The sequence below is a fragment of the Alienimonas chondri genome (genome assembly GCF_013036045.1).
Classification (GTDB): domain Bacteria; phylum Planctomycetota; class Planctomycetia; order Planctomycetales; family Planctomycetaceae; genus Alienimonas; species Alienimonas chondri.
Genome location: NZ_WTPX01000007.1, coordinates 1 through 57,671, shown reverse-complemented (window position 1 = coordinate 57,671; position 57,671 = coordinate 1). Strand labels below are relative to the sequence as shown.

At 67.8% G+C, this 57,671-nt stretch carries 39 protein-coding genes and 1 tRNA gene (1 of these 40 running past the window's edge); 19 read left to right on the top strand and 21 right to left on the bottom strand.

Annotated elements, in window-relative coordinates; translation table 11 throughout:
* A protein-coding gene (locus LzC2_RS02210) for a PVC-type heme-binding CxxCH protein (RefSeq protein WP_171183270.1) crosses the window boundary here: on the top strand, positions 1 to 3,488 show its 3' portion. 1,507 nt of this gene lie to the left of the window's left edge; 3,488 of the gene's 4,995 nt are visible here — the last part of the coding sequence; its start codon lies off the left edge, out of view; its stop codon occupies positions 3,486 to 3,488.
* A 228-nt stretch (positions 3,489 to 3,716) separates the two neighbouring features.
* On the opposite strand, the gene LzC2_RS02205 is transcribed toward LzC2_RS02210, so the two are convergent.
* From LzC2_RS02205 to LzC2_RS02175, 7 genes are all read right to left on the bottom strand, one after another.
* The gene (locus LzC2_RS02205) at positions 3,717 to 5,330 is read right to left on the bottom strand and encodes a fucose isomerase (RefSeq protein WP_171183268.1); all 1,614 of its coding nucleotides are present in this window, start codon (positions 5,328 to 5,330) and stop codon (positions 3,717 to 3,719) included.
* A 33-nt stretch (positions 5,331 to 5,363) separates the two neighbouring features.
* Positions 5,364 to 6,794 carry a sulfatase gene (locus LzC2_RS02200; RefSeq protein ID WP_171183266.1) on the bottom strand — a complete coding sequence of 477 codons (1,431 nt, stop codon included), beginning with the start codon at positions 6,792 to 6,794 and terminating at the stop codon, positions 5,364 to 5,366.
* Positions 6,794 to 8,398 (bottom strand): ribulokinase, encoded by a 1,605-nt coding sequence (locus LzC2_RS02195; protein ID WP_171183264.1) that lies wholly within the window; start codon positions 8,396 to 8,398, stop codon positions 6,794 to 6,796. The genes LzC2_RS02200 and LzC2_RS02195 overlap by 1 nt, the downstream gene beginning before the upstream one ends.
* 66 nt (positions 8,399 to 8,464) lie before the next feature.
* The gene (locus LzC2_RS02190; RefSeq protein ID WP_171183262.1) at positions 8,465 to 9,403 is read right to left on the bottom strand and encodes a dihydrodipicolinate synthase family protein; all 939 of its coding nucleotides are present in this window, start codon (positions 9,401 to 9,403) and stop codon (positions 8,465 to 8,467) included.
* Positions 9,400 to 10,995, bottom strand: coding sequence for a sodium:solute symporter family protein (locus LzC2_RS02185; RefSeq protein WP_171183260.1), 1,596 nt, complete (start codon positions 10,993 to 10,995; stop codon positions 9,400 to 9,402). The genes LzC2_RS02190 and LzC2_RS02185 overlap by 4 nt, the downstream gene beginning before the upstream one ends.
* Before the next feature lie 76 nt (positions 10,996 to 11,071).
* Positions 11,072 to 12,292, bottom strand: coding sequence for a DUF3748 domain-containing protein (locus tag LzC2_RS02180; RefSeq protein ID WP_171183258.1), 1,221 nt, complete (start codon positions 12,290 to 12,292; stop codon positions 11,072 to 11,074).
* A gap of 132 nt (positions 12,293 to 12,424) precedes the next feature.
* Entirely contained in the window at positions 12,425 to 18,172 is a 5,748-nt protein-coding gene (locus LzC2_RS02175) for a hypothetical protein (RefSeq protein WP_171183256.1), read from the bottom strand.
* Positions 18,173 to 18,469: 297 nt separating this feature from the next.
* On the opposite strand from LzC2_RS02175, the gene LzC2_RS02170 reads away from it, so the two are divergent.
* The 5 genes from LzC2_RS02170 to LzC2_RS02150 all read left to right on the top strand — a co-directional run bounded on the left by LzC2_RS02170 (position 18,470) and on the right by LzC2_RS02150 (position 26,424).
* Entirely contained in the window at positions 18,470 to 21,475 is a 3,006-nt protein-coding gene (locus LzC2_RS02170) for a PSD1 and planctomycete cytochrome C domain-containing protein (protein WP_171183254.1), read from the top strand.
* A gap of 167 nt (positions 21,476 to 21,642) precedes the next feature.
* Positions 21,643 to 22,623 carry a M28 family peptidase gene (locus LzC2_RS02165; protein WP_171183251.1) on the top strand — a complete coding sequence of 327 codons (981 nt, stop codon included), beginning with the start codon at positions 21,643 to 21,645 and terminating at the stop codon, positions 22,621 to 22,623.
* 80 nt (positions 22,624 to 22,703) lie between these two features.
* Positions 22,704 to 23,615: a uracil-DNA glycosylase gene (locus LzC2_RS02160; RefSeq protein ID WP_171183249.1), complete on the top strand. Its 912-nt coding sequence runs from the start codon at positions 22,704 to 22,706 to the stop codon at positions 23,613 to 23,615.
* A gap of 271 nt (positions 23,616 to 23,886) precedes the next feature.
* Positions 23,887 to 25,605, top strand: a complete 1,719-nt coding sequence (locus LzC2_RS02155; protein ID WP_171183247.1) for a hypothetical protein — start codon at positions 23,887 to 23,889, stop codon at positions 25,603 to 25,605.
* A gap of 78 nt (positions 25,606 to 25,683) precedes the next feature.
* The gene (locus tag LzC2_RS02150; RefSeq protein WP_171183245.1) at positions 25,684 to 26,424 is read left to right on the top strand and encodes a YqgE/AlgH family protein; all 741 of its coding nucleotides are present in this window, start codon (positions 25,684 to 25,686) and stop codon (positions 26,422 to 26,424) included.
* 22 nt (positions 26,425 to 26,446) lie between these two features.
* Here the strand turns inward: LzC2_RS02150 and LzC2_RS02145 are convergent, their stop codons facing one another.
* The 5 genes from LzC2_RS02145 to LzC2_RS02125 form a co-directional block, all read right to left on the bottom strand.
* Positions 26,447 to 27,670 (bottom strand): outer membrane protein assembly factor BamB family protein, encoded by a 1,224-nt coding sequence (locus LzC2_RS02145; protein ID WP_171183243.1) that lies wholly within the window; start codon positions 27,668 to 27,670, stop codon positions 26,447 to 26,449.
* On the bottom strand, positions 27,658 to 28,851 hold the full coding sequence (locus LzC2_RS02140; RefSeq protein WP_171183241.1) for an iron-containing alcohol dehydrogenase: 1,194 nt from the start codon (positions 28,849 to 28,851) through the stop codon (positions 27,658 to 27,660). Before LzC2_RS02140 ends, LzC2_RS02145 begins: the two co-directional genes overlap by 13 nt.
* Positions 28,852 to 28,960: 109 nt before the next feature.
* Complete coding sequence (locus tag LzC2_RS02135; protein ID WP_171183238.1) at positions 28,961 to 30,850, bottom strand: sulfatase family protein; 1,890 nt, start codon at positions 30,848 to 30,850, stop codon at positions 28,961 to 28,963.
* Positions 30,851 to 30,945: 95 nt separating this feature from the next.
* Complete coding sequence (locus LzC2_RS02130; protein WP_171183236.1) at positions 30,946 to 31,953, bottom strand: site-specific tyrosine recombinase; 1,008 nt, start codon at positions 31,951 to 31,953, stop codon at positions 30,946 to 30,948.
* 99 nt (positions 31,954 to 32,052) lie between these two features.
* Positions 32,053 to 34,494: an ATP-dependent helicase gene (locus LzC2_RS02125; protein ID WP_246254665.1), complete on the bottom strand. Its 2,442-nt coding sequence runs from the start codon at positions 34,492 to 34,494 to the stop codon at positions 32,053 to 32,055.
* Between the two features lie 159 nt (positions 34,495 to 34,653).
* Between LzC2_RS02125 and LzC2_RS02120 the strand changes: the two genes are divergently transcribed.
* Both LzC2_RS02120 and LzC2_RS02115 read left to right on the top strand, forming a co-directional pair.
* A complete protein-coding gene (locus LzC2_RS02120) occupies positions 34,654 to 35,925 on the top strand; it encodes a hypothetical protein (RefSeq protein ID WP_206678534.1) in 1,272 nt (423 codons plus the stop codon).
* A 311-nt stretch (positions 35,926 to 36,236) separates the two neighbouring features.
* Positions 36,237 to 36,944: a zinc-ribbon domain containing protein gene (locus LzC2_RS02115; RefSeq protein WP_171183234.1), complete on the top strand. Its 708-nt coding sequence runs from the start codon at positions 36,237 to 36,239 to the stop codon at positions 36,942 to 36,944.
* A gap of 123 nt (positions 36,945 to 37,067) precedes the next feature.
* Here the strand turns inward: LzC2_RS02115 and LzC2_RS02110 are convergent, their stop codons facing one another.
* Positions 37,068 to 38,771: a SulP family inorganic anion transporter gene (locus LzC2_RS02110; protein WP_171183232.1), complete on the bottom strand. Its 1,704-nt coding sequence runs from the start codon at positions 38,769 to 38,771 to the stop codon at positions 37,068 to 37,070.
* Between the two features lie 433 nt (positions 38,772 to 39,204).
* Between LzC2_RS02110 and LzC2_RS02105 the strand changes: the two genes are divergently transcribed.
* A complete protein-coding gene (locus LzC2_RS02105) occupies positions 39,205 to 39,843 on the top strand; it encodes a hypothetical protein (protein ID WP_171183230.1) in 639 nt (212 codons plus the stop codon).
* Between the two features lie 371 nt (positions 39,844 to 40,214).
* Positions 40,215 to 40,808 carry a DUF2726 domain-containing protein gene (locus tag LzC2_RS02100; protein ID WP_171183228.1) on the top strand — a complete coding sequence of 198 codons (594 nt, stop codon included), beginning with the start codon at positions 40,215 to 40,217 and terminating at the stop codon, positions 40,806 to 40,808.
* Positions 40,809 to 40,893: 85 nt separating this feature from the next.
* Here the strand turns inward: LzC2_RS02100 and ilvD are convergent, their stop codons facing one another.
* Positions 40,894 to 42,705: a dihydroxy-acid dehydratase gene (gene ilvD, locus LzC2_RS02095; RefSeq protein ID WP_171183227.1), complete on the bottom strand. Its 1,812-nt coding sequence runs from the start codon at positions 42,703 to 42,705 to the stop codon at positions 40,894 to 40,896.
* Positions 42,706 to 42,895: 190 nt separating this feature from the next.
* Positions 42,896 to 44,419, bottom strand: coding sequence for a sulfatase family protein (locus LzC2_RS02090; protein ID WP_171183225.1), 1,524 nt, complete (start codon positions 44,417 to 44,419; stop codon positions 42,896 to 42,898).
* 293 nt (positions 44,420 to 44,712) lie between these two features.
* Here LzC2_RS02090 and LzC2_RS02085 point away from each other — a divergent pair, with 293 nt between their 5' ends.
* The 9 genes from LzC2_RS02085 (at position 44,713) to LzC2_RS02045 (ending at position 52,565) form a co-directional block, all read left to right on the top strand.
* Entirely contained in the window at positions 44,713 to 45,717 is a 1,005-nt protein-coding gene (locus LzC2_RS02085; protein WP_206678533.1) for a glycosylasparaginase, read from the top strand.
* 144 nt (positions 45,718 to 45,861) lie between these two features.
* Entirely contained in the window at positions 45,862 to 47,400 is a 1,539-nt protein-coding gene (locus LzC2_RS02080; RefSeq protein ID WP_171183221.1) for a protein kinase domain-containing protein, read from the top strand.
* Positions 47,401 to 47,404: 4 nt separating this feature from the next.
* Positions 47,405 to 48,442: a Gfo/Idh/MocA family protein gene (locus LzC2_RS02075; RefSeq protein WP_171183219.1), complete on the top strand. Its 1,038-nt coding sequence runs from the start codon at positions 47,405 to 47,407 to the stop codon at positions 48,440 to 48,442.
* A gap of 228 nt (positions 48,443 to 48,670) precedes the next feature.
* A tRNA-Gly gene (locus tag LzC2_RS02070) sits at positions 48,671 to 48,743 on the top strand.
* 158 nt (positions 48,744 to 48,901) lie between these two features.
* Complete coding sequence (tig, locus tag LzC2_RS02065) at positions 48,902 to 50,413, top strand: trigger factor (RefSeq protein WP_171183217.1); 1,512 nt, start codon at positions 48,902 to 48,904, stop codon at positions 50,411 to 50,413.
* The gene (locus LzC2_RS02060) at positions 50,410 to 50,841 is read left to right on the top strand and encodes a dual specificity protein phosphatase family protein (protein ID WP_171183215.1); all 432 of its coding nucleotides are present in this window, start codon (positions 50,410 to 50,412) and stop codon (positions 50,839 to 50,841) included. Before tig ends, LzC2_RS02060 begins: the two co-directional genes overlap by 4 nt.
* 51 nt (positions 50,842 to 50,892) lie before the next feature.
* Entirely contained in the window at positions 50,893 to 51,285 is a 393-nt protein-coding gene (locus LzC2_RS02055; RefSeq protein ID WP_171183213.1) for a hypothetical protein, read from the top strand.
* 108 nt (positions 51,286 to 51,393) lie between these two features.
* A complete protein-coding gene (locus tag LzC2_RS02050; protein WP_171183210.1) occupies positions 51,394 to 51,930 on the top strand; it encodes an MgtC/SapB family protein in 537 nt (178 codons plus the stop codon).
* Between the two features lie 167 nt (positions 51,931 to 52,097).
* Positions 52,098 to 52,565 carry a hypothetical protein gene (locus LzC2_RS02045; RefSeq protein WP_171183208.1) on the top strand — a complete coding sequence of 156 codons (468 nt, stop codon included), beginning with the start codon at positions 52,098 to 52,100 and terminating at the stop codon, positions 52,563 to 52,565.
* 29 nt (positions 52,566 to 52,594) lie between these two features.
* Here the strand turns inward: LzC2_RS02045 and LzC2_RS02040 are convergent, their stop codons facing one another.
* The 6 genes from LzC2_RS02040 to LzC2_RS02015 all read right to left on the bottom strand — a co-directional run bounded on the left by LzC2_RS02040 (position 52,595) and on the right by LzC2_RS02015 (position 57,647).
* Positions 52,595 to 53,107 carry a GNAT family N-acetyltransferase gene (locus LzC2_RS02040; RefSeq protein WP_206678532.1) on the bottom strand — a complete coding sequence of 171 codons (513 nt, stop codon included), beginning with the start codon at positions 53,105 to 53,107 and terminating at the stop codon, positions 52,595 to 52,597.
* The gene (locus LzC2_RS02035) at positions 53,104 to 54,333 is read right to left on the bottom strand and encodes a M16 family metallopeptidase (protein ID WP_171183205.1); all 1,230 of its coding nucleotides are present in this window, start codon (positions 54,331 to 54,333) and stop codon (positions 53,104 to 53,106) included. Before LzC2_RS02035 ends, LzC2_RS02040 begins: the two co-directional genes overlap by 4 nt.
* Before the next feature lie 4 nt (positions 54,334 to 54,337).
* Positions 54,338 to 54,832 (bottom strand): type II toxin-antitoxin system VapC family toxin, encoded by a 495-nt coding sequence (locus LzC2_RS02030; RefSeq protein WP_171183203.1) that lies wholly within the window; start codon positions 54,830 to 54,832, stop codon positions 54,338 to 54,340.
* Positions 54,825 to 55,046, bottom strand: coding sequence for a hypothetical protein (locus LzC2_RS02025; protein WP_171183201.1), 222 nt, complete (start codon positions 55,044 to 55,046; stop codon positions 54,825 to 54,827). Before LzC2_RS02025 ends, LzC2_RS02030 begins: the two co-directional genes overlap by 8 nt.
* Before the next feature lie 9 nt (positions 55,047 to 55,055).
* Positions 55,056 to 56,216, bottom strand: a complete 1,161-nt coding sequence (locus LzC2_RS02020; protein ID WP_171183199.1) for an acetate/propionate family kinase — start codon at positions 56,214 to 56,216, stop codon at positions 55,056 to 55,058.
* A gap of 99 nt (positions 56,217 to 56,315) precedes the next feature.
* Positions 56,316 to 57,647 carry a radical SAM/SPASM domain-containing protein gene (locus LzC2_RS02015; protein WP_171183197.1) on the bottom strand — a complete coding sequence of 444 codons (1,332 nt, stop codon included), beginning with the start codon at positions 57,645 to 57,647 and terminating at the stop codon, positions 56,316 to 56,318.
* Positions 57,648 to 57,671 lie beyond the last annotated feature (24 nt).

The window sequence follows — 57,671 nt, the reverse complement described above, 5'->3', positions numbered from 1 at the left end:
GGTCGCGAGGCATCTTTAACGTCGCCGCGATCGAGACGCCCACGCACACCTATCGCAGCGGGAAGTCGGGCGTGCACCGGTTCAACCCCCGCACCTTCGAGATGGAGTTCCATTATCCCATCGGCCCCAACCCGCACGGCGACGTGTTCGATCGGTGGGGCTATCAATTCGCCAACGACGGCACCTCCGGCACCGGCGGGTACGTCAGCCTCGGCAAGGGACTGCGGCCCGGAAACCGGCAGTGGTTCAAGAAGGAATGGCGCCCCGTCGCCGCGACCGGGTTCCTCTCCAGCAGCCACTTCCCGGAGGATCAGCAAGGCAATTTCCTAATCTGCAACACGATCGGCTTCCTCGGCCTGTTGCAATATGAAGTCAACTATAACGGCGCCGAGATCACGGCCGAACGCACCGACGACCTGCTGCAATCCAGCGATCCCAACTTCCGCCCGGTCGACGTGGAGATCGGCGGCGACGGGGCGCTCTACGTCGCCGACTGGCAGAACACGCTGATCGGCCACATGCAGCACAACATCCGCGACCCGAACCGCGACCATGAACACGGGCGGATTTATCGCGTCACCGCCAAGGGACGCGATCTACTCAAGCCCGTCAAGATGAGCGACAAGCCGATCGCGGAGGTCGTGCAGCACTTCCTCAGCCCGGAGAAGGGCGTGCGTTACCGCGCCCGGATCGAACTGAGCGGCCGCGAATCCGCGGACGTCATCCGGGAGATCGACGCCTTCGCCGCGTCCCTCGACCCCGAGAACGCGGACCGCGAGAGCGACGAGGCGCAAGCCCTGCTCGAGTGCCTGTGGGTCCATGAAGAACACCGCGTCCCGGATGTCGGTCTCGTCAAGAAGACATTCCAGGCCGATGAACCCCGGGTGCGGGCCGCGGCGATCCGCACGCTCGGTCACTGGGCGAATCACACGATCGGCGGGCGTCCGCTGACGGATCACCTGCCCGGTTGGGAGGGACTGTTGATCGCGGCCGCGACGGACGACTCCGCCTTGGTGCGGGCCGAAGCCGTGAAAGCGGCCGTCGAATTCGGCGGTCCCACGTCGGCCGACGTCATCTTCGAGACCGCGGTTCGCCCGACCGACCCGGAACTGAACGACGTGCTGGCCTACGCCCGCGGCACGATCGACGTCGATGCGATCCTCGCTAAAGCGATTCGGTCGAACGCCCCGCTGTCCGAGGCCGCCCGGAACTATGCCTTGGCCAACGCCGAGCCGGCTCTGCTGCTGGAGATGGATCAATCCGCGGAGGTGTACGAAGCCCTGCTGACCCGCGATCGGGTCTCCGAGAAGTACCGCCGCGAGTCGGTCGAGGCGTTGGCGAAGCTGAACGATCGCACCCCGCTCGCCCAGCTTGCCGACAGTCTGAAGGCCGTCGAGGCGAACGAGGGAGAGAGCCTCAATGCTCTCGCCGCGCTGCTGCCGGAGATCGCCGGTCAAGACGCGTCAAACCGGGAAACGTTGAAGCGGATCGCCTCCGAGACGGAGTCCTCGGCCGTTCGCGTCGCCGCGTACTCCGCTTGGCTGACGCTGGGCGACGACGACGCGATCTGGCAGCACGCGATCGCCTCGCGGGAGCGACTCGGCGATCTGCTGGTGAGCCTGCAGAAGTCCAGCGACGCGACCGTCGCGGAGCGGTTCTCCCCGCTCGTCCGGCCGCTGATGTTCGAACTGCCGACCGGTCTGCGAAGCGACGCGGACAACGTCTCCGTCGCCCCCGGCGCCGCGGTCGCCTTCGAGTATTACGCCCCGAATCCGCCGAACGTGCGGAACGACACGCTCGACGCCCTCACGCCGCAGCTGACCGGCTCGATCGATCGCTTCGAGACGTTCGTGCCCGGCGGCGTCCAGGACCGTTTCGCCACCCGGCAGACGTCTTCGCTGCTCGTTCCCCGAAGCGGCCGCTATACGTTTTACCTCACCTCGGACGACGGCTCGCGTCTCTATCTCGACGGCGGAGAGGTGATTAACCACGACGGCCTGCACGGGATGAACACCAAGTCCGGCTCGATTCGGTTATCGGCCGGCTTGCACGAGATCGTCGTGAACTACTTCGATAACGGCGGCAGCGACGGCTTGAAGCTCGCGTGGGAAGGGCCGGGCATGGAGCGGCAGCCGATCGACGAGACCGCGCTGCGGAACCCCGGCCGCGGCAATCTGCGGCAGCAGGCGCTGCAAGGGATCGCCGACTGGCCCGGCGATTCGGGACAGAAGATCGACGACTTCGCCCGGCTGGTGATCGCCGATTCCCTGACCGGCGCCGCTCTGCGGGCGCTCGCCGCGATGCCGGACGGCGCCGTCGCCGATCGGTTGTCGAAGGAAGACGCCGGATTGGCGCTCCGCACGCTGCTGGAACAGGCCGAAGCGGCGACGCCGGTCGAACGGCAGGGCGCCGACTACTCGAACCTGCTGACGCTCGGGGCGGAACTGGCCACAGCCAGCCGGTCGCCGGCGGGCAAGCAGTTGAAGGCGCTGCGTGCCAGCATCCCGGTGAAAGCGGACCCCGCGGTGATGGCCCTCGGCGCCGAGGTCTATCGCCGTGAGAGTCACTGCGCCACCTGTCACCAGCCCAACGGACAGGGTCTGCCGAACCTCTATCCGCCGATCGACGGCACCCTCTGGGCGACCGGCAACGAGGAGCGCCTGATCCGCATGGTGCTCGACGGCATGCACGGCACGATCGAGGTGAAGGGCAAGCGGTACAGTTCCCCGCCGCTGCCCCCGATGACCGGCTTCCGGCAGATCTTGAACGACAGGGAGATCGCCGCCGTGCTGACGTACGTGCGCAACTCCTGGTCGAACCGGGCGAAGCCGATTGAACCGGCGCAGGTCGCCGCGATGCGGGCGATCGACCGCGGGGAGGACGCCTCCTTCTGGAGCGCCTACGACCTGCTGACGGAGTACCCGCTGGAGGACGGCAGCGAACCGATCAAACCGCTGACGACCGACGGCTGGGTGCCGAAGCTGGTCAAGGAATGGACCGCGAAGGACTTTACCGACGCGGAACTCGCCGCCGGCGGCCGGTCGTTCGAGTCCGGCGCCCGTTCGTTCAAACGAATCGGCTGCATCCAGTGTCACAAGGTCGGCGGGGAGGGCGGCGTGTTCGGCCCGGATCTCGCCAAGCTGGATCCGAAGAAGCGGACGCCGGAGCACGTCCTCGAATCGATGCTCAATCCGTCCAAGGAGATCGCGGAGGAATACGCGATGCGGAGCTATCTGACGGCCTCCGGCGAGGTCGTCGCCGGCTTCGTGATCGACGAGAACGAGACCCGCGTCCGCGTGAAGGCCGATCCGCTCAATCAGGATGAGCCGACGATCGTGTTGAAGGATGAGATCCTGGAGGAGATGAAGAACGACCAGTCCGCGATGCCGACCGGTCTGCTCAACTACTTCACGAAGGAAGAGGCGTTGGACCTCATCGCCTACGTGATCGCCGGCGGCGATCCGCAGAGCGACCTGTTCAAGGACTGAGCGTCATGCCGCTGCTCCCCTCTCCCCTTTTTTGGGGGAGAGGGGCCGGGGGTGAGGGGGCTGAAACCGCCAAACCACGTTTCACGGTTCCGTCGCTCCAGCCGGGCGTTCGTCCGTTGTTCGTTTCGTTCAATGCTGACAGGCCTGGGCGAGGTCGTTCAGAATGCAATCCTCACTCAGCCTCGGCTTGCGCCTCGGGCTGCCAGATTGTGCAAATGGGTTGTGGGTTTATTCCGCCCCGTCCGTCGTTCCGCAAAGGGACACCGTCATGCCGAGCGCGGCGGCGGCGGCGGCCTTGGCGTGTAAGGCGGTCGTCGCCTCCGCCTCGGAGTTCGCATAGGCGACCTGAATATGATTCGCCCGGTGCCGGGCCATCATTTGATCGCGGCTCACCCCGCGCAGCACGGCGTGCATGATCGGCCATTGCGGCGTCGTCGCGTTCCAACGGCGTTCAGTCTCCTCACGCGGCAACGCAACCGCGTCGGCGAGGCCGAGATCCATATGCAGGCGGTCGTCCTCGACGAAGATCCGCGACCACACCACCGGCCCCGGTTTGCTAATCCCCCGCACCGTGCTGCCGCCGGAGGGGAAATACATCCCCGGCTGACGGAACCCTTCCGCCCCCGCCCAACCGCCTTCGAAGTGGGCCGGCGGGGCGGCGCCGCTGATCTCCAGCACCCAGATCTCCCCCTCGACCGTGCCGCTGGCGTCTTCGTCGGACCACCGCAGGTCGTGCAGCGTGTTCTCCGTGGGTTGGCCCAGCGCCCGATGCACCCGTTCGGTCAATAAACCGTCCAGTCCCGCGCACTCGTCCACTTCATTGAAGTGCGTCAGCGGGCGGCCTTCGTAGAGCACTCGCTCGCCGTCCCGACTGCGAACCGGGGGGCGATCGCCGTTGTTCAGCATCCCCTCGACCAGATCGCTGGCCGGCAGCAGGTCTTTGAGTCCCTGTTGATATTGAATGCCGATCGCGTCGCAGCCGAAGTCGTCGGCGATCCGCACGGCGGCGACGTACATGCGGCACTGATCGCGAATCTGAGCGTCCGTCAGGTTTTCATCATGGTTCGGACCGGTATGGAAGGTCATTCCCCGCTCTTCGAGCCACGTCCGCACGGCGTCGGCCTCCGCGTCCGCGACCTGTTTCGTCTCGTGATAGAGGGCGGACTGGCTGAGCCGCTCTTTGAAGACGCCGCAGGGCATCAAGAGATGGTCGGGAATGATCGCGTTGAACATCCCCATGCAGCCCTCGTCGAACACGCCGAGGATCGCCTTTCGCTGCTGGAGTTCTGCAGCGATCTCCTCGCCCACTCGGCGGGCCTCCTCCGCGGCGGCGGAGGGTTTGAACGGGCGGACATGCGAGAGGTCATGCTCGATAGTCCTACCGTTCAGCCAGGCGCTCAAACGGGAGGTGAACCACTCGTCTTCGAACGTCTCGCTCCACAGCGAATCGAACGGCACCCCCGCTTTCGCCAGCGAGCCGTTGAGGTTCAGCAACCCCACCAGCCCCGGCCACTGCCCGGACCAGTTTGCGACCGTGAGAATCGGCCCGCGATGCGTCGTCAGCCCGGCGAGCACATGGTGCGAGTATTGCCAGACCGCCTCCGCCACGATCAGCGGCGCCTCCGGGTCCAGCGTGGCGAAGATGTCGATTCCTTCCCGCTGCGACGCGATGAACCCGTGTCCGCGGTCCGCGTCGACGGCGTGACCGCGGACCAGTTGGGCGCCGCAGCGTTCGACGGCGGTCGAGAGCGCGGCTTCCATCTCCGCCTGGGCCGGCCAGCAGGCGCGATTCGCGGACTCACGCAGGTCGCCCGAGGCGACGAGTTGCACGGGGGAGGACATAATGAGATGAATTGTTAAGGGTGACGGGAACGATCAGCGATCGGCAGATTCGGGCAGTCGGGCGTCGACGGCGGCCAACCGGTCGAACAACCGGTCTTTCCAAAGCTCACGCAGCGCCGGATCGTTTGCGGCGAGGTCGGTTCTCTCCCCCGGGTCGGCGGAGAGGTCGTACAGTTCGAGGGCCTCGGTCTCGTAGAAATAAATGGCTTTGTAGCCGCCGACCATCAGCGCCGAATGCGGGCCGACGAACGGCGCCTGCGGATCGTTCCAACCGACCGGCCGGGTGGGGAACGCGACGCCTGTCTCCGGGTGATAATAGGGGAAGTGCCAGAGCATCTTCCGGGCGCCCCGCGGTTCGCCGTGCCCTTCGATACGCCGCCGAATCGAGATGCCGTCCAGCGGGCGCGTGTTCAAGGGGATCACACCGGCGTAGTCGGCGAAGGTGGGCAGGAGGTCCGTCCCGATCACCGGCGCGTCGATCGTTTTGCCGACCGGCACGCCGGGGCCGCGGACGATCATGGGCACCCGCACGCCGCCTTCGTAGAGCGTCCATTTATGCCCCCGCAGCGGAGCGTGACGGGCGAACCGCGGATCGCCGCCGTTGTCGCTGAAGAACACGACCAGCGTGTTCTCAGTAAGGCCGGATTCTTCGAGCGCCGTTAAGAGCCGACCGACCTGATGATCCAGCGTTTGCACGAATGCGGCGTACTGCGCCCGCGACTGCTGCATACCGGATTCGTTTCGATATCGGTCTGTCAGCCACTTCGCCCGCGGCTTCACCGGGGTGTGCACATAGAAGTGACTGACGTGCAGATAAAACGGCGCCGCGTCCGTGCCGCGGTTCTCAAGATAATCAATCGCCCGATCGGTGAGGGAGTCTTCGGGGAACGCCCCGTCGGGCGTCGGTTCCTTCGAGCGGTCGGTGTTATAAGGGTGTCCGCCGAAATCCTCGACGGCAGTCTCAAACCCCTGCTTCGGCGGGCCGAACTCCGGGCTCCAACCGAGATAGCGGCCGTGATGCGGGTTCAGATGCCACTTGCCGAAGAACGCGGTGTCGTATCCGGCGTCGCCGAGCACCTCCGCGGTCGTCACCTCTTCCAACGGGAGTTGCAGCGTATAGGGAGGCGTTTTCAGCGGCGCCCCGGGGATCGCCTGTCTTCCGGCCTCCGGTTTGGTGACGAACGTGAAGTTCAGCCGCGCCGGCGACCGGCCGGTGAGGATCGCCGCCCGGCTGGCGGAGCAGATCGGCGCCGGCGCGTAGGCCTGCGTGAACCGAACCCCCTCCGACGCCAGCCGGTCCAGCGCGGGCGTCTCGAACGGCCCGCCGTAACAGCCGAGGTCTTGATACCCCAGATCGTCGGCGAGTATAAGCAAAATATTTGGCCGCCCCTTATTCTCAGAGGGCGGGGCGCCGGGGAGCGGGGCCGCGAGCAGGGAGCACGCGAGCAGCGACGTGACGGACATCAATTTATACCTGCTGGCGAAGTCGGTCCGAAGGTTTCGGCGAGCCGACGATAGTCTTGATACACCGTTTGATAGAGAGCGGCGGCCTCCGCGTTCGGCGCGATGCGGGCCTCGACGGGGACGGGTTCGGCCATCGCTTCGATCGTCTCCGCGACGGTGTCGAACCGACCGGCGGCGACCATCCCCAAGATCGCCGCCCCCAGCGCCGGAGCTTGCCGTGCGGGGTGCACGTCGATCGGTTCGCCCAGCACGTCGGCGTAGATACGCACCAGTTCCGGGTTGTGATGCGGCAGGCCGCCGGTCGCGATCAGGCGTTCGATCGGCACGCCGTTCTCGCGATGCAGATCCACGATCCACCGCAGTCCGCACGCGGAGGCCTCCAGCAATGCCCGGTACAAATGGCCCGGCCCGGCGTTCAGCGACAGTCCGGTGAACGCTCCCCGCAGGGAGCCGTCCATCAACGGGGTGCGGCAGCCGTTCAGCCAATCAAGACAACGCACGCCGTCCGCCCCCGGCGGCAGCCTCATCGCATCGGCCGACATTGAGTCGAACGAATCATGCCCGACCAGTCTCTTCAACCAATCAAAGGCGTCGCCGACGGCCGCCTGGCCGGTTTCATAACCGAACAGCCCCGGCAGGATGCCGCCCTCCACGACGCCGGCCAGGCCGGGGACGAATTGTTCTTCCGTGGCGTTCAGCATGTGACAACTACTCGTCCCCAGCACCATCACCAGCGTCCCGGGCGCCGCGGCGCCGACGCCGGGGACGGCCGCGTGAGCGTCGATCACCGCCGCGGAGACCGCGATCCCCGCGGGCAACCCCAGCGCCGCAGCCCGCTCCTCCGTCAGCCGTCCGGCGACCTCGCCCGGCGCCAGTTTCCGCCCGGGCAGCTTCGTTCGCACCGCCTCGGCGAGATCGGGATGCACGGCGGCGAAGTAGTCGTCGCTCGGGTAGCCCTCCTCCTTCGACCACAATGCTTTATAGCCCGCCTGACAGGTCGAACGAGGCAGTGTATCGGCCTCGCCGCCGACGAGTCGCCAGACGAACCAGTCGCCCCCTTCGAGCCACACCTCCGCGGCGGCGGCGATCTCCGGAGCGTCCTCGATCGCCTCCAACATCTTCGGTTGGAGCCACTCCAGCCCGATGATGCCGCCGTATCGTATGAGAAACGCTTCGTCCCGCTCCGCAGCGATGCGGTTCATATGAGCCGTCTGTGCGACGGCGCCATGGTGCTTCCACAACTTCGGCCAAGCGTGCGGCTGGTCGGCGAAGCGGTCCAGCTTGCAGAGCGGCGTGCCGTCGTTGGTCGTCGGCAGCATCGTGCAACTGGTGAAGTCCACGCCGACGCCCACGACTTCGCTCGGATCGAGGTCCGCTTCGGTCAGCGCCGCCCGCACGGCGACCGCGGCGGCGGCGAGCCAGTCGTCTGGGTCCTGCAGAGCGAAGCGGGGCGGCAGCGGGCGGTCCGGTCCGGGCAGCGATCGAACGATCTGCCCATGTTCATAATTCGCCTCCGCCGTGCCGCGTTCGTTCCCGTCCGCATCGGCGAGCAGCGCACGGACCGACTCGGTTCCGAAATCCAATCCGAGGGCGACGGCGGTCATCGTGTCAGACGACTTTCGAGCTACAGAGAAGGAGCGTTCCGGAGACTGCGGAGGAGAGACGCGGTGTCATGAAGTCCATTCCGCGTCGATCGTTTCCAACACCGCGGCGACCTTCGCTCGCTCCGGCGGGAGAAACTTATTGAAGGGCTCGGCGAGGGCGTCGCCGCAGATCCCCCGCAGCGACAATGCCGACTTTATCGCTTTGATATGACGGGAGGCGTACTTGCCGATGTCGTACATCGCCCCCAATCGCTCGACCTGCTGTTGAAGCCGGGCGACGGCGGCGTCATCCCCCGCGACCGCGGCGATATACAGGGCGACGAACAGCTTGGGGAAGACGTTCGCCCCGCCGCACACGCCGCCGTCGCCGCCGAGACGGAGCGACTCCGCCAGCTTGCTTTCCGGGCCGATCAGGACGCTCCAGTCCGGCCGCAGACGCTTCTTTAATTCGACAAGGCGGGCGAAATAGTCGAGGTCGCCGCCGGAGTCCTTCACGCCGACGATCGGGTCGAGCTGCGACAGCGCCTCCACCGTGTCGATTTCGAACACGACCTTCGTCAGCGCCGGCATATTATAGAGCATCACCGGCAGCGGGATCTCCTGAACCAGTCGTTCGACGTATTGCCGCAATTCGGTCTGGCCGGCGGGAAAGTAGTAGGGCGGAGCGAGGACGACGGCGTCGGCTCCGCAGTCCGCGGCATGCCGGGCGAGAGCGATCGATTCTTCCGCGGAGGTGTCCGTCACGCCGATGAGCAGCGGGACGCGGCGCCCGCCGGCGGCGACGCTTTCGCAGGCCGCGCTGACCACGTCGCGCTGCAATCGGTGGCTTAACGACGGCCCCTCGCCGCTGCTGCCCAAGGCGAACAGGCCATGGACGCCGCCGGCGACGACGTGGGCGATCAGCCGCTCCAATCCGTCGCGGTCCAGTTCGTCCGGGCCCTTCTCGGACGGTCGCAGCGGCGTGACCAACGGCGGCACGAGGCCGTGATAGCGAGATAGACTCATACGGTCGCTTCGACGGGGGGAGGCTCGGGCCGGCGTCCGATCGGGGGAATGCCCGCGAGGAACCCGACGCCCAAAATAATGGCGGTCCCGATCACCGCGGTGAGATTCGGGTGCAGCGTATAGCGATAATCGGCGAGGGCGTCCGGCCAGACGTCGGTCGGCGAGAGCGCCATCCAGGCGACCACATGCAGCCCGCAGACCACCGCGATCGCCGCCCCGGCGGAGTTCGTTCGGCTCGCCATGCCCAGCAGGAACAGACCGACGATCCCGCCGCTAAAGATGCTCGCCAGCATCCACCAGATATCTAATGCGCTGTCCGTCAATCGGATCAACGCCAGGGCCATCCCGGTTCCGAGGACGCCCCACATCACCGTGGCGACCCGCAGGACCGTGACGGAGGCGGTTTCGCCGGCCTCCGGGGAGAAGAACCGTTTGTAGAAGTCTTCGAGAATGAGCGTGGCGGAGGAGTTCAGGCTGGTCGAGACGGTGCTCATCGCCGCGGCGAAGATCGCTGCGATCAGCAGGCCCCGCAGGCCCGCGGGCATCTGCGTGACGATGAAATACGGGAAGACGCGGTCGCCGATATTCGAGTTCGTCAACTCCGCAGCGACCGTCGGCTCTTCGCCAGGTTCGGCCGCGTTATTTCGCTCCTCGGCGACGATATTCCGCACGTCCGCCAACGATTCCGGCAGCGATTGATAATAGACGAACAGCGTCGTCCCGATGAAGAAGAACAGGGCGCTCATGGGGACGTACAGCAACCCGCCGAGCCACAGGCTCTTCTTTGCGGCGACGTCGGAGTCGGCGGCGATGTATCGCTGGACGTAACTCTGGTCGACGCCGAAGTTCTGCAAATTAATGACGATGCCGTACAGCAGCACGACCCACACCGTCGAGGTCGTCCAGTCCTCGATCGACCAGGAACCGAACGAGAATTTCTCCTGTTCCGCGGCGACTTCCACGACCGTGCCGACCCCGCCCGGGATCGCCCACAGCATCGCGATCAGGCAGGCCACCGCTCCGACGGACAGCACGATCGCTTGAATCGCGTCCGCCCAGATCACCGCGGCGATGCCGCCGACGAACGAATAAATCGTGACGGACACGCCCGTGACGAGGATCAACGTCGCCATGTCCCAGCCCAACAGCATTCGCATGGGCAGGGCCATCAGATACATCACCACCCCCATCCGGGCGATCTGCGTGAGCAGATAAAACACGCTGACGTAGATCCGCGCCCACAGCCCGAAGCGGCGCTCCAAAGCGGCGTAGGCGGAGACGTCCCGGCTCGCTCTGTAATAGGGGACGAACCATTTGACCGCGATCAACGTCGCGATCGGGATCGCGAGGCTGAAAACGAACGGGTTCCAATTGTCGGCGAAGCTTTTCCCCGGCAGCGCCAGATAACTGATGCTGCTGAGGTAGGTGGCGAAGATCGACAGCCCGCACACCCAGCCCGGCAGCGATCGATTGCCGGTGGTAAACCCCTCCGAAGACCCGCCCCGCCGCGCGAACGCGAAGCCCAGCGCCATCGTCGCCGTGAAGTACACGGCTAATACGATCCAGTCGATGGCCGAAAACGCGCCGATCATTCCACACCTCTTTTTGAACTGGGCGATTCGACGACGACGGTCGATTTTATGACGACGGCGGCGGGCGTCGGGGCGTTCATCCGTTCTCCCCCGCGGGGACGACGAACAACTGATCGCAATCCCCGACCCGCTGCATATACGCGATGCGCGAACCGTCCGGGGCGAATACGCAGGCGTGGGGCGTCGGCCCGGGCGCCGCGTTCGCCGTGAGACGGTCGACCCGCCCCTCGACCACGTCGACCGTGCAGACGCTGCCGTCGCCGATGAAGGCGATCCGGGCGCCGTCCGGGCTCCAGGTACACGCGGAGGTCGGTTCGATCCGGCCGTCGGTCACCTCTCGGATCGCTCCGCCGCCGCTGTTGATCAGGCAGACCCGCACGCGACCGTCCGCGCCGGTTCGATAGAACGCGATCTCGCCGGTCGGAGAACTGACGGGCCAATGCCGGGGGCCGGAGACGCCCGGGTGTTTCTCGGCGCCGGTGAACGTCAGGCGGATTTGCCGGGCGCCGGCGGGCGGGTTCGGACGGGTGGTCGGCGTGCCCTCCAGCGGTCGGCCGGGGGCCGCGACGGGGACGTCCGGCAGTTCGACTTTGAAGACCTCGGAGAAGGCTTCGCCCTGTTCGCCCCGCACCTCCCCGAAGAAGGCGAGGCCGCGGGAGTCCGGCAGCCAGGCGTCGGAGTACGCCCGGGCGATCTCGTCGCTGCCCGGCCGCGGTTCATCGGCGACCTCGGTCACCACGGCGGTGAATCGACCGTCGTGGTTCCGCGGGTGGTCGGCGGGGACGCCTGTCGGAATCGGCCAGGTCACCGCGACGACGCGGCGGTTCTGCGGAATCTCGGGATCGTCGGCGACGGCCAGTAGATGGTCCTCATAGGTCGAGGCGACCCGCCGGCCGTCGAGGCTGAAGGTGTGCAGATGGGTGCCGCCCCGCAGCGCCCCGGGGGTCCGCGGGGGGGACAGGTCGCGGGCGTCGAGGATGGTCGCCGGGCCGCCGATCGGCACCGTCATGCCGAACCGATGCCACGCCGCGTAGGCCCAGTCGTCGGTCGGGTTCTCCGGCCCCCGGAGGAACAGAGCGTGCCCGCCGCGGGTCGTGGGGACGCCGCAGGCGGCGGTCGGCGGCGCTTCGTACAGCGTCTCGATCCGTCCGGTCGCGACGTCGACCCGTTCGATCCGGCGGCCGTCGAATACGGTCTCGTCCGTTCGCAGATCGTACAGCAGCCACCGCGAGTCCTCCGTCCAACAATCCCTGTTGGCGAGGACGTGTCCCGTCGCCGACGGAATTGGTATCGTCAATGGGTGCTTTCCCCCCTTCGATTCGGCGCGACGGCGACCGTTCCCCGATCAGGTCTCCGATCACGGGTTCTCGGCGTTTCGGTGAGCGTGCGTTCCGCCTATTCAATCCGCGGCCCGGCGGCCGAACGCGGATCAGAACCGCACTTCGAAGCGGACGTCGCCGCTGTGCAGGACGACGTGTTCGCCCAAATCGGCGCGGTAGCTGGCGGAGAACTGCACCGGCCCCTCGCCGATCGTCAGTCCCGGACCGATGACGAACCGATCCGCCCCGAAGTCGACGCCGAGGCCGGCGAACCCGTCCGAGGGAGCCGCGGCGAACGCGGCGGCGTAGCGATCGGTCGATCCGGCGGAGACGTCGCGGCTGTAGTAGGCCGCCAGCGTGCCGGCGATCGGGATCGCTCGCACGGCCGTCAACCGGCGTCCGGCCCGGGCGCCCAGTCGCACGCGGAGGGCGTTGAGCGTGGAGTCTTCGACGTCCAACGCCAAGACGCCGCCGCGCTCGGCGAAGCCGTCCCGCGAGGCGTGGGTGTGCCGCAACCCGATCACCGGGGTGAGGAAGGCCCCTTCGTCGCCGAGCATCACCCCCGCTTCGGCGTCCAGCGCGGCGAGGGCGCCGTCGAAGCTCGACGTCGTCGCGTCGGTCAGGGGGAAGTTGGGGTTTGCGATGTGCAGGTCGCGGCGGCCGTCATGAGCGCCGAATCCGCCGAACGCCGTCGCCCGGCCGAAGGTCCGCCCGGCCGACACGCCCAGCGAACCGCCCACGCGATGCACGTGGCTGGTCACGCTGCCGCGGGCGGCGGGAACGCGGACGGTGATCGATTCGAAGCCGTAGAACGTGCCGACGTCGACGCAAAACCGACCGCGATCGAACGTCTCGCTCAGCCCGACCGCGGTTCCGACGTTGCCGAATTCGGTTCGCGACGCGTTTCTGTCACCGCCGATGCGTCCGCCGGCGCCGTAAGCGTGTTGCCATCCGCGGAGACCGCAACGTCCCCCCAGCGCCCCGTGGCGTTCGCCGCACCGGGCGCAGAGAACCGGGGCCGGTGTGGAACGGGCGGCGACGGCGTCGAGGAACAGGAGCGAACTGCGATTGAGAGCGGCCAGGTGGGAGCCGTAGACCTCGCCGTTCAATTGGGTCAGTCCTCGCCGAACCTCGGCGGCGTCGGGGAGGGTGTCGAGGGCGTCGCGAATCGGACCGAGGGCCGCGACGTTCGCGGACGCGTCCAGCGCCCCGCCGACCGCGAACTGATTCGCGTTGCCGGCCAGGGCCGCGGTCGAACGGTCCCGGGCGGCGACCACGCCGAAGGAGTTCGGGGTGACCAGCGGGGCGAACCGCACCCCGGCGATCGATTCGCGGAGGATCGGGGCGTCGAGCACGGTCAGGCCGTCGCTGGCCGTGAGGAAGTCGTAGCGGGTCCCGACGGCGTAGGGCCGATTCGGGCCGAACCGCAAGACGTTCAACGTCCCGCCGTTCACGACCGCGGCGCCGGCGATCGCGATCCGGTCGAAGTCCCGCCCGGCGACCGGGGTCGCGCCGAGCGGGACGGCCACCAGTTCGATGTCGAACGTCGTGGAGGGAACGAAGGCGGTCCGTCCCGCGATCGCGATGATTCCGGGGCTGTTGCCGGGGGCGATCCTGCCGCGAACCGTCAGGCCGTCGTTACCCCCGGCGCCACCCGCTCCCGTGCCGGTGACCAACGTGCCGGAGCCGTGGAGCGTGCCCTGTTCGTCGATCACCAGCGACGGCACCGTGAGTCCGCCGTCGAGGAGCAGGTCCGCATCGAAGACGGAGGAGTCGGTCAATCGGAAGATTCCGCCGTCGACGACGATCAGTTCGCTGTTTTCATGGGCGTCCAGGGCGGCGGCGGTGAACGCCCCGCCGCCGATCGTCAGCGACCCGTTCTCCTCGAGCGTGACCTCGTGCGCATTCAATACGCCGCGGCTGTCCGCGTCACCGACCACGGCGACCTGTCCGTCGATCCACAGATCGCCGACGGACAGTGTTCCCTCCCGCGAGACGGTCAAGCTCCCTCCCTGATCGACGAAAAGCCGTCCCCGCGGCCCGGCGCCGGTCGGGTCGCGGTCGGTCGTCGCGGCGCCTGCGATCGTTAGTTCTCCCCCGTCGGCGACGACGACCGATCCCAACGCCGCGACGCCCTCGACGGTCAGCGAGCGGCCGAACAGCGTGCCGGCGCTCAGGGCGGTCGCCGCGGCGACGGAATCCGGGGCGAAGGTTCCCAACTGGACGCCCTCGCCGACCGTCAACGTGCCGGTCCGGCCCACGGCGATCTCGTCGGCGAACAGCCGACCGGTCGCCGTGACGGCGATCGCGCCGTCGGTCGTGAGGTCCCGCAGCGGTTCGGAGAACAGGTGAAAGAATGAGCTGCCGGTCTCGGACAGCCCGGCCACGGTCAGCGTGGAGCCGGCGCCGACGACCGTCTCGGACAGAGACACGGCTCCGTGGATCGTCAGGGCGCCGCCGGTCGCCAGATTGGTTCCGAGCAAGGTCGGGCCGGAGTGGTCCCCGGACAGGTGCAGGGCGGCGTCGGCTTCGACGGTCACCTCCGCATCGCCCGTCACCGAGAGCGACTGAGCTTTGAAGAACCCGCCGAGCGTCGCGACGGCGTCGGCCCCGTCGAAGATCGTGGCTCCGGTCAGTTCGACGTCCCCGCCGAGATCGGCGCGGCCGCCGGTCATCGTCAGCCCGATCGCATCCGGTCCGTTTGTCTCCAACCAGGCGTGTTCGTCCATCGACACGGTTCCGCCCGTGATCCGGAACGATTCCCTCAGACTGAGGTGACCGGCGAGGTCGAACGTCCCGTCGACGAGCAGCTCGGAGGCGGCCAGCGATCCGCCGGCCGCCACGGTGACGGCGCCGTGCTCGCCGATCGTGAAGGCGTTCAGCGGGCTGGCGATGTCGTCGAAGTCGGCGCGGGTGGAGACGGCGCCGGTGATGAGGAGGTCGCCGCCGGTCGCCGAAACGGTCCCGAGGCCGGCTTGACCGTGGAGCGTCAGCGTGCCGCCCGAAACCGCGGCGCCGTCGACGACGTTCAAGGCGTCGATCGAGACCGCCCCGCCGGTCACGTCGAGTCGTTCGAAGGCGTTGGGGCCGTTCAGGGTCGAAGTTCCCCCGGCGAACAGCGCGTCCGCGGCGCCGAGGAGGTCGAACGTGTTCAGCGTCCCGCCGTCGACGGTCAGCGAGTCGAACGCGGCTTCCCCCCAAATCTCCGCGTCGCCGTCGACGAAGGTCGCGGCGCCGGTCTGGAGCGAGCCGACCACGTTGACGATGAGGGATCCCGCGGAGCGCAGGTCGTCGGTTTGCAGAGTCCCGTCGACCGTGACGACGCTGTCGCTGAGGAGGTCGGTCCCGCCGAGCGAAGCGGTTCCGCCGACGGTCAGCGAGCCGCCGTTCAGGCCGTCGCCGATGCGGGCGGAATCGGCGTGGAGCGCCCCGGCTGAACTGGCATGGTCGGCGACCGACACGCTCCCGCCGCCGTCGATCGTCATCACCCCGGCTTTCAGCACGCCGGACTCAACGACGTTCACGGCGCCGCCGTCGACCGTCAGCGCCTTCCGCACGTCTTCGGCGAGAGCGTCGGAGTCGGTCTCCACTTCGCTCTCGATACGCAGCGTGCCGGCGAAGACGGTCGTCGCGCCGAGGGCGGCCCTTTTCGAGACCGTCAGCGTTCCGCCGTCGAGGCGGGTCGAGCCGGCGACCTCCAAAGTCTGGAAATCCCCGGCTTCGACGATCCCGCCGGCGACGGTCAGATCGCCCAACGCCGTCTGTCCCGACAGGTCGACCGTGCCTCCCTCGACGTGCAACGCATCGAACGAGGACGTTCCTCGAAGGGCGACGACCCCGTCTTCGACCGCGACGGTCCCGGCGGTCAGCGTCGCGCCCGACGCGGTGTGAAGTTCGCCGCGCGTCGCGACGTCGCCGGTCGTCAGGGCGCTGCCGAACAGCGCTCGCAGCTCGGCGGAGTCGTGGATCGAAAGGCCGCGCAACGCGTCGGCGGCGTCGCGGGTGTCCGCCGTCCCGGAGACGACGAGCGATCCGGCTCTCGAAAGCGTCGTTTCCCCGAGCGACGCGGCCCCGTCGACCCTCAACTGGCCGCCCTCGTTCGAGTCCGCCGCGCCGATCAGGGTGGAGTCCGCCACGATCAGCGAACCGGCTTCGGCCCCGCCGGTCCGGGCGTCGACCGTGGCGGTCGCCCCGCCGCGTACGGTCAGGGATCGGGTGGAGTGCCGACCGTCCTGCCTGATGACGAGGGCCGCGTCGCGATCTTCAATCAGCGTCTGCCCGGACAGCGCCGCGCGGCCGGCGATTTCGGCGGTCGCCGCGTCGGAGAGACGGAGGTTCTCGCCGCGGAGGAGACCCGTTCCGGCGACGATCAACGTCGAACCGGGGCCGTCCGCGGAGACCTCGGCGTGCACGGTCGCGTCTCCCCGAACGTGGGCTCCGCCGCGCAGCACGGAGAGGGAGTCGGCCTGCAGACGGCCCGCCGTGCCGAGATCCAGCAAGGCGTCGGCCCCGTCGACGGTCAGGTCGTTCGCGACCGTCGTATGACCGCCGACATTGGTCTGGCCGCCGGTCACGGTCAGGCGATCGATCTCCACCTCGCTGCCGCCCAGGAAGCCCGTGTCCCCTGAGGACCGCACGTGTCCCGCGTCCAACCGGCCGCCGGCCCGCACTTCGAGGTGGCCGGCGGTCGTTAGGGAATCGGAGATGAGTTCGCCGATGACGGCCACGACCCCGTTCCCGCGGACGCTCGTCGCGCCCGTCGAAGCGCGTCCGTAGATCGTGAGTTCGCCGCCGTTCGCTCCGCCGCCGCCGACGGTCGCGGAGGTGATGAACAACGTCGCCTGATCGACGTCGCCGCCGTTCCCGATCTGAACCAGGGCGCCGTCGTCCACGCGGAGGGAACCGCCGGTCAGCGTCCCGCCCTCCTGGACTTCGAACCGCGTCCCGCTGCCCGTCGCCAAGATCGCATCGGCTGCGGCGGCCGTACCGAGAACGGTCCAATCCGCTCCGCCCGAGGCGGCGAAGGCGGCTCCGGTCAGCAGTCCGCCCGACCTCACCTCCAGGTTCGTCGTGGCTCCGTCGCCGGTCACGGCGCCGACCGCGGCTGCGGTTCCGGAGACTTCGATGAAGGATCCTGCACTGAGTTCGATCCCCCCGCCGAGCGCCCGCAGCGTGCCCCCCGCCTGCACGTCCATGGTGGAGTTGTCTTTCAGGACGAAGCCGCCCGCCTCGCTGATGAGATCGCCCGCTGCCGACGCTTCGCTCCCGGCTTCGAACAGGACGTCATCCAAGACGTGAAACGAACCGTTCTCACTGACCCTGACCTGCCCCGATTGCGAGAAGACGCCGCGGTTTGCGCGGAAGGATCCGGAGACGAGCGCGTCGCCGCCGCCGAGGAAGATCAGATGGCCGTCGGTCGTCACCGTGCTCTGGCCCTGAGTCTCCAGCAGGCCGGACGACCCGATCAGCAGATTGCCGCCGACGTTCAGTCGGCCTTCGACGTCCGCGTACCGGAACAGGCCGAAGTCCAGGCGGGAGTCCAGCCGGCCGCCCTCCAGGATGACCACCTCCCCGTCGTTCTCAACGAAGTCAGCGGTGAGGAAGCCGGGACCGCCGGAGCCGTTCCCGAGGATCGTCACCCGACCGTGGCTCCCGACGCCGGGAGCGGCCTCGACGGTGAGACGCCCGACGGACCAAACGTCGTCCACTTGGTAAGTCGTGCCATGAGAGACGACGACATCCTGGGCTCCCGCCGCCGCGGCGACGACGGCGACCAGCAGCGCCGCCGGCACGAACCGGGCGCGTGACTTCTCCGGCAGGGAGCGGGCGCTGTTTACAGGCGGTGCAATCGGGGGCATCCGTGCCGGATCGAACAAGACGCTGACAGAGCGCGGGGCGACACGGCGTGCGCCGCCCCCTTCGCTTCCGAACGTTTCGGCTGCGAAGCGTGGAAGCAATCAGCGAAATCCCGGCGGGGAACGGAAAAGCGCTCGATTTGCGGACGGCGACCCGCAGCGCGCCGCATCCCGGGGCGCGCCGCCGCCGGGGCGCGGGCATTTCATTCCGTTTTTGATGCCGATGCATCAGCGTGTACGATGGCACGTCGCGGCGGCCCGGGGGGACGCTGCCGTTCGCTTCCTCAGAGAGTTCGTTTCATGACTCACGCGGCGATCACGAACTGCACGACGGCGGCGCTGCTCGTCCTGGCCCCGTTGGCCGGCGCCGCGGAGGGCGAGCCGACGGCGGAGCAACTGGCCTTCTTCGAAAAGGAAGTCCGCCCGCTGCTGGCGGAGCATTGTTATTCCTGTCACAGCACGCAGGCCGAGAAGGTCCAGGCCGGGTTCCTCGCCGACAGCCGGGCCTCGTTGCTGGCGGGGGGCGATTCCGGAGCCGCGCTCACGCCCGGCGACCCGGAAGCGAGCCTGTTGATCGAAGCGGTGCGGTACGAATCGTACGCCTACGACATGCCGCCCAGCGGCAAGTTGCCGGACGAGGAGATCGCGACGCTGGAACGCTGGGTCAAGATGGGCGCCCCCTGGCCGCAGGAAGCGGCGCCGACCGGCGACGCGGCCGAGCCGGAGTTCGATCTTGAGGCTCGAAAGGCGGACCACTGGGTCTGGCAGCCGGTGGAATCGCCCGCCGTGCCCGCCGTCGCGGATCAAGACTGGCCGCGAACCGACGCGGATCGCTTCATCCTCGCAGAGTTGGAGGCGAACGGGTTGGAACCCGCCGCCGACGCCGAGCGCTCGGCGCTGCTGCGTCGGCTGACGTTCGATCTGATCGGATTGCCGCCCACGCCGGAGCAAACGCGGGCTTTCCTGAACGATCCGTCGACCGACGCGACGGCAAAACTGGTCGACGAACTGCTGGCCTCGCCGCACTTCGGCGAGCGCTGGGGCCGGCGCTGGCTCGATCTGGTCCGTTATGCGGAATCGCGGGGCCACGAGTTCGACAACGACGCCCCGAACGCCTTTCAATACCGCGACTATATCATTCGCGCCCTCAATGCGGACGTCCCGCACGACCAACTCGTGCGGGAGCATCTCGCCGGGGATCTCTTGGCCGAACCTCGCTTGAATCCCGAAGAAGGCTTCAACGAGTCGATCCTCGGAACCGGGTTCTGGTTCCTCGGCGAATGGGTGCACTCGCCGGTCGATATTCGCAAGGACGAGGCGGACCGGTTCGACAATATGATCGACGTGATGTCGAAGGCGTTTCTGGGCGTGACGGTGTCTTGCGCCCGCTGTCACGATCATAAATTCGACGCGATCTCGACGGCCGATTATTACTCGCTCGCGGGGTTCCTGCAGAGCAGCGACTATCGACAGGTGCGGTTCGAATCGTCGGAGCACAACGGCCGCGTCGCGGACGAACTGGCCGCCGTCGACGAACAATATCGCTCGCGGATCGCCGACCTGCTGGCGGAACGCGGCCTCGTTCCGCCGCAGCCGCAGCTGCTTGCGGAAGACTTGCGCGAATCGATCGTCGTCGATTACGGCGACCTGCCCGCGGAGTCCTATCGCCAGGACGGCTACCTGTTCGGTCCGCGGCCGCTCCGCATCGGCGAGCCGTATTGGACGACCGTCGAGGGCAAGAACCAACTGGCGTTCGCCGCGGCCGACGCCGCGATCAGCGACCCGATCTGGCACGGCCTGGAGTCCATCTCCGAACCGAACACCGCGAACCGCAGCAAACTCGCCAAGCTGCCCCGCAGCGGACGCACGTTGCGTTCGCCGACCTTCGACCTGACCGACGCCGTCGTCAACTGCCGCGTCCGCGGAGCCGGCCATGTGGTCGCCTGCGTCGACTCGCACCGGCTGGTCGCCGGACCGCTGCACGGCGAGACCGTCCAACAGATTCGTGAGGGCCAGGACTGGGTGACGCTCCGGCTCGGGCGTTACGTCGGGCATCGCGTGCACCTTGAATTCACCCCCGCGGAGGGGGCGCAACTCGAAGTCTCGCTGATCGCTCAGGGGCTCTCCAAGCCGCAACAGTCGCAACTCGATCGGGTTGCCGTCGATGCGGACGCGGCGGCGATCTACGCGGACGAAGCCCGCCGAATCCTGGATGCGGAGGCCGGCGATCTCACGCGGTCGTGGGCGGAAGAACGCGAGGCGTTGCGGGAGACGATTCAGTTCCGCTCCCACCTGGCGATGGCGATGTTGGACGGGACGGGGGAGGACCAGCCCATCTTTATCCGCGGGAATTCCTCCAAGCCGGGGGAGGTGGAGCCGCGACACTTCCTGACGGCCGTCTCCGGGGATGAACCGATGGAGATTCCGGTCGGTAGCGGCCGGTTGCAGTTGGCGGAGGCGATCAACGACCCTGAGAACCCGCTGACCGCCCGCGTCGCCGTGAACCGCATCTGGCATTCGTTGATGGGGCGGGGGCTGGTGCCGACTCCCGACGACTTCGGCGTGCTCGGCCAGCGACCCACGCACCCGGAATTGCTGGATTATCTGGCGTCGGAGTTCCTGCGCGACGGCCGCAGCCTGAAGCGGACGATCCGGCGGATCGTGCTCTCGCGGACCTATCAGATGGGCAGTCGAACGAACCCGACGGCGGTCGCCGCCGATCCGACCAACCGCCTCTGGCACCATCGGCCGCCCAAGCGACTAGAGGGGGAAGCGATTCGCGATGCGTTGCTGGCGCTGTCCGGGCGGCTCGACCCGACGCTCTACGGCCCGCCGGTGCCGATTCACCTCACCTCCTTTATGGACGGCCGCGGCCGTCCGCCGCGCAGCGGACCGCTGGACGGGGCGGGGCGCCGGTCGATCTATACGGCGGTTCGGCGGAACTTCCTGTCGCCGTTTATGCTCGCGTTCGATACGCCCGCCCCGTTCAGCACGATGGGGCGTCGGAACGTTTCTAACGTGCCGGCGCAGGCGCTCATTCTGCTCAACGACCCGTTCGTCGCGGAGCAGGCCGAAGCGTGGGCCGCACGGGCCGTCGAAGCGGAGGCCTCGGAACGCGAGCGGATCGCATGGCTCTATGAAACCGCGTTCGCCCGGTCGCCGACGACGGTCGAAATCGATGTCGCGACGGCGTACCTGCGGGCCATGTCCGACGACGATCCGCAGAGTGAAGGGAACGAGTCGGGACGCTGGGCGGACCTCGCCCATGCGTTGATCAACACCAAAGAGTTTATCTTCCTGCGATAAACGCCCCGCCTGCGATTCGAGGGAACGACCGATCCGACGCGTTCGCGAAGGCGCCCGCGTAGTCTGCGAAAGACGCACGCTCAGCTCTCGCGGACGCTTCGGGGTAGTATGGGAGCCGCGTCCTGGCTTCGCGCTTCATTCCCCCATCCCCCATTTCGGTCTCCGTGATGGTCGCCCCGCTCGAATTCATGCTGTTGCTCTCGGTCGCGGTGGGCGGCGGGGAACCGGACGCCGAGGCAACGCGGCGCCTGGAACGCCGAGTGGTCGCGATCTCCGCCGCGGAACCGCTGGTCGGACGCGGCGAGGCGATCGAGGATGAACTGAAGGCGCTGCGACTGATGCCCCAGCGGCGGACGTTCCAGAGCGCCGGCGGGGAGGGCGCGAACCTGCTCGCCGAGGTTCCGCCCGCGGCGAACGGAACGCCGGTGCGCACGTTGATGGTGGGGGCGCATCTGGACCGGGTCGAGGCGGGAACCGGGGCCGTCGACAACGCCGCCGGCTGTGCCGCGGTGCTGGAGTTGCTCGGCCGGTTTCAGGCGAAGCCGCTGAAGCATCACCGCGTCGTCGGCCTCTGGTTCGACCAGGAAGAGCAGGGCTTGCTGGGGTCTCGCGCCTTCGCGGAGGCGGTCGGGGAACCTGATACGGAGGGCGCCGCCGCGACGTTCCCGGACCTATTCGTGAACATCGACGTGTTCGCTTACGGCGACACGCTGTGGGTTCATCACCCGGACGAAACCGATCGCGCCGCCGCCGAGAAGTTCGTCGCCGGGACGGCCGATCGGGGCGAGCGGGCGGAGCCGTTCCCTGCGGTCGTGGGGGCCGTCTATCCGCCCAGCGATCACCGTTCGTTCGCGGCGCGACGGCGGGGCGCCGAGCCGGGATCGGCGGCGGCGAAAATGACCGTCCTCTCGCTCAGTCTGCTGCCGAAGGAGCAGATTCTCGAAACGGTGACGTTCCTCGAAGCGATGGAAGGCGGCGCCCGACCGGCGCGGGCCGGCCTGCCGAAGGTGCTCGCCCTGATTCACACCGCCAACGATACCCCCTCCGCCGTGCAGCCGGCGGACGCCGTCGCCGGGATCGACGCGGTCGAAGCGGGCCTGCGGGCGCTCGATGCGGCAGCCGGGGGCGACACGGACGCGCCCGAGTAGGCCGCGGAGAAACGAGCGACTCCGGGCGGTTGGGCAGCGCGGCGGTTGCGTCGCGGGGCGGCGGGGGGGACGGTGTGCGGATGGACCTCGATACGCTCCGCCAAGCCGTGATTCGCCGGCTCGACGCCGACCGCCGGGCCGGCCTGACGCACTTTCCCAAAGGGGAAGCGTTCGCCCTGTCCGCCGCCCCCGCGGACGACGCTCAAGAGATCGGAGCGTCGCCCGACGGCGCGCCGCCTAGCGGCGACGGCGAAGCGGGGAGCGTCGTTCAGCGGCCGGATCGGGCGGCGGGACGGTTTGCGGAAGGGATGAAGCAGGACCTCGCGGCGGCGGCCTCGTCCCAGCCGGTCGCCGCGTCGGGGGCGGCGCTCTTCGAGACCGGCGCCGCGGGGGCGGGGAACGCGGAACGCTCCACGATGCCGGCCGCGGAGCGGGCGTCGGCGTTGAGCGTCATCGAACAGACGGTCAGCGGCTGTCCCCGCTGTGCCGAACTCGCCGCGACGCGGAATCACACCGTGTTCGGAACCGGCGATCCGTCCGCGGCGATCCTGTTTTTGGGCGAGGCGCCGGGCGCGGACGAAGACGCGACCGGCGAGCCGTTCGTCGGCCGGGCGGGAAAGCTGCTCGATGATATTATCAAAGCCTGCCGGCTGAAACGGGAAGAGGTTTATATCTGCAACGTGTTGAAGTGTCGTCCGCCGGGCAACCGGAATCCCTCGCCCGCGGAGGCGGCGAACTGTCGGGAATATCTCGACGCCCAGATTCGCCTCGTCGACCCGGACTATATCGTCTGCTGGGGGTCGGTTCCGTCCAAGGAACTGTTGAATACGAAGCAGGGGATCGGCAAGCTCCGCAAGCAGTTCTTCCCGTACGGCAGGGCGAAGGTCGCCTGTACTTATCATCCGAGTTATCTCCTGCGAAACCCCGCGGCGAAGAAGGAAGTGTGGGCCGATATGAAGTGGCTGTTCGCCGATATGGGCGTGACTCTGTAGGTTCCCCGACTTGAGATTCGCGGGGCTTGAGCGAAAAGCGTTCAATTCGGCGTTTCCCCGTGCGCGAAGCGGGTACGTCCGCTAGGAACGCGACGCTCGACGGGCGGCGGGGCGGAATCGTTTCGCTAAACGGCAAATATCCCGCAGGCGGTCGGGGCGGCGGGTAGGGTCGCCGGCCTCGATTCCGGTGCAGCAGCGCTGCTTGTCGGTCGGGGACCCGCGACGGATCGCGTCGCCTCGCACCCCACACGCCCTGCCCCGAGGTCTCGCCGTGGCTGACCGCCCTCTCTTCACGTTCACGCCTGCCGTTCCGTCCGCTTCGTTCGAGCGGACGGCGGCGCCCCTCGCCCCCGTTCGTTCATCCCGTCGCTTGAACGTCGGGTCGAGCGTCGCCTCGGCGCTGCGGGGGCGGGTGAAGGTCGCCGGTTGGCGTGCCGCCGGGGCCGTCGCCTTGGGCGGATTGCTCGGCGTGGCGACGGTCCCGCTGACCGGGTCGCCGGCGGTTGCGGGCTGTCCCTGTGCGAACCGCGCCGTCGCTTCAGCGCCGATGTCGATGGCGATGCCGGCCCCGATGGCGATGCCGGCCCCGATTGCGGTGTTTTATGCCGCCGGGCCCTACGGGGGAGCTGCGTACGACCTGCAGCCGACGCCCAGCTACGTTCCTCAGCCTCTGCGGAGCCGCGTCGCGCAGAGCATGCCGGCGTCCGCGAGCGACTCGGAGGGCTTCGAGCCCGTGCCGCGGCGTTCGGCGGCGCGTGTGATGGATCGCGTGGCCCTGGGGCGGACTCGGTGGCAGGACGAGGGGGTTCGCAGCCCGCTCACGGCGCCGCGGCCGGGCGATCCGCTGCCGCCGCTGCCCGCCGGACCCGACGAAGGCCACGGTGACGATCCGCCGGCCGACGTACCGCTTCCGCCGGCCCCGGAGACCGAAGAAGCCCCGCTCGATTCGCCCCCTGAGGGCGAGGGGAGCGAGCCGATGGAGATGCCGGCGGACCCCTCCTTCGGCGAGCCGGAGACCGGCGGATCGGAGACCGAGGAACCGATGCCGCCCCGCGGCGGGGAGCGGCTGGAAATTCTTCCGGACCCGGTTCTCGCCCCGCTGCCGTTGCCGATCGACGATTCTGAGGGCGAGACGGCGGACCCCGAAGACGCGGCGAACTCGGACGGCCCGGCCGACGGATGGGCTCCGGTGGAACGCTCCCCGCTGATGCCGCCGACGGCGCCGGGTTTCGGCGACCTGCGGTCCAATCCGGACCGCGCTCCGCACGCGACAGATTCCTCGGGCCACAATTCGTCGGTCGATCCGTTCGCCCCGACCGGTCCGGACGTGATCGATGCGCCGCGTTCTTCCGGTCCGGCGACGGCTGAACGCAGCGTACGGTCGATGCAGGGGCCCGCGGTCGGCTCCCATCCGTTTGCGGGTCCGTATGGGGCGAGTCCGTCGCCCGTCGCGGGTTGGGGCGCCCATGGCGCCGGCTACCTTGGCGCCGGCTACCAGGGGTTCGGGGCCGCGGGCGGCTACGGCTACATTTCCAGCTACGCCCCCAGCGGCTTCGGGGCGGACGACGCGGCCTACGGTTGGGCTGCGGCCTACGCCACGCCGGCCTGTGGGACGGGCGGCTGCGGGGGGGCGGACTGGGGCGGATACGCTGCGAACTCGTTCGCTCAGTACGCCGGCTCGCCCTGCGTCGCCTCTCCTCACTTCGGTGGTTCTGCCTGCGGCTGCGGAACGGGCGGCGGCGGACTCTTCGGACTCGTCCCGGATACGTCCGGGTGCGGCGTCGGCTGCGGAGCGGGGTTCGGCGGCTACGCCGGCTGCGAAACGGGCTGCGGCGGGTTCTCGGAGTACAACGCTCACGGGGGCGGCTTCGGCGGGCGGTATCAGGCGGGCTACGCCCCGATCTGGACCGGCGCCCCGGGCGGTTACGGCGTCCCGTCCGGCTCGGCGTGCAGCGGCGGATGCGGCGGAGGAGCGTTCGGCCCTTTCTGAACGCCGAACGGGGCGGCGCTTCGAGAGGCTTGTGCGAGGGGGCTGTGCGGGCCGCCGGGCGGCGTTAGAGTGACGCCCATGGCCGCCCCGCCCGCCGATCCGTCGAACCCCTCCGGCTCCTCCGGGGAGTCCGGCCGTCCCCGGTCGGGGGCTTCCGGGAAGGGGCGTTCGAAGGCGGACCGCCCACGCCGCGACGACCGTGCGGACGACCAGATCGGTTCGGACGGCGACGACCCCTCCGGCGGCTCCCTCCGTGGGCGGGTTTTGGTCGCCGGTCGTCATCTGCGGGATCCGAACTTCCATCGGTCCCTCGTGCTGCTGGTCGAGCACGGGGACGACGGGGCGTTCGGCCTGGTGGTGAATCGCCCGACCGCGACGACGGTGCGGCGGGCATTGGCCGGTCATCTGGAGATGGCGGACGGCTCCGAGCCGGTCTTCGACGGGGGGCCGGTGGAACCCGCGGCGTTGTTCGTCCTGCACAACAGCGTGGAGTTCTCCGAGGGGGAACTGCCGGTTTGCTCCGGCCTGTTCGTCGGCAACAGTCGGGAGTCCTTCGAAGGGTTGGTCAACGCCGTCGAGGCCGGCGACGAAGAGACCCGGTATCGGGTGTTCTCCGGCTGCGCCGGGTGGGGGCCGGGCCAGTTGGAGGGAGAACTCGACCGAGGGGACTGGCGAATCGTGGACGCCGACGTGGTGCTCGACGGCGCCGTCGATCCGGTGTTCGGCCCGAACCCCTACGATTCTTGGGAAACGGTCGATCGGCTCTCGGCCCGCCCGCCGCTGGACGATGCGGCCGGCGGCGATTTTCGGATGAACTGAGGCGTCCCCGACCGGGCGAACCTCACCCCCCGAAGCAGAACCAGGCGCCGTTCGGACCCTCGGTGCCGATCACCAACACGGTCCCGCCCTCGGGGCCGCCGACGGCGGGGCTGGCGACGATCCGCTTGCGGAGGTTCTGCGACCAGACCTCGCTCCCGTCCTTGGCGTTCAGGCTGCGGAGCGTGCGGTCGGCCCCGCCGAACCAGACGCGTTCCCTGGCCGTGCCGGCGCCGGTGATCACCGGGCTGCTTTCGCTGCCGGCCTTCAACAGCGTCTCCCAAACGAGCTTGCCGGTCTCGCGGTCCAGCGCCTTCACGACCTTGTCGTTCCCGGTGACGAAGACGCGGTCGTCGGTCACCGCGGCGCTCGATTTGTATTCGAACTGCCCCTCCGGCGGCGCCCGCCAGACGACGGCCTCCGCCTCCGGCACGTTCGCGCCGGGCTTGGATTGAATCACGGCGTCCACCGCCAGCACGTCGCCGGCGTAGGTGCCGAAGAACACCTTCCCGTTCGCCGCCGCGGGGGAGGCGATCAGGTAGGTGCCGATCTCCACGTCCAAGGTGACCGAGCCGTCGGCGATCTCGGCGCCGCGGAGGTGTTCGTCGCAGCCGGCGATGAAGGTTCGGGCCGTCCCGTCTTCGCCCCGCAGCACGGTGGGCGAACAGTGCACGTTGCCCTGCGTTTCCAACTGCCAGCGCAGTTCGCCGGACTTCGCATCCAGGCAGTACAGGTTGGCGTCGTAGGAGCCGAACAACACGACGGAGACCGGTTTGCCGTCGGAACCTTTGATCTCGGCGACCGTCGGGCTGCTGATGATCTCGGCGCCCGTCTCGAACGTCCACAGCTTCTTGCCGGTCTGGGCGTCGACGGCGTGCATGAAGCCGTCCTCGTCGCCCAGATAGACTCGCCCGTCCGCCACCGCGGGGGAACTGAGGAACCCGGGGCGGAACTTACCGACTTCCTCGGTTTGATAGGTCCAGATCGGCGTGCCGTCCTTGATGTTACGGCAGTGCAATTCGCCGGACAGGCCCGCCGTGAAGACATGGTCGCCGACGATCGCTGCGGTCGCGGCGACGCCGTCGGGCACCTCGACGGTCCACAGCAGTTTCGGTTCATCCGGCAGCGTATCGGCCGTCGCCCCGGTCAACTGGGGATTCCCGCGGAAGGAGGGCCAATCGCCGGCCGTCGCGGAGGAGCCTCCCCAAAGGACGCAGCCGAGGAGGACAGGAGCGGTTAGAACGCGCATCGATACAGCCCTTCGAGGTCTTCGGCGGTGACGGGGCGGGGGTTGAAGCCGGCGGTCCATTGCTCGGAGGCCAGCGAGGCGAGAGCCGGGAGGTCGTCGCCGCTCACGCCGGCTCGTTCCAGTCCCCCCGTCGCCCCGGCGAACGGCAGGAGTCCGTCTAGGAACTCCGCGAGAGCCGCGGCGGACGGCGTCAGCCCCCCGGCCGCCGCGAGGTCTTCGTAGATCGCCCGGATTGCCGGCTCTTCGGCATTGTATCGGACGACGTGCGGCAGCATGCGTCCCACCGCGATCCCGTGCGTCGTGCCGAAGCGGGCCGTCAGCGGGTTCGCCAACGCATGGGCGGCGCCCAGCATGCTCTGTTCGATCGCCGCCCCGGCCAGATGGGCGCCCAGCAGCATGGCGGAGCGGTCGTCATCGGTCGCGACGCCTTGCAGATAGGGACGAATGCTGCCCGCAAGCAGCCCGAACGCCCTGCGGGCGAACATGCCGCTCAGTTCTCCGCGGACCCGACAGGCGGCAGTTTCGACCGCATGAGAGACGGCGTCGATCGCCACCGGGGCGGCGACCTTCGCCGGGACCGTGGCGATCAGATCCGGGTCGAGCACCGCCGCGGCGAAGGCGGCCCGACCGTCGCCGCAGGCCATCTTGATGTGCGTTTCGTCGTCGGCGATCAGGGCGAAGCTCTGGGCTTCGCTGCCGGTGCCCGCGGTGGTCGGCACGCCGACGCTCGGCAGGAACGTGCCGCGTCCCTTGCCGACGCCGTGATAGTCCCGCATTGCCCCGCCGCCGGCCAGCAAAAAGTTCGCCCCCTTCGCCACGTCCATGGCGCTGCCCCCGCCCAGTCCGATCAGCAGATCGGCCCGATGATCCCGGGCGGCGGAGACGGCGGCGGAGACGTCTCGGGTCGTCGGGTTGGCGTGAACCTCCTCGAACACCGCCACCTCCACCCCCGCCGCCTGCAGGGCGTCGGCTCCCGCCGCGGCGTGCCCCGCGGCGGCGACGCCGGGATCGGTGACGACCAACGCCCGCCGGCCCAGCGGTTTCTCCCCGGACTCCGCCGAAGGAACCGCGACTTCGCCCAATCGGCCCAGCGTCCCCGCGCCGAACAGCACGCGGGTGCGGGGGCGCCAGTCGAACGCGGCCCCCTCGGTGAAGCGGGCGTCGGACCTTGCGTCAGACACGGCGGGGCGAACTCGGAGCGGGCGGGGCAGGGCGGCGATCGTCCGCCGGCGGGACCGGATGGTAGTCCGCCGGCGGACGCTCTTCGACTGCGCGTCGCCCGCGATGCCGTCAGTTCGCGGAGACGCCGGCAAACTCCTTCATCCGTTTCACGTACCCGCCATGGCTGAAATCGCAGTCCGCGATGGCCTCCATGTACGGCTCGAAGCCGTCGCCGATCCAGTCGATCACGTTGAGAACTTTCAGCGAAGCGTAGCTGTCGTTGCGGAGTAGGCCATTCCAACAGGCCCGCGCCGCCTCTTGCTCGCCCGCCCGGTACAGGATCCATGCGGCCATCACCCGGACGTGATGCGATTCGTCCTCGAGAAGGACGCGAATCGGGGCGAGGTCCAGCGCCGACGCCTCCTGCTCCTGCACGCGAAAGCAGCCCACGGTCGCCCAGTACCGCCGCCCGAGGTCGTCCGACGACAGTTCGCGGGTCAGCGCCGGCAGATCCGCCGGCGTGGCGGCCAACGCGGCCGCCGACGCGGTCTGCAACGCCCGCACGTCATACCGCTTCGGATCGCGGATGAAGTCGTAGATCGTCAGGCCGGCCTCGTCGGCGAGGCGGACGACCTCGCTCTCCGGCAGCAGCCCGGAGTCGTGGTACGTCCGCTGCCACTCGTCGAGGGCGCCGCTGAGGCGCGCCACGTCCTCGGCATATTGCGGATCGGCCACAAGGTTGTGCACGTTGTCCGGGTCGGTCGTCGTGGCGTACAGCTCGTGCACGGGCTTCGTGCCGAAGAATCGCCCGGTGATCGCGTCCGTCTTCCCTTCGCGATGGTGCTGCTCCCAGGCCTGGGTCGCCTTCATCTTCCAGAGATAATCGAGGCGCTGACCCCAGGGGGCGTACGGCATGTAGTTGCGGATATAGAGCAGCTTCCGGTCGCGGATAGCCCGGACGTTGTCGCAGCGTTCGTCCATCCGGGCGCGAAAACTGACGTGATAGTCCCGCGATTCTTTCTCCGGCCCGAGGAAGACGCGTCCCTGCAGGTGATCCGGCGTTTCCGCCCCGCACAGGGAGAGCCAGGTCCTCGGCATATCTATGAAGCTGACCAGATCCTCGACCGGTTCGCCCGGCGTTCCCGGCCGCAGGTGTTTGAACTTCTCCGGGATGCGAACGATCAGCGGGCAGTGCGTGCCGCTATTGAACAGGAATCGCTTGCTGCGGGCGATCACGCCGCCGTGATCGGAGTTATGAACGACGATCGTGTTCTCGGCCATCCCGCTTTCCTCCAGCTGCGCGAGCGCCGCCCCGATGTCGGCGTCCATCTTTTTCATCTGGTCGTGGTAATGGGCGTAGTTCTGGCGGATGACCGGGATGTCCGGGTGATAATCGGCCAGGCGCACGTCGTCCGAGCTGTGCGACGTCTTGGTGACGTCGCCGAACGCTTTAGATTCATGGGACTTGGTGTTGTTCACTACCATGAAAAACGGCTGCTGTTTCTTGAGCGTCTTCCAATCGAGTTTATTGGTGTCCCAGGCCTCGCCGTCGGGCCGTCCGCCGATGTTGTAATCGGTCTTGCGGGCGTTGCCGACGTAATAGCCGGCGTCCTTTAGAAGGTCCGGGTAATAGGGGATGCGGTCGTGGGGGATCGCGTATCGGCTCCGCATATTGTGCGTGCCCATCGACAGGGCGTGCATCCCCGTGATCCAGGTGCTCCGCGAGGGGGCGCAGACCGGCGCGTTCGCATAGCAATGCAGATACTGATGCCCCTCCGCCGCGAGCGCGTCGATATGCGGGGTCTCCGCATGGGGATTGCCGTAGCAGCCGACCCAATTGACGTTGTTGTCCTCGCAGGTCAGCCAGAGAATATTCGGCCGGTCGTTCGTCACGGAGGCGTTCGAGTCGGCGTCCGCGGCTCGGGCGACGCTCGCCCCGGCGGTCAGCAGGGCGCCGAGACAGACGGCTTGCAGAAGTCTCGCGGGGGCGGCGGACGGACGATTCGGGGCGGGCGGCATGGCGGCGTTCCGAGCGGTTCGGATGGCGTGGCGTTCGTTGATCCGAACTCTAGCCGATCGGATCCCGCGACACCTGCTCGCGCCGGCGCCTTCCGTCAGGCGCGTGGGTGATGCTGGGCGTGAACGGCTTTCAGGCGGGTGTGCTCAACGTGCGTGTAGACCTGCGTGGTGCGGATGCTGGCGTGGCCCAGCAGCTCCTGCAGCGCCCGCAGATCGGCCCCGCCGGCGAGCATGTGGGTGGCGAAACTGTGCCGCAGCGTGTGCGGGCTGACCTTCGCGCTGCACCCGGACAGCACCGCGTACTTCTTCACCAAGTCCCAGACCGTCGCCCGCGTCAGCGCGCGGCCGGTGCGGGAGAGCAACAGCGGGGCGCCCTCGCCGCGGACCGACGGCCGCTCGACTCCCCGGTTCTCCCCGGCCAACACCGGTCGGGCGTCCGCCAAATACTCTTCCAGCGCCGCCCGGCAGCGGGGGTTCAGGCCCACGACCCGCTCCTTGTCGCCCTTGCCGAGGCACCGCGCCCAGCCGCCGCCCAGCCGCACGTCGGCGATCTTCAGGCCGATCACCTCGCTCGCCCGGCAGCCGGTGGCGTACAACAGCGACAGCGTCGCCCGATCGCGAAGAACCAGCGCCGCGGCGGTTTCTCCCTCGCCCGGCACGATCTGCGGGGCGTCGAGGAACGCCTCCACCTTCTGCGGGCTGAGCACCGCCGGCAGGCGATCCCACAGCTTGGGGGAGTCCAGCAGCTCCGCGGGGTTCTCCGTCGTCACGCCCTCCAGCACCAGATAGCGGAAGAATTGCTTCAGCGTGACCAGGTGCCGCCCGACCGTCGACGGGGCGTAGCCGACGCTGGAGAGATCCGTTTGATACGCGAGCAGGAAATCGAGCGTGACCGCGTTCGGCCCGACGTTGCGCGAGGGCTGTTCCTTCACCCAGTCGAGGAAGCGGTTCAGATCGCGGACGTAGGCGGCGACGCTGTTGGCCGCCATCCCGCATTCAGCTTTGAGATAGGTGTGAAAGCCGTCCGCGTGCGAGGCCAAACCGGGGGCCGCCTGCGCCGCGGCGAACCGACTGCCGGCCTTCGGCTTGAAACGCGGAGGCATCGGAATGTGGGATGGGGGATGTCGGACGTGGGATATTGAAACATCGGTCCCGGTCGCGCTCCCAAGTCACATCCCACTTCCCAAATCCGACATCCGACATTACCCAACCGGTTGCAGCGGGGCTTTGCTGGCGACGAAGGTTTTCGGGACCTCCGCGTCCTCAAACAGCACGCTGACTCGCTGATTGCGGGCGCTGCCGTCGCTGCTGACGACCCGTCCCAAACCGAACCGCGGGTGACGGACCGTCTGGCCGACCTTGAAGCCCATCGGGCCGTCCTCCCGCACCGGAACGGTCGCCCCGGTGGTCTCGCCGTTGAGCAAGCCGGCGCCGGTCGTCAGTCGCAATTTGTTCTGCGTGAGGGAACCGACGTTCGGCGGAGCCGTCGATTCGACGTCGGGGTCGTCGCCCTGGAGCGAGTCGTCCTGGGGATGTTCCCAGTCGGGGCCGTCGTCGACCTCCTGCGAGAAGTCCTCGTAGTCGTAGCCGCGGGAGCCCCAGGCGTCGCCGCCGCTGCGGTCGTCGAGGTCCAGCGTCATCTCCGTGAGGAAGTCGCTGGGAATGCAGTGTTGAGGCCGACCGCGGACCTCCCGGCGGCGGGTGTGCGTGACTGTGAGCTTCTTCATCGCCCGGGTGACGCCGACGAATAACAACCGCCGTTCCTCCTCGATCTCGCGGCCGTCGAACGCTTTGAGGCTGCGTTCGTGGGGCAATAAGTTCTGCTCGACGCCGATGACGTAGACGATCGGATATTCCAGCCCCTTCGCGGCGTGCAGCGTCATTAACGTGACGCGACCGCTGTCCGGTTCGACGGCGTCGGAGTCCGCTAATAACGCCGTCGTCTCCAAAAAGCCGTCGAGGCTGCCGGCGCCCTGTTGTTCGTGGTCGTATTGAGCCGCGGCGGTGACGAGTTCGTCGGCGTTGGCGAGCCGTTGCATTTCTTCCTCGTCGCCCTCCGCCCACGCCTTCGCCAAGCCGCTTTCGTCCAGCACCGCCCGCACCAGCGGGGCGACGGGGCCGGCGGCTTTGGCGCTGAGGGCGTCGAGGATCGCGGCGAACTTGCCGACCAGCGTCGCCGCCCGCTTGCTGACGCCGCTGGCCTCGCCGGCCCGGCGGGCCGCTTCGAGCATATCGAGCCCGTGGGCGTCCGCGAAGTTCAAGACCCGCCGCTGCGTCGTGGCGCCGATGCCCCGTTTCGGCTTATTGACCGACCGGGCGAAGGCGACGCGGTCGTCCGGGTTCGCCAGCAGACGCAGGTAGGCCAGCGTGTCCTTCACCTCCATGCGATCATAAAACGCCGTGCCCGCGGCGACCTGATAGGGCACGCCGCGACGGGAGAAGGCGAGTTCCAGTTCCCGCGAGAGGGCGTTGACCCGATAAAAGACCGCCACGTCCGCCGGTTTGTATTTGCCGGCGTGCACCGCGTCGTGCACCTCCTCGGCGATCGCGTCGGCCTCGTGCTTGCCGTCGCGGCAATAGAGGCGCCGCGGACTCTCGCCCTCCTCGCCCACGCCGATCAGCTTTTTCGCCTTGCGATGGACGTTGTTGGCGATCAATTCATCCGCCGCGAAGAGAATCGCCCCGGTGCTGCGGAAGTTCTCCTCCAGCCGGATCGCCTTCGCGCCGGGATAGTCCCGCTCGAAGCGCAGGATGTTCTCGATCTTGGCGCCCCGCCAGCCGTAGATGCTCTGGTCCGGGTCGCCGGTGGCGCAGAGGTTCGGATGATCCTGCGAGAGCGCCTTGACGAGTTGATATTGGGCGAGGTTCGTATCCTGATATTCATCGACCAGAATAAAGCGGTGCCGGTCGTCCAGATGCTCCCGCAGTTCCGGGCTGTCCTCCAGCAGCGTGACGGCGTGCAACAGCAGGTCGTCGAAGTCGACCGCGTTGCTGTCCAGCAGCGCCTTCTGATAGGCGGGATAGACCTTGGCGAGCACCGCTTCGATATGATCGCCGACCTCGTGCTCGAACTTCAGCTTGAACCGCTCCGCGGTCAGCATCTCGTTCTTCGCCCGGCCGATTCGATTTAATAACTGGCCCGGCGGATACGCGGCGGCGTCGACGTCTTTTTCGCTCAGCACCCGCCGCATCAGCGCGGCCTGGTCGGCGGTGTCGTAGATGCTGAAGTTCTCCTTCAGCCCGACCGCCTGACCGTAGCGACGCAGCAGCCGGCTGCAGAAGCGGTGGAAGGTGCTGACCCAGACCCGCGTGCCGGGCAGCAGGGCGGCGACGCGGTCGGCCATCTCGCCGGCCGCTTTGTTGGTGAAGGTGATGGCGAGGATCTGCCGCGGATCGACGCCCCGCTCCACGAGCCGGGCGATGCGGCGGGTGATGACCCGCGTCTTGCCCGACCCCGGCCCGGCCAGCACCAAGAGCGGCCCGCGGAAGTGCTCCACCGCGGCCCGTTGGGCGGGCGTGAGATCGTCCGCCTCCGCGGCCCCGTCAATCCCCGCGGCGGCGCGGGAGTGATCGGCCGACAGTTCTTCGGGCGAAGCCCCTTCCATGTGGACACGGGGCGGACGCGGTCGCGGGGGGCGGGGCATGGGGGAGACTCGTTGCTGAACGTCCGTGCGGTCGGGCGATCCTACGGGAAAGCGAGGCGGCGGCGAACCCGCCGACTGCGGGGTGCGGACGCACGGTTGACCCGCGGCGGTCGCGGGGCGGACGATCAATTCACTTCACGAACCCCTGACGACGTTCCCATGACGCTCGACGCTCCCGCGGTCCACCGGTCGTTCGCCGCGCTGCTCGTTCTCTGTACGGTCGGAGGGACGGCGGCGTTCGCCCAGTCGGCCCCGCCGTCGGAGCGGCAGCTCGCCCAATGGCTGAAGCGATTCCCGGAAGCCGACGCGAACGGCGACGGGCGCCTCACCGCCGGGGAAGCCGCGGAGTACCGCCGCGCCGCTCGCGGTCAGCGCGGGACGCAGAACAATGCCAAGCTCGGTCCCCCGCCGCCGTTGAAGCTCGACCCGCGGTGGGCCGATTCCGACTTCCCCCCGTATGCCGCCAGCCGACTCGACGCGGACGCGACACTGGAACTCTACCAACGCGGCCCGGTCGCCCGGTCGGCGCCCGCCGCGCCGGAACCGCTGTCGTTCCCGAAACCGACCGACGGGGGGATGCGAATCGTCGGCGTGGGACACAGTTTTATGGCGCCGGGATACGGCACGCTGCCGCTGATCACGCGGGCGGCGGGGTTCGAACAACCGCTCTGTCTGCACACCGGCGGCGGCGTCACCGGCAGCGCCCGCTATAAATGGGAGCAGGAGAACGGGATCTTTCAATTCGACGGCAAACCCGTCCCCAAGCTGCTCGCCGCGATCGCCAATGCGGACTGGGAGGCGATGATCCTCTCGCCCTACCACCACGACCGGCCGGAGTTTTATACCTGCTGGATCGAGTACTGCTTGAAGTATCACCCGGAGATGAAGTTTTATTTGTCGGACGCGTGGCCGCAGATCGATCAACTGACCGGGGCCGCCGGCGTGACGCGCGTGCCGGACTCCGACGACGTGTTCACCCCCGAGGTGATCGAACACATGCGGCGGGAGCGGCAGGACGAGAGCCTCAAGCTCGTCCGGGCGGTGCGGGCCGCGACGACGGAGCGGGTCTACGTGCTGCCCACCAACGACGCCGTCGCCGCCGCGGCGAAGCTGGCCGCCGAAGGAAAGCTGCCGGGCGTCGAGGGCGTGCACCGGCTCGCCGGCGGCAAGGAACGCTCCGTTTGGAAAGACCGCATCGGCCACCTCGGCCCCGGTTTCGACCGGCTGGAGGGTTATGTCTTCTACGCGACGCTCTATCGTCGCTCCCCGGCGTTGATCGACGCCCCGATCCGCTTTCGTGGTTCGTCGGATCACCCCAGCGAGAAACTCGACGCCCTCTTCCGCCGGATCGCCTGGGAGGCCGTGACGAACCACCCGCTCTCCGGCGTAACCGACGCCGACGGCGACGGAGTGGCGGATCCAGAAGAATAGACGAAGCGACCGGGCGCCAGCGTGCCGTGCGCCCACGCCGGAGGCGGCTGAGCATGCAAAGCGACGAGGATTCGCTCACGACGGTCGGACGTCGATCGCATGCTCACCCCTTCCGCTGACGCTACGCGGTGAGAGCCTGGCACACTGCAAGATCCGACTCGTTTCGCCCGAACCGGTCGGCGTGTCAGGAGTCTGGGTGAGGGAACGCCGGGGGCGTCATGCGGGGCGCCTCGGGCTGGCCAATCCTTCGTCGCTCGTGCAGCGGCGTCAGTAGACTTCGATTCGATCCCGGTCACCCGCGAGGACACCTGATGCCGCAACCGTCCGATCGCTACGCGGAGTTCGTCGAGCATCCCCGATTCGGCCGCGGGCCGAATCTTTCGGGACTCGACCCGGACCCGACGAATCCCGCCGTCCATCTGCATTGGAACACGACCACCCGCGCAGAGGTTCTCGCCCGCTATGAAGCCGCGGTCGGGGAAGCTTGGCCGCACGCCGATCTCCTTGTCGATTTCGAGCCGGCCAAGCGCATCCCGAACACCGCGATCGCCGCTGATCTCGCGAAACAAACGCCCGCCACCTTCGCGGTGACCCACTATTTCGACCTCGAGGGGCGATGCCGGGACTGCAAACGCCCGTATATTTTCTTCGCCGCGGAGCAGCAGTATTGGTACGAGGAACTGGGGTTCGGCCTCGATTCCGGCTGCGTGCGCTGCGTCGCGTGTCGGAAGGCCCAACAGGAGGTGGCGCGAAATCGGGAGACGTACGAGACGCTCTACCACGTCCCCGACAGGGACGAGCGGCAGGCGTTCAAAATGGCGGACGCCTGCCTGTTCCTCATCGAACGCGGCGTGTTCGCGACGCGACAGTTTCAACGCGTCCGCATGCTGCTGAACACCATCGCTGAAGACGCGGAGATCCGCAGCCAGTCTTGTTTTGCGGATCTGGTCGCGCGCCTGCTCGCGGCGGAAGAGGAGTCGGGATCGACCCACGGACGGGGGCAGATTCCGGTGCTGTAGTCGGTAGGTCATGAAGAGCGACGCGGTCCCCTCAACGACCCGCCGGCGTCGCTTGCCTGCTCACAGCGCTCCAAGGACGCTTCGCGGTGTGAGCATGGCGCCCGGCGCCCAGCAAAACCTGTACTAACTCGACGCATTCGCCTCCTCGGCCGGCTCGGGCTTGCCGGCCCGCAGCCATGCCCGGAAGTCCGCGAAGGTGTCGAAGACGCGGGCCTCCGGGATGAGGCCGGGGATCAACTCCACGCGGCGGAGCATGTCCAGCGGCTGGCCGCGGAAGCCGGTCAGCACGACCGACTTGCCCTTCCGCGTCAGGGCCAGGGCGGCGTCCTCCAGGGTGTAGAGGCCCGACTGGTCGATATAAGGAACCCGCTCCCCGCGGATCACGACGACCTCCGCCTCCGCCGGCAGCGTTTCGACCAAGTCCCGGAAGCCGGCGCTGAACCCGAAAAACAGCGGGCCGTACAGGTGCTTGACGAAGACGCCCTCCTCGGCGGCGGGCAGCCCGGCGGCCGCGGTTCCGGCGGCCGCTTCGGTTTGGGCGCCGGCCGACTCGTCCTCCCAGACGGGCTCCGGGTCGAGCGGCGAGACGGTCGACCCGGCCTCGATCAAATCGGCGGCCTTCTTCATGAACAGCACGCTGGCCAGCACCACGCCGGCCGCCACGGCGTGGATCAGGTTCCCGAACACCGTCCAGACGAACACGACCAGCAGCACCGCGGCGTCGGCTTTGGGCACGTCCGTCAGGTGCTTCAGCCCCTTGGTGTCGATGATGGCGATCCCCACGGAGATCAGCAGGCCGGCCAGCACGCTGAGCGGGATGTACGACACCAGCGCCCCCGCCCCCAGCAGGGCGGCCAGCTGAAACAGGCCGTGCGTGACGCCGGACAGCCGCGTCTTCGCCCCGGCGTTGATGTTCACGACCGTCCCCTTGGTCGCCCCAGCCCCCGGGATGCCGCCGAACACCGCCGCGATCGCGTTCCCCACGCCCTGCCCGATCAGCTCCCGCCGGCTGTCGTGCCGGTCCCGGGTCAGGTTGTCGGCGATCACCGAGGTCAGCAGGGAGTCGATCGAACCCAGCAGGGCCAGCGTCAGGCCGCTCTGGAGCACGAACAGGTAGTGCTCCGCGGCGACGTCGAAGAGCGCGTCGAACTGCGGGGCCGGCAGGCCGGAGGGGATGTCGTCGATCGTCGGCACGTCCAGGCCCAGCAGCAGGGCCGCCCCGGTGCCGGCCAGCAGGGCGACCAGCACGCTGGGGACCTTCTTGGTCACCTTCGGGAAGAGGTAGTTGACCACGAGGGTGAACAGGCCCAGCCCGACCGCGGCCCAATTAATCTGCCAGTCGGACTCGCCGAACTTCGTGACGACCCCGAGCGTCGACTTGGGCGACTTCTCCCCCAGCAGCGGCCAGAGCTGCAGCAGGATGATGATGACCCCCACGCCGCTCATGAACCCGCTCACGACCGGGTAGGGGAAGTAGCGGACGTACCGGCCGACGCCCAGCAGGCCCAGCCCGATTTGGAACACCCCGCCGGCGAGGAACGACAGCAGCACGATCCCGAGGCCGCTCTTGAGGTCTCCGGCCGCGGAGATCGCGTACACGACGATCGAGGCGGAGACGACGGTCATCGGGCCGGTCGGGCCGGACGCCTGCGTCCGCGTGCCGCCGAGCAGGGCCGCGAAGATGCCGACCGCGATCCCGCCGTACAGCCCGGCTTCGGCCCCCAACCCGGACTGCACGCCGAACGCCAGCGCCAGCGGCAGGGCGATGATCCCCGCCACCAGCCCGCCGAACAGGTCGCCCTTGAGGTTCTTCCAGTCGTAAGCCATGGGGTCGATTGGGTTCGTCAGACCAGTTCGTCAGGGGGCGTCTCGGCCCCGCGCGGCGGAGCGGGGGAGGCGGGTTCCCCGGGATTAGAATAGATCGAGCCGCCCCACGCCGCCCCGCGGGTCATCTTGCCCCCGGAACGACCACGACCGGGCCGCCGCCGGGCGCCCTGCTCTCACGCCGGAGGCGGGTGGGCATGGAGTGAGACGCCGACGGCCTGTTGCGGGGGCGGGCGTCGCTCCGCATGCTCATCCCGTCCGGCTCCGCTGCCGCTCCGCCGGCCAGTGAGAGCATGGCACACGGAACAATGTCACCCGCCCGAACTTGTCTAACGTAGGGCTTGTCCGTGTACTCTATCCGACCATTTCCTCAAAGCGTTAGCAACTTCAGGGCGTAGCTATGCCTGTTGATATAAAGCCGTCTCCGGTGTTCAGCGTGATATCCGCACTCGTGATGGTTTATCGAAATTCTGGAACGCAGCGTCTTTCCGATGCATTTCGGCACGTCGAGACCGAATCGGATCGAGGGACCGTATTAGTTCTTTGTGCGTTGATTGAAGAAATGCTCGGTGACTTGATTCGATCCGCCGCGGTGGACGAAGACAAGACGCGTGCTTATCTCTCGACCGGCTCGGGCATGACGATCGGCGGTCGCATCAAAATCGTCGCCATGTTCGGGCTAGTGCCCAACTATGTAATCATTGCTTGCGAAAGAATCGCCGAAATCAGGAACCGTGCTGCTCACTTCGATGGTCGGATAGGGCAGGGTCTCGGCTTCGACACTTCGTTTCGAGACCGGGACGGGAAGGCGATAAACGAAACGCGGAAGCACGTCATCGAAGCTCTGCGAAGCATGGACTTGAAGATCGGCTGCAAGGGCTCCGATGATCCCGAGAAGGTCAAGGACGACTTCAAGAACTGCTGCATCCAGATCGTCTTTCACTTGGCTGGATATATTGAATTGTGTAAGGAAGAGAAAGGGGGTGAGCGCAAGGGCATGAAGGAGTTGTATTGGTTGCCGCTCGAAGAAATCATGCGACAGTATAGTGAGGCTTCCGGGTCTCCCGCTCCGTAACCGATCCCGTCTCTGTGTCGTCGACAACAAGCGGACGGGTGGCCGGGGTCGGCCCGCTGTCGGCTCCCGTCCAAGGTGTGAGCGTGGCCGGGCCGCCCCCGGAACGGGCGACGCCCGATCGCTCTCTTCCGAGACCGCGCGTCGTCCCTCCCGGGGGCGGCCGGTCCATGCCGATACGCTCTCCCGGCGCGGCTCGCCGGCCGACCCCGGCCACCCCGCCGTCGTCGCTCACATCCTCGCCCCGCTTTGCCGGCCCTTCGTGCTAAGGGCATCATGCTCGGAGTTGGTCAGGTTTCGCACAGACCGACTCCATCCCCGACTGAACCTGCTAAGTGCCCACGGAAACCGAATCGCCGACGCTCTTCGGCCTGTTGGAACCCCTCTATTGGCCGATCGTGCTGGGAGGCTTGAGCCTTGTGCTTCTGCCGGCGCTCTTCAAGTTGTTCACCCGCTGGATCGTCAAGGCGATCCTACGCAAAACCCGGTTACGGAAGACCGCGCCCCCGATGGACCCGCCGGATGAGCCCTCAGGTGAGCCGCTGCCGTATCGGCGTGTGGCCTCCCTGTTGTCGCCGGCAGAGCGACGGTTCTACAGCGTCCTGATCGAAGCGAAGGAAGCGGGCCAGACCATTTTCTCGAAGGTCCGGCTCGCCGATCTGGTGGAGGTTCCTCAGGAGTCCGCGAACTACCTCACGCACTTTCGCAAAGTGTCCCAGAAGCATGTCGACTTTGTGATCTGCGAAGGTTCGTCCTTGGTGCCGGTCGCCGTGGTCGAGCTGGATGACGCATCACACAACACCGCGAGAGCCCGAAGGGCAGACGGGGTGAAAGACAGGGCCCTCGCCGCGGCCGGTCTTCCGATCGTGCGCATCCGTGCGGCCCGTCAGTACGACCCGGCCGCGATCGCGTCGGAGTTGGCCGAGGTCAGTCGTCCGCCGGTCGTTTTTGAACAGGTGAATGCCTGAGGCTACATGCAGACAGCGCGTGTTCTGAACAACGCGCCGCCTAACGGCGACGGCGAAGCGGGGGGCGTCGGTCAGCGGCCGCAAATCATCCGTCCGTCACGCAGCCGGTGCTGGCGTCGGAGACGAGTTTGACGTACTTGCCCAGCGTGCCGCGGGTGGCGCGGGGGGGGAACTCGGGGGCGTTCGCTTTGCGGTCGGCCAACTCTTCGTCGGTCAGGTCGACGGAGAGGGCGTTGGATTCGGCGTCGACGGTGACGGTTTCGCCGTCGCGGATCAGGCCGATCGGGCCGCCGAGGTGGGCCTCGGGGGTTACGTGGCCGACGATGAAGCCGTGCGAGCCGCCGCTGAAGCGGCCGTCGGTCACCATCGCCACGTGCGGGCCGAGGCCGGCGCCGACGATGGCGCTGGTGGGGGTCAGCATCTCCGGCATCCCGGGGCCGCCGACCGGGCCTTCGTGACGAATCACCACCACGTCGCCCTTCTGAATCTTGCCGGCTTCGAGGCCGGCGAGCATGTCCTCTTCGCTGTTGAAGCAGCGGGCGGGGCCGGTGAACTTCAACCCCTCCTTGCCGGTGATCTTGGCGACGGCGCCGCCGGGGGCGAGGTTGCCTTTGAGCACCCGCAGGTGGCCGGTCGGTTTGATCGGGTCGTCGACCGCGTGAATGACCTTCTGGCCTTCGAGCAGGTCCGGCAGGTCGGCGACGTTCTCGGCGAGTGTTCGGCCGGTGACGGTCGGGCGGGAGCCGTCCATCAGGCCGGCGGCGATCAGCATCTTCATCACCGCCGGGGTGCCGCCGACGGCGTGAAGATCGCTCATCACGAACTGGCCGCTGGGCTTCAGGTCGGCCAGGTAGGGGGTGCGTTCGGAGACGGCGGCGATGTCGTCCAGGGTGAAATCGACGTTCGCGGCATGGGCCATCGCCAGCAGGTGCAGCACCGCGTTCGTGCTGCCGCCCAGCGCGGTGACGAGGGCGACGGCGTTTTCGAAGCTCGTCTTATCCAGCAGGTCGGACGGTTTGCGATCGGCTTCGAGGCAGTCCTTGAGCACCTCGCCCACAGCCCGGCATTCCTGGATCTTGCCGGGGTCGGTGGCGGGGATCGAACTGCTGTAGGGCAGGCTCAGACCCAGCGCTTCGATCGCGCAGGCCATCGTGTTGGCGGTGTACATGCCGCCGCAGGCGCCGGCGCCGGGGCAACTGTTGGCGACGATCTCCTGCCGCTCGGCCTCCGTGATGCTGCCGGCGATCGCCTGGCCGTAGCTTTGGAAGGCGGAGACGATGTCCAGCTTGTCGCCTTCTTCCGTCGCGCCGTCGTTCTGCTGGGCGTCCGGGACGAGCGCATCGTTGTCCATCCCGCCGGCGGCGGCGGGGGTGCGGCCGGGGCGGCAGCCGGGTTGGATGGTGCCGCCGTAGACCATCACGGAGGGGCGATCGAGCCGGCACATGGCGATCACGGCGCCGGGCATGTTCTTGTCGCAGCCGGGCAGCGTCACGAGGCCGTCGTACCACTGGGCGGCGACGATCGTCTCGATGCTGTCGGCGATCAGGTCGCGGGATTGCAGGGAATAGCTCATCCCCTCCGTGCCCATCGAGATGCCGTCGGAGACGCCGATCGTGTTGAACCGCAGGCCGACCAGCCCGGCGGCGGTCAGGCCGGTCTTCACCTCCGCGGCCAGATCGAGGAGGTGCATGTTGCAGGTGTTCCCCTCGTACCAAACGCTGCCGACGCCCACCTGCGGCTTCTTCAAATCGTCCAGCGTCAAACCGGTGCCCAACAGCATCGCCTGACTGGCGCCTTGGCTTGCCGGGGCGGTGATGCGGGCGGAATACCGGTTCGATCCGCCGCTGGCGGCGGGTTCGGGGCGGTGCGGCGGGAGAGAGGTGGCGGAGTCAGACATGCGCGGGAGTGTGCGGGCGGAGGCGAGAACTGGCTAGTGTGCCATGCTCTCACGGCTCGGGAGCGTCAGCGGACGAGACGGGTGAGCATGCGGAGCGGCGTGAGCGCCCAGAGGTTCGCGAGTCGCTCGCATGCTCACCCCGACCGAGTCCGCTTCGCTCCCACGGTCGGTGAGAGCATGGCACACGGCGTTACTTGCGTTGGTCGATCATTGAACCGGGAGTCCACCATTCCGGGTCGGTCAGCAGTCGGGGTTCGTTGAAGATCTTTCGCTCGTCCCCCTGTCGTTTCATCCAGACGTTCAGGCGGTGGGAGAGATCGTTCCGCACGGCGACGATGAGCTTTGAGTCGAGGTCGGGATCGGGGTCGGTCCAGAGGTTGTGCTGTTCGTGCGGGTCGGCGTCGAGGTCATACAGCTCCTCTAACGGGCGCTGGTAGTAGCGCCGGAATACAAGTTCCTTAGCGGCGGCATCGGTCTTCGCCTGCTCCAGCCATTCGAGCCAGTAATCGCCGGAAGTCTCTCGCACCAGCAAGTCGATGTGCGTGGTGAAGGCGTATTCCGGACGGAGGTTACGGATGTATTTCCAGCGGCCGGTGCGAATTGATCGCATCGGGTAGACGTTGTATTCGCGGTCGCCGCTGTGGGTGGTGAAGATTTCCGAGCGATGCAGGTCGTCCCAGTGCACGTCGACCCGCGGCGGACCGTTGGTGTGCACGTTGATATCGTCCCGTGACAATTCCGGGTGACGACGCAGGGCCATCTCCTCGAACGTGAGGTCTCGCAGCAGCACATTGGCGAAGGAGAACCCGTCCCGCCCCGCCGGCGTCTCCCCGCCGGCGAGGTCGATCAGCGTGGGCAGCAGGTCGACCCAGCTGACCATCGCCTCCGAGGTCAAACCCGGTTCGACGTGCCCCGGCCAACTGACGATCAACGGCACGCGGATGCCGTCGTCGTAGAGGGTGAACTTGCCGAACGGCCACTGGGCGCCGTGATCGCTGGTGTAGGCGACCAACGGGTCGGGCCGCAGATGCTCCGCGGCCAGCGTGCGGAGTTCGCCGAGGAACTCGTCCAATTCCTTCACCTCTTGCAGATATCGCGCCCGCTGAACCCGAGTGCGTGGGGTGTCGAGGAACGTCGGCGGCAGTTCGACCTCCGCCGGGTCGAACGACGTCTCCGCCGGCCAGGGGACATGCGGATTGCTGATGCCGACGAATAGACAGAGCGGTTTCGCCGAGGTGCGGTTCGTCAGGTAGCCTGCGACGTTCTCCCGGAGTTTGGGGAGGTTCGAGGCCCGTTCCGCCACGTCGAAGCCGTAGCTCGGGGCCGATCCGCCGTGGGCCACCTTGCCGAACGCGGCGACCTCGTAGCCCAGCGCCTTGAGCGTTTCGGGCAGCTTCAGGACCTCCTCGCGAGGGTAGCTGTGGTTCTCCTCGGCGCCGTTGCGGGCGGGCATCAGACCGGTCAGCAGGGCGGCTCGGCTGGGCGCGCAGGTGGGCGACGCGACGAAGGCGTTTTCGAAGATCATCCCATCGGCGGCCAACGCTTCCAGGTGCGGCGTCTCGACCAAGCCGCCCTCGTACACGCTGCAATCCCGCCGCGAATGGTCGTCCGCGATGTAGATCAACATGTCCGGCGGTTCGCCCGCCGCCGCGGCGGACAGGGAAAACGTCGCTGCCAGCAGGTGGAATAGCGACGGGAGGATCGGGCGGGGCATCGGGCGCGGCTCGGTCGGGCAATCGGATCGGCGAGTTTCGATCATGGTGAGGCGGCTTCCGCCCGAACGCGACCGAACGGTGCGCTCGTGCGTGGGGCTGTCAGTCGGCCTATCGTGCGAACCCCCGCGGATGATCCCCCCGACGCTGCCCGACCCTCATGTCGCTGCCCCGCCGATCGTTGCTCGCCGCCGCTCCGCTGGCCGCGCTATGGGCCGGAGTCGCGGGAGGACAAGAACGACCCGCGAAACCGCAAGCGAGCGTCGGCCCGCCGGAGGGGTTTCGAGGGAAGGCGGTGTCCAGTTCCAACGGGCTAACTTCGGTGGGGCAGGCGGTGCGGGATATGGCAGTGGGGGACGATCCCTTGGCGGCGGCGATTCGAGCGGTCGGCTTGGTGGAGCAGGACCCGAACGACCTGTCCGTCGGCCTGGGCGGATTGCCGAACGAGGACGGCGTGGTCGAACTCGACGCCGCGGTGATGCACGGGCCGACGCACACCGCCGGGGCGGTCGCGGCGCTGCGGGGCGTGATGCACCCCGCCCGGGTCGCGGAGTTGGTCCGCACCCGGACCGATCATGTGCTGCTGGTCGGCGAGGGCGCCCGACGGTTCGCCACGGCCCACGGGTTCAAAGAGGAGGAACTACTCACCGACCGCGCCCGTCGGATCTGGCTGCGGTGGAAGGAGGAGCTGTCGGACGCCGACGATTGGATCGTCCCGCCCGCCAGCGAGGAGGAGGACGAAGACGTCTCCGCCCTGCTGCGTTTTTCGTTTGAGGAGAACGGGCCGCGGTTGGCGGATGCGGCCGGGCGATTCCGCCTGCCGCGGCCGACGGGCACGATTCACCTCTCCGCGATCAACGCCGCGGGGGAGTTGGGCTGCACCACGACGACCAGCGGGCTGGCCTTCAAGATCCCCGGGCGGGTCGGCGATTCGCCGATCATCGGGGCCGGGCTGTACTGCGAAGCGGGCGTCGGCAGTGCCGGCAGCACGGGGCGGGGCGAGGCGAACCTGCAAAACCTGTGCAGCTTCGCCGCGGTCGAACTGATGCGCGGCGGCCTCAGTCCGAGCGAAGCGGGACTCGCCGTGCTTAAACGGGTCGCCGCGACGACGCCGGACCGACTGCGGGACGACGCGGGCCGGCCGAACTTCGGATTGAAGTTCTATCTGCTGGGGGCGGACGGCCGACACGCGGGGGCGTCGATGTGGGGGCCGGCGGAGTTCGCCGTCGCCGACGATCCGACCGCCCCCGACGGCGGCGCCCGGTTGGAGACGTGCGTCTCGTTGTACGATCGGGACTGACGGATCAACGGGACTGCGTCCCTCTTCACGGTCCGATCACGCTCCCACGGGTGCGCGGGGGCGTTACACTGGGCACGCAACTCCGCGGTCGTTCCAGACCGCAACGCCGCGCGGGCCTCCCGCCTTCCTCACATCACGTCCGCCGTGGCCTGGTTCCTCTCGAAAAAGCCGTCCGGTCCGGCCAAGACGGTCAAGGAACTGGGCAAACGGCTGGTCGACGGCGGCCTGATCACGCAGCAGCAGTTCGACGTCGGCCTCTCCGCGGTTCCCTCCTCGAAGCGCACGCCGGAAACGGTTATCGACGCCTTGGAAGAGGCGGGGATTCTCACCAACTTTCAGGCCGACCTCACCCGGAACGGGGAGATCGAAACGCTGGTGATCGGAGGTTACAAGCTGATCTACCGCAACGCCGCCGGCGCCTTCGCCCGCGTGTACCGGGCGGAGGACAAGAACGGCCGCAGCGTCGCCTTGAAGGTGCTCCGCGGTCGGCACGCCTCGGACCCGCAACAGGTCGCGGCGTTCGAGAAGGAGGCCCGGATGGCCGCCAAGCTGAAGCACCCCAACGTCGTGCCGATCCTCGACGTCGGCTCCGACGACGGCCGGCACTACTTCGTGATGGAGTTCGTGGAGGGAGGCAACCTGCGAGACTTCCTCACGATCCGGGGGAAGCTCAGCCCGAAGGACGCCGTGGGGATCGCGTTGGACATCGCCGAGGGCCTCGCCCACGCGATGAAGTTCGGGATCACCCACCGGGACCTCAAGCCCGGCAACGTGCTGTTCGACACCCGGGGCAATGCCAAGCTGGTCGACTTCGGCCTGGGCGGCGAGGGGGACGACGGCGCCGACCTGCGAGCCGTGGAGTATTCGACGCTGGAGAAGGCCACGCAGGCGCCCCGCGACGATCCCCGCAGCGATCTATTCTTCCTCGGTTCGATCCTGTACGAACTGCTGACCGGCGTCCCGCCGTGGCCCTCGACCTCCGTGCGCAGCGAACGCTCCTCGGTGAGTCGCTACCGGGACGTGACGCCGATCGTGGATCACGCCCCGGACCTCCCGCCGGCGCTGGTCTCGGTGGTCGGCAAGCTGATGGCGTGGAACCCGACGAGCCGCTACCGGACCGCCGCCGAGGCCGCCGACGCCCTGCGGTCGCTCGCCGCCACGCTGGCCGACGTCCCGGAACACACGGACCTCGAAGACGAATCGAGCGATCTGAGTCTCGACGGCTCCGCGGAGGAGCGATCCGGGGAGCGCCCGCCGCCCAAGCTGCTGCTGGTCGAGAACCGCCCCTCCAAGCGGGGGATCATCACGGAGTACCTCTCCAAACGCGGGTTTGAAGTGATCGGCTGCGACGGCGCCGACGACGCGTTGGCGATGCTGGAGCTGGACCCGCCGGACGCCGTGCTCGTGATGGGCGAGGCGTTGGGAGACGGGCTGTTCGGGCTGTTCGGCACCCTGAAGGCGCAGGGGGCGGAGGGGGAACCGATCGCGGTCGTGGCGCTGGTCAGTGCGGCTCAGGCCAAGAAAAAGAACGCGTTGGCCGCCACCGGCACCTGCCGCGTGCTGGCCCAGCCGGCGAGCCTGCGGAGCGTGCGTTCGGAGTTATTCCGAGCGCTGAAGCGGGTGCTCTCCGAGAGCCGCATGATTCGATTGCGGGATTACTCACAGTCCACCAGCGGCAAGTAGCGGCGTGAAGACCGTCGGCGAAGACTCGGACCCGGACGACGTCCAGGCGACGGAACCGATCCGCTTCGGGGTGCTGGGGACGGGGCGGATCGCCGGGAAACTCGCCGCGGCGATGGCGCGGACGCCGGCGGTGCGGGCGGTCGCGGTCGGCAGCCGGGACGCGAACCGGGCGTCGTCGTTCGCCTCCCTGCACGACGTGCCCCTCTCGACCGGCAGCTACGAGGACGTGCTGGCGGATCCGGCGGTGGACGCCGTCTACCTCGCACTGCCGCCACACGTGCATCTCGAATGGGGGCGTGCCGCCGCCGCGGCCGGCAAGGCCGTGCTCTGCGAGAAACCCCTCACCCAAAACGCCGCGGACGCCGCCGCTCTCGCCAAGGCGTGCGCCGCCGCGAAAAACGGCGCCGGCGTCGCCCTGATCGACGGCACCCAATGGACCCGCACCCCCCGGGCGATCGCGTTCCGGGACGCGTTGAACTCCGAGGCGATCGGCTCACTGCGCAGGGTGACGGCCGCGTTCAGCTTCCACGCCGAGGGCTGGGGCGATACGGAGCACCGCCTCGACCCGCACCGCGGCGGCGGCGTGCTGCTGGACCTCGGCTGGTACTGCGTCCACGCGGCGCTGTGGGCCTTCGACGACGACCCGGTGCGCGTCGCCTGTCATCTCGCCCACGAAACGAACGACTCCGGCGACCCGGTCGACGTGGCCGCCAGTTGCACGCTGACCTTCCCCGGCGATCGCACGGCCGGCTTCGACGTGAGCTACGGCACCGCGTGGCGGAACTGGATCGAGTTCGCCGGGGAAGCGGGCAGCCTCGTCTGCGACGACTTCACCAATCCCCGCGACCCGGAGAAGGTCCGCCACTTCTACCACGACCAACGCGGCGACGCGGAGCGGATCGAACTCCCCCCGTTTGACCCGCAGGTCGAGTTCCTCACGAAGGCCGCCGCCGCGATTCGCGCCGGCGGGGATGAAGACGGGGTGAAGCTGGCATTGCGGACGCAGACCGTGCTGGATCGGTTGAGGGAAGCGGCGGGGTGAGCCGTGATGCCCGAATCCGAGAGAATGGGAGAGCCGCGACCGTCAGGGAGCGTCTCTGTGCGATCGCGAGTCACGAGAGACGCTCCCTGACGGTCGCGGCTCCATGCGAGGGGCGAACCTCGCTGACTTTGCCGGTGTCTCTCCGCGAAGATCGGTTGACGGCTCGCCTGTCCGGCCGATACTGTTCCCCCCGACGCGGCGAACCTCACGGTTCTCCGGGTCACGCAGGCGGGTGTAGCTCAATTGGTAGAGCGTCAGCTTGCCATGCTGAAGGTCGCCGGTTCGAGCCCGGTCACCCGCTTTTCGCCTGCAACACTCGTAACGCCGAGGCTCCGCGGAGCCTCGGCGTTACTTTTTGCGCCCGCCCCCGTGCGCCGGGGGCCGCTGCGTTGAGCAAATCTCGCTCGCGGGTACGCTACCCGACCCGCATTCCGTTCCCGACCCGCACGTTCCCACCCAATGTCGACCGACGCCCCCGTTCTGGATGATCCCGCCACGGATGAGGCCTTCGACGACGAGGCGCTGGGCGAAGGGTTCGCAGACGACCGTCGCAAGATGGATCTGACCGTCGAGGTCGAGGACGCCGGTCCCTGCCTGAAGCACGTCAAAGTGACCGTCGCCCGGGCGGAACTGGACGCCGCGCTCGAAGAAGCCGTCGGCGAGTACGCCGATGAGGCCCAGGTTCCCGGCTTCCGCGCCGGCCGCGTGCCGGTCACGCTGATCAAGAAGCGGTTCAAAGAAGAACTGGCCGGGCAGGTCAAGCAGCGGGTGCTGATCGACAGCCTCGAACAGGTCTCCGAGGAGCAGGACCTCGACCCCATCAACGAGCCGGACCTCGACGTCTCCACCCTCGACCTGCCGGACGAGGGCGACTTCGAATACGAGTTCGATGTCGAAGTCCGCCCCAAGTTCGACATGCCGGACCTGTCCGGTCTGAAGATCGAGCGCCCGGACGCCGAAGTCACCGACGCCGAAGTCGCCGCCTACCGCGAGGAGTTCCTCACGCAGTACGGCCGCCTTGAGCCGCAGGAGCGGGCCGCCGAGGCCGGCGACACCCTCAAGCTGAAGGTGACCTTCTCCCACGACGGCAAGGAACTGCACGTCGTTCCGGAGCTGAAGGCCAAGCTGAAGCCGATCCTCCGCCTCACCGATGCGGAGCTGGAAGGCTTCGATGATTTGCTCGCCGGAGCGAACGTCGGCGACGTGAAGGAAGCCACGCTGACCGTCTCCCCCGAGGCGGAGCGGGTCGAACTCCGCGGCGAGGAAGTCACCGGCAAGTTCGAGGTGCTTTCCATCGCCGTGCTCAAGCTGCCGACGCTCACCAAGGAGCTGCTGGACCGCATCGGCGTGGAGAGCAGCGACGAGTTGGACGAGCAGATCCGCGGCTCCCTCACCCGCCAGCGCGAGTACCGCCAGCGGCAGGACGCCCGCGAGCAGTTGCTCAGCACGATGGTCGAGTCCGCCGACTGGGATCTCCCCGAGAAGCTGGTCCGTCGCCAGACCGAGAACGCCCTGCGTCGCGAACTGCTCGAGATGCAGCAGGCCGGCTTCACCACCGCCCAGATTCGGGCGCGTGAGAACGAGTTGAAGCAGAACGCCGTCACCTCGACCCGGCAGGCGCTCAAGGAACACTTCATCCTCGACCGCGTCGCCGAGGAGAACGACATCGAGCCGACCCCCGGCGAACTCGACCGGGAGATCACGCTGATGGCCCTCCAGCAGGGCGAGCCGGTCCGCCGCGTGCGGTCCCGCCTGGCCAAAAGCGGCATGATTGAGAACCTCGCGGCCCAGCTCCGCGAGCGTAAAGCCGTCGACTTCCTGCTGGAGAACGCGACCTACGTCGACGTCCCGGCCAAGGAAGCCGCCGCCGACCGCGTCGAAGCCGTCAAGCAGAGTGTCTGCGGCATCGGCTCCGTCGCCTCCGCCGCCGACGAGGACGAAGACGCCGGCAGCTCCGCCGAAGAGGAGTGATCCGCCCGGCGTTCAACGGCTCGGTTTACCTCGGTAACGCCGGCTCCGCCCGGGACCTCCGCCGACTGTATGACTTGGAGATTGCTGCGGTCGTCGATCTCGCCGCAGAGGAGCGGCCCGCCCAACTCGGGCGGGATCTCGTCTACGTCCGAGTGCCGTTGCATGACGACGGCTCGAACCCCGAGTCATTGCTCGTCTTCGCCGTTGAGAGTGTCTCTTTACTCTTGAGGACCGGGCGGCGGACGTTGATCGCCTGCAGCGCGGGGATGAGCCGGTCGCCAGTGATTGCCGCCGCCGCGATCGCTCTGCACACGGGCGATGCGTTTGGCGACTGTCTCGTCCGCCTCACCAAGGACGGACCGTGCGACGTTTCCCCGTCGCTCGCGACGTCCGTGACGGGCATCTTGAAAGCGATGTGCGCGGGCTGACCAGCTCGGCCGATGCCGTGACGGCCGGGCGTGAGCCGCGGTCAAAACGGCATGGATATCCTTCTCTACCTCGCCGGGGCGCTCCAATTGGGGATCGCCTCGGCGAACTTCGTGGCGGTGAAGATGCTGCGCTACCCGGAGGCGGTCGCGGCGCTGCCGTCGTCGGTGCGGCAGGTGTTTTGGGTGCAGAACGTCTACATCGTGCTGACGGTCGTCGGCCTCAGCCTCGCCTGCTTCGCCTATCCCGGCGAACTGTCGAGCGGCGCCGGCCTCGGCCGCGGACTGAGCGGCTTCCTGACCCTCTTCTGGGGCACGCGACTAGGCGTACAGTTGTTCTATTACAGCCCCGAAGAACGCCGTCGGCGCCGGGCGATCGACCTGCTGTTCGTCGGCACGTTCGTCTACCTGACCGGGGTGTTCGCGGTCGCGGCGATCGGTCGATGAGGGAGAAGCCGGGATCGCACGCCGTGCGTTCCGGGGGCGAGCCGATCAGCGTCACGCTATGATCCTTGCCCCAGCGGGCCGACCGCGGCCACTCCGCCGAGATCACTGATGGAAGAACTCACCTTAGGTGAGATTGTCGTGCGTATTCTCTCCGCCGCGGGCATCGCCGGCGTGTTGGGCTGGGAGCGCGAGGTACACGACAAACCGGCCGGCTTGCGCACGAATATGATGGTCGCCATCGGGGCGGCTACGGTCACGATCGTCACGATCGAGCTCTGCCTGTCGTTGTCGGCCTTCCCCCACGACGGCATCCGCGCCGACCCGGTCCGTGCGGTCTCCGGAGTGATCGGGGGACTGGGATTCCTCGGGGCCGGCGCCATTCTGCAGTCGCGCGGCAACGTCCGCGGCATGACCACCGCGGCGACCATCTGGGTCGTCGGCGGACTTGGCGTGGCCTGCGGGTTGGGGATGTTCCGCGTCGCCGTCACGGCGGCCGTCACCGCCTTCATCGTGCTGTTGGCCGTCGGCCGGCTCGAAGCCCACGGCCTGAAGAGCAAGTCGCGAGAGCCGAACCGAGAGGACGAGGCTCCACACAAAGCCGACTCTGCGGTCGCGGCCAATCCCCCCGCCCGGCGAACGCCGTGACGGTCGACAGGTTCCGGCGGCGGACCGAACAATGCCGTGTGAAGTACGAAGTTATCTCTTCTCACGTCGTCGCTCGCATGCTCACCTGCCCCATCCGCTTCGCTCCCGGGGCGTGAGAGCATGGCGCCCGGCGCAAATTATCATTCGTTTTGCGAAATGTACATTAAATGGGCGGCAAGGAGGTTGCGACCATGTCGATCGATGAGCAGCGATTCGCAGAGCTCACCAGTTTCGCCATCGGACTCCCCATCACAAGGGTGTGGCTCGGCGACTACACGGCTCTGTATATCGAGATTGGGCCGCTCACCAAGGCCTACTGCCAGTCCGGGCGGCCCAAGGCCGAGCATACTGCCTATCTTGGTTTTCAATGGGTACTCGAATCAGGGGCCGGCCGAGAGTTTTCGTCCACTGATCCGGATGCGGCATCACGCATCGTCACCGCGATCAGCGGCGAGCGGATTCGCTGCGTTACCGCTTCTCCTTCTTTAGAACTTATTTTGTCGCTCCACTCCGGGCGACTGCTTCGCTCTGTAGCCAGCGAACCTGACGAGCCCGAATGGTCGCTCTATTTCCCGGCTGGCTCAGTCGTCTACGCACACGAGGGCTCGCTCGTTCTTGAGTCGGTCTCCGTTTAATAAAACGCTGCCGCTGAGCGGCTGATCCGTTATCCAATCCGCTTCTGTACAAACACCGCGTCCAGCCGGCGCCCCCACTTCAAACCCACGCCGGGGAAGCGGCCGACTTCTTCGAAGCCGAGGGCGGCGTGCAGGGCGAGGCTGGCGGCGTTGTCGGCGGAGATGACGCCGATCAGCCCCCACAGCGGCAGTGCTTCGGCTCGTTCGATCAGGGCGGCGAGGAGCGAGCGGCCGACGCCGCGGCCGCGGGCGGCGGGGGCGACGTGGATGCTGTGTTCCGCGGTGCGGCAAAACCCCGGCTGCGATCGGAACGGGCCCAGCGTCGCATAACCCAGCACAGGGTCTGCGGCGTTCTCATCCACGGCCAACAGGATCGGCCAGCCGGCGGCCTGCTTCTCCTCGAACCACGCCCGCTGCTCGGCCGCGTCGCGCGTCTCCTCCGTCCAGACGGCGGTCGTGTGCTCGACGGAGGAATTATAAATGAGCCGGACCGGTTCGAGGTCGGCGGCGGTCATCTCGCGGACGGTGACGAGCTTGTTCAAGCCTCCAACGTATCCAACGGTCCGACGCCCACCGTGGTGACGATCTCCAGCGGATACTTCGTCAGCAGATCGCGCAGGTCGTGGACGGTCAGCCGGCGGAGATCGGCGAGGTCGTCCTCCACGGTTTTATATTCGCCGCGGTCCTGCCAGTTCCCGCCGAGGCTGCCGAGGCGGCCCATCGGGCGTTCGCTTCGTAAAACGATCCGGCTGGCGACCTTGTTCTTGGCCTGTTCCAGCTCCTCCGCGGTGATCCCGCGGGCGTTGACGGCGTCGAATACCTCCCGCACCGCCGCGACGTTCTCCGCGGCCCGGTCGGGGTCGCAGGAGAGATAGGTGAGGTATATCCCGGCGCCGGCGAAGTCGGTGTAGCTCAACTCGCAGGCTTCGCAGCGGCCGGGATCGACCAATTCCCAGAACAACCGGCTGCCGGTGTCGTCGCCGACGATCACGCTCAATAGCTCCGCCGCGTGCCGCAGCGGGGAGGCGTTCGACGGGGCGTTCCCCGCCAGCATCACCGTTTCCTGGGCGTTCTCCGGCTTGTGGATCGCCCGCGCGGTCGGCCGGGGGGCCGGCTCGGGCAGGGGGCGGTCGGTCTCGCCGCTCGGCGCCCGGCTGGCGTGCTCCTCGGCCAGTTTCAACACCGCGTCCCAGTCTGCGTTGCCGCAGACGGCGAGGATCAGATTCGAGCCGACGTACCGGGTCGCGTGGTAGTCGCGCATCGCCTCGATCGTCAGCCCGCCGACGGATTCGTTCGAGCCGAGAATGCTGCCGGCGAGCGGATGTCCTGCGAAGTGGGCCTCGTTCAGCGCGTCGTAGGCCACGCTGCCGGGTTGGTCGTCGTGCATCCCGATCTCCTCCAGGATGACCTGCTTTTCCAGTTCGAACTCTTCGTCCCGCAGGATCGGCCGGGTGAGCGTCGAGAGCAGATCGACCGCGATCGGCAGGTGCTCCGGCAGGACGGCGGCGTAATAGACGGTCTGCTCGTGGGAGGTGTAGGCGTTGTACTTGGCGCCGATCTCGTCGAACACGCGGTTCACGTCCTCCGCGCTGTACCGCTCGTCGCCTTTGAAGGCCATGTGTTCGAGGAAGTGCGAGACGCCGGCCAGTTCCTCCGGTTCGTCCCGCCGACCGCACCGCACGAAGTAGCCGACCGCGACGGAGTGGGCCTCCGCATCGAGTTCCGCGAGAACGGTGACGCCGTTGGGGAGCGTATGGCGATAGAACATGGGGTCAGGCGGCGGCCGGCGGGAGTTCGATGATCGTCAGTCCGCCGGTCAGGGCGTGCCCGTTCAATCGGAGAAGATGACGGTCCCGGGCGTACAGCACGTCTGTATGTCGGACTGCTGTAGCAAGGATGATCGCGTCGGCGACTTGAAGCGTCCTCCCTTTTTCCGATCTAGGACACTCGGCCCGCAGGTCGGCGGCGAATCGGGCAAGGTCGGCGTCGACGTTCACGACCTCGACGCCTGGCAAACCGAATGCCCGATCGTAGAGCGCCAACGTGGCCGCGTCGTACTTCGGGCGGAGCACCTCGGCGACGACGACCGCCGAGGAAATCAACGTCGCCTGACCGGCGTCGACGGCGTTGACGACGTCCGCCCCGCCGGCGCCCGCCGGTTCGCCATTCAGAAACGCGATCAGGATCGACGAGTCCCAACTGAGCCGTAGCGGTTCCGGCTTTCGTCCCGGGAGAGCCGTCGTGACGTCCGCGGTTTCGTCAGTCACCGCCCGCCTCAAGGTCGGACGCCCGCTCCACGTCGCCCCCCCAGTCGTCGCGATCTGAACGCAGTTCGGCCAGTTCCGTGTCCAAGTCGAACCGCCCTTTCAACACCCCGAATAACTGCGAAAGAGAGGAGATCTCCTCCGGCTTCGGCAGCGCCGGCAGACTCTCGGCCGAGGCGTACGGCGGGTCGGCGGCGGGAGACGACGGATCGCTCATAGATCCAGTCTACGCCGCGTCGTCGCCCCTCACCAACCCCCACGCCTGTCGGGCGATCTCCTGTTCTTCGTCCGTGGGCACGACGAGGACCGCCGCGGACCCGCCGGCGTCGATCCGGCGGGGTTCTTTCGATCGGACTTCGTTCGCGGCCGCGTCGAGCGTGACGCCGAAGCCGCCCAGCGGTTCGCAGACCCGTCGGCGGATCTCCGCGGCGTTCTCGCCCACCCCGGCCGTGAACACGAGGCCGTCCAAGCGCCCGAGAATCGCCGCGTACGCTCCGACGTACTTACGAATGCGGCGGCAGTAGATGTCGAGGGCGAGGTCGGCCTCCGCATCCCCGTCCGCCGCGCGGGCCAGCACGCGGCGCACGTCGTTTTCGCCGCACAGCCCTTTGAGACCGCTTTCCCGGTTGAGCACGCGGTTCACCTCCTCGGCCGACAGCCCCGCCGACCGCTGGAGATGCGTCACCGCCGCCGGGTCGAGGTCGCCGCAGCGGGTGCCCATCACCAGCCCCTCCAGCGGGGTGAGGCCCATGCTGGTATCGACGCACACGCCCCCGCGCACCGCCGCGGCGCTGCATCCGTTGCCCAAGTGCAAGGTGACGAAGTTCCAGTCTTCCCGACGACGGGGCTCCGGGTCGCGGCCGTCGGTTCGCTGAAGAAACTCGCCGGCGACGCGCGAGACGTATTGATGGGACGTGCCGTGGGCGCCGTAACGACGGACGCCGTGGTCCCGTTCGCACCACAGCGGCAGGGCGTAGCGAGCGGCGGCTTCCGGCATGGTTTGATGGAAGGCCGTATCGAAGACCCCCACCTGCGGGACGTGCAGCAGCCGCTCCGCGACGGCGGCGATCCCCGCCAGCGCCGGCGGATTGTGCAGCGGGGCGAGGGGCACGAGCCGTTGCACCTCCGCGACCGCGTACTCGTCCAGCAGGGCCGGCCCGGTGAACGTCCGCCCGCCGTGGACGATGCGGTGTCCGACGACGGCGGGGCGAACGTTGCCCAGTTCGCTCAGCACGGAGGCCAACGCCTCCGCGTGCGTCCCCGGGCCGGTCGGCTCTCCGAGGCGCTCCACCATCCCGGACCGCAGGCGGGAGAGCGCCGGGGCGTCGAACAGCATCCACTTCAGCGAACTGCTGCCCGCATTGAGGACGAGAACGGTGGTGGTCATGAAAGTTCACCAACCCGAAGCGTCAGCGAGGGCGAATCCGGGGACGCGACCGAAGCCCTCGCTGACGCTTCGGGTTGGCGAAGAATGATCACGGGGTGTTCAGACCGTCAGTTGCACGAGGTCCGCTTCCGCCGCCGCCGGTTTGACCGGGGCGCCGTCGACTTCGGCTCGATCCAATAAATACGGCGCCGCCTTGCCGGTGTGATCGTGGCCGTTGTACACGCCGAAGTCCGCGAATAGATACTTCTTCGCCAGTCGATAGGCCCAGCTTTTCTCCGGCACTTCGTCGCCGGGGTGATATTGACTGGTTCGCACCGTCATCGCGGATAGCTCCGCCATCGCGGTGCGGCGGGCGGTGCTGTCCTCGGCGGAATGGGCTTCGACCACTTCCTTCAACAGATCCGGTCGTTCCAGCACGATGCAGCCGCGGGTCGAAGCGGCGGCGACGTCGCGGAAGTCCTTGAGGAACCGGCTTTCCATGAAGCGATCCTTCAAATGACGGGGGTCGTCGCCGGCGCGGCCGCCCGTTTGATGGATCGATTCCTTGCTGAACTGCACGATCGGGCAGGGTTCGATATCGCCCCACGGATTAATGTGATGCGAGATCCCCGTGACCGCCGGGCAAAGGGCTTTGCCTTCGCCGTCGTAATAGGCGTCGATAATCGCGATCGGCTTGCTGGCCCGTCGGGTGACGACGAACTCCCGCAGTTTTTTCTGCTGCTCCCGCGACAGACAGAGGTCCTCGCAGGCGTCCGGTCCCATCGGGCGATAAACGTGGAACCAGGTATAGAGCACGCCCATGTCGATCAATTTGTCGAGCCAGGCGTCGTTGACGAGGTCGTCGAAGTTCGACGCCGCGACGCTGGTGCAGACGCCGGTCGGCACTTTGTGATCCAGACAGTTCTGAATACCGCGGAGCGTCTTGTTATACACGCCCTTCCGGCCGCGGCGTTCGTCGGAGACGGTCTCGTTTCCTTCCACGGAGATCAGCGGCGTCACGTTCGCCAGGCGCCGCATCTCCTTCGCCACGTCGGCGGTGATGAACTGACCGTTGGTGAAGATCTGGAAGTAGCAGTCCGGGTGATTCTCGACGATTTTGAGAAGCTGCGGATGCATAAACGGCTCGCCGCCGACGAGGCCGAAGAAGCGGTTGCCCATCTCCTTCGCCTCGTTGATAAGGCGATCCATCGTCGGCAGGTCGATTTCCTGCCGCTCGTGGGCCACGTCCACCCAGCACCCCTGACAGCGCAGATTGCAGGAGTTGATGACGGAGACGTACAGAAACGGCGGGAAGAACTGCCCGGACTTCATCCGCTTGCGGTGCAGTCGCACGCTGTTCGCCCCGCCGAGGCCGAGGTTCCAACCCATCTTCCAGATCGCCTTGGCGTCGGCGCGTTGGAGGAGGCGGCGGGCGAAGCGGACGGTCTGCATCGGGGGCGTCCGTGGGGGCAGGGA

Coding starts and splice junctions, on each gene's coding strand:
- LzC2_RS02020 (WP_171183199.1), bottom strand. CDS start 56,216: ATGACCACCACCGTTCTCGTCCTCAATGCGGGCAGCAGTTCGCTGAAG.
- LzC2_RS02205 (WP_171183268.1), bottom strand. CDS start 5,330: ATGTCCTCCCCCGTGCAACTCGTCGCCTCGGGCGACCTGCGTGAGTCC.
- LzC2_RS02090 (WP_171183225.1), bottom strand. CDS start 44,419: ATGCCCCGCCCGATCCTCCCGTCGCTATTCCACCTGCTGGCAGCGACG.
- LzC2_RS02120 (WP_206678534.1), top strand. CDS start 34,654: ATGACGCTCGACGCTCCCGCGGTCCACCGGTCGTTCGCCGCGCTGCTC.
- LzC2_RS02055 (WP_171183213.1), top strand. CDS start 50,893: ATGGATATCCTTCTCTACCTCGCCGGGGCGCTCCAATTGGGGATCGCC.
- LzC2_RS02150 (WP_171183245.1), top strand. CDS start 25,684: ATGGCCGCCCCGCCCGCCGATCCGTCGAACCCCTCCGGCTCCTCCGGG.
- LzC2_RS02165 (WP_171183251.1), top strand. CDS start 21,643: ATGGTCGCCCCGCTCGAATTCATGCTGTTGCTCTCGGTCGCGGTGGGC.
- LzC2_RS02045 (WP_171183208.1), top strand. CDS start 52,098: ATGGGCGGCAAGGAGGTTGCGACCATGTCGATCGATGAGCAGCGATTC.
- LzC2_RS02015 (WP_171183197.1), bottom strand. CDS start 57,647: ATGCAGACCGTCCGCTTCGCCCGCCGCCTCCTCCAACGCGCCGACGCC.
- LzC2_RS02145 (WP_171183243.1), bottom strand. CDS start 27,670: ATGCGCGTTCTAACCGCTCCTGTCCTCCTCGGCTGCGTCCTTTGGGGA.
- LzC2_RS02135 (WP_171183238.1), bottom strand. CDS start 30,850: ATGCCGCCCGCCCCGAATCGTCCGTCCGCCGCCCCCGCGAGACTTCTG.
- tig (WP_171183217.1), top strand. CDS start 48,902: ATGTCGACCGACGCCCCCGTTCTGGATGATCCCGCCACGGATGAGGCC.
- LzC2_RS02170 (WP_171183254.1), top strand. CDS start 18,470: ATGACTCACGCGGCGATCACGAACTGCACGACGGCGGCGCTGCTCGTC.
- LzC2_RS02115 (WP_171183234.1), top strand. CDS start 36,237: ATGCCGCAACCGTCCGATCGCTACGCGGAGTTCGTCGAGCATCCCCGA.
- LzC2_RS02050 (WP_171183210.1), top strand. CDS start 51,394: ATGGAAGAACTCACCTTAGGTGAGATTGTCGTGCGTATTCTCTCCGCC.
- LzC2_RS02175 (WP_171183256.1), bottom strand. CDS start 18,172: ATGCCCCCGATTGCACCGCCTGTAAACAGCGCCCGCTCCCTGCCGGAG.
- ilvD (WP_171183227.1), bottom strand. CDS start 42,705: ATGTCTGACTCCGCCACCTCTCTCCCGCCGCACCGCCCCGAACCCGCC.
- LzC2_RS02025 (WP_171183201.1), bottom strand. CDS start 55,046: ATGAGCGATCCGTCGTCTCCCGCCGCCGACCCGCCGTACGCCTCGGCC.
- LzC2_RS02185 (WP_171183260.1), bottom strand. CDS start 10,995: ATGATCGGCGCGTTTTCGGCCATCGACTGGATCGTATTAGCCGTGTAC.
- LzC2_RS02190 (WP_171183262.1), bottom strand. CDS start 9,403: ATGAGTCTATCTCGCTATCACGGCCTCGTGCCGCCGTTGGTCACGCCG.
- LzC2_RS02035 (WP_171183205.1), bottom strand. CDS start 54,333: ATGTTCTATCGCCATACGCTCCCCAACGGCGTCACCGTTCTCGCGGAA.
- LzC2_RS02130 (WP_171183236.1), bottom strand. CDS start 31,953: ATGCCTCCGCGTTTCAAGCCGAAGGCCGGCAGTCGGTTCGCCGCGGCG.
- LzC2_RS02160 (WP_171183249.1), top strand. CDS start 22,704: ATGGACCTCGATACGCTCCGCCAAGCCGTGATTCGCCGGCTCGACGCC.
- LzC2_RS02200 (WP_171183266.1), bottom strand. CDS start 6,794: ATGTCCGTCACGTCGCTGCTCGCGTGCTCCCTGCTCGCGGCCCCGCTC.
- LzC2_RS02110 (WP_171183232.1), bottom strand. CDS start 38,771: ATGGCTTACGACTGGAAGAACCTCAAGGGCGACCTGTTCGGCGGGCTG.
- LzC2_RS02195 (WP_171183264.1), bottom strand. CDS start 8,398: ATGACCGCCGTCGCCCTCGGATTGGATTTCGGAACCGAGTCGGTCCGT.
- LzC2_RS02125 (WP_246254665.1), bottom strand. CDS start 34,494: ATGCCCCGCCCCCCGCGACCGCGTCCGCCCCGTGTCCACATGGAAGGG.